Origin of the sequence: Natrinema gelatinilyticum (assembly GCF_024266705.1) — an archaeon.
GTDB classification, from domain to species: Archaea; Halobacteriota; Halobacteria; order Halobacteriales; family Natrialbaceae; genus Natrinema; species Natrinema gelatinilyticum.
The window spans coordinates 1,554,098-1,611,768 of the sequence record NZ_CP100757.1 but is presented as its reverse complement, the minus strand read 5'-3'; the positions used below and the strand labels follow the sequence as shown (position 1 = coordinate 1,611,768).

Genomic DNA, 57,671 nt, shown 5'->3' with positions numbered 1-57,671 from the left:
TACCGAAACCTTAATAGGCTGGTCAATCAACTGCTATCTCAACGCAGGGAGTTAACTATGAAAGATTTGCGAAGCTACCTCGCGCGGTTAGAGGAACGAGCACCCAACGAGCTAGAGCGTATCGAAAAAGAAGTCGATCCCGAGTTCGAAATCGCAGGACTCGTCCGGAAGTTTCAGGAGGAAGATGAATATCCGGCCGTACTCTGCGAGAATATCGAGGGCTACCCGAACTGGCGAGTACTGACCAACGTCTGTGCGTCCGATCGACGGATTGCGGAAGCCATCGATTCGAACGTCGACGAGATGCTCGAAGACTATATCGACCGCGTCGAGAACCGAAACGACCCCGAGTACGTTGACGACGGCTCCGTCAAGGACGTAGTGAAAACGGGCGACGACGCGTCGCTGAACGATATTCCACTGTTGACACACACGCCTGCCGAACCGGCACCGTTCCTCGACGGAGAGGTGTTCGTCTGCTACGACGAGGAGAACGATCGGTACAATACCGGCATCTACCGGATGATGAAAAAGGACAAGCAGAAAACGGGTGTGTTCTTCGCACAGGGCACCCACGCGTACTCGATCCTCGGTCGGCACGAAGCAGAGGACGAACCGATGGAGTTCGCCGCCTACATCGGCCACCATCCGGCGGCCGTGTTTGGATGCCAAGTCCACACCATCGACGACGAGTACTCCGCCATCGGCGGCGTACTGGACGAGCCGCTGCAGTTGGTTGACTGTGAAACGGTCGATCTCAAGGTGCCCGCGAACGCCGAGTTGGTCATCGAGGGCCGCGTCCTCCCGAACGTCCGCGAACGCGAAGGGCCGTTCTGTGAGTTCACGTACCTGCTTGGAAAGGAACGCGAGTCACCGGTCACGGAGATTACAGCGATTACCCACCGGGAAGATCCGATCTACTACGACGTGTACAATCCGTACATCGATCACGTCAACCACGGCAAACTTCCGATGGAAGCAGACATCTATCGGAAAGCCAAAGACGCCGTTTCGCAGGTGACTGACGTCTACATGCCGCCAGAAGCTAGCCGAACGGTGGCGATCATTCAGGTCAAAAAGGAGTACGAAGGGATCGGCAAGCAAGCGGCGATCGCGGCGGCCTCCGCAAAATACTTCCCGAAACCGATCGTCGTCGTCGACGAAGAACAGGATCCGCGCGATCTCGCGGACGTCTGGTGGGCGATTTCGATGAAGACACGGCCGGATCGCGATTTCAACTTCATCAAGGACGCGTACGTCGAAGACCTCATTCCCGTCGCGACGACCGGGGAAGGATGGCCGAACACGGACGGCGGCGTCGACACGAAAGTGTTCATCGACGCCACCAAACCCCTAGACGTTGAGTATCCCCCTCACTGCGAGCCGCCCGAAGAGGTCTGGAAGAACATTGACCTCGACGAGTACGTGAATCGTCCGGCCCGTTGACAATCGGCCCAGCGGCATGCGATAACGGAGACCACGAGTATGGCGGTAACCGGCTTGAGGTAGAGAAAACGATTTAATTCTTCGGGTACATCGTACGTCCCGAACGGATGACTTCATCAGACCAGGAGCTTTCGGCGGCCAATCTATACGTCTGCGAGTACGACGGCGGTAAGACGATCGCCCCCGGAGGTGATATCAACCTCTGGAACGAGGGACTCGAAACGCCGCTCACCGTTCGCCGCGATTTCGGACAGATCGAACACTCGTGGATCGTCCTGGAAGCAGGCGTGCGGAAAGTACGGACGGAACACGTCACCGACGACGGAAAGCTAGTAAGACTGCCCGTCGACGGACAGATGGGTCAGCCGAGCATCGTTCACGACGTAGACTCGACGGTGTCGATTCCGACCGAACTGTTTCCCGAAGGGCATCTCCAGACTGCAGTTCGAACGTCGATCTCGGAAGGCGGCGAACTCGCGACCCTCGCCGAGGATCTCGACGAAATTTCGGCGGAGATTAACCGTAACGCCGAATCGGCGTTTCGTTCCCGCTACGAGGAGTGGATCGGCGAACAGGTTCCGTATCCGAAAGGAACGAATCAACAGTACGAGATCCCGCTCGATGTTGAGTGGAAACGCGACGTCATCAAGCGATCGACGGAGCTGACCGATGCCCAAGCGACGGAGATCGCGCGGATGGGATTCCCATCGACCATGCGTGTGACGGTGAACGTCGAGTATCCGGAAGGTATCGAGTAATCCGAAACGCCCTCCACACCGTTCCGACGGTAGCCAGTCGACAGGACCGCGTGTAAAACTGAAAAGGTGGTTTTCATACAATTCGCTCTTCACCACCGGATGCACTATAGATTCGGACGCTAACCATCCTATTTGACGTGCGACTGGACGACGATCCGTGTGCACCGTCCAATGACCCAAGAATCCGTAGAATTTGATGAACGAGATACGCTAGTCGGTCGCCGAGTATCTACGGGTCACAACTGTGCCATCATCGGCTCATTTGAACTACATCGGGATCAAGCCTCGAGGCGCTCGGCCTACTCTACCTTTAAAAACAGAGTGGGTTCAGGCGTCGCGGAACGCGACCATTCGAATCGGGCTAGATTCGACGTCGATCATCCGGAGGGGGAAACAGCCGAGGGTGACTCGCTCGTTGAGTACTTCTTCGATGTCGCCACCGACGTTTTCGGCGTGGATCATGCCCTCGGGGAAGAGTTTGTTGTGCATGATGTGGTAGGTATCCTCGGGGAACAGCTCGTCAAGGTCACCCAGCTTCTCCTCGGCCTGTTTGGCGATGTCCGGGCGGTGGGTGCGCAGGGCTCCGTTCATGGGGTGGTCCATGCTGCCGTTGTCGATACCTAGCCACTTGAAGTTCATTTCCAGACACCAGTCGGGGAACTCGAGGTCCGGTCCCGGATGCTTCAGGAAGTACTTCTCAACGTCGGCCTCCTCGGCGTTGTAACCGTACTTGTGCCAGCCGGTGTGAACGATGAGTGCGTCGCCTTCCTTGATCTCGACGGGCTGTTTCAGGAGATCCTCTTTCGAGTACATCCCGAACTCGTCGACCTCGTCGGAAATGTCGACGACAACGCCCTCAGTGACAAGTTTGTCCAGCGGTTCTTCCCCGATCGGGCGGCCGTTGCTCACGAAATGGCGTTCGCCGTCGAGGTGCGTCCCGTTGTGGTTCGGTATCTCAAGCATCTGCGCGTTGACTTTGTCGTCAGTCAAACGCTTTACGAAGTAGGTACTTGGATCTGGATAACCGGGCCACGAGGGACAGTTATCATCCCACGGTTGAGTAAGGTCTACAACGTCCATGAGTAGAAGTCGAATTCCTCGTTATTAAATTCCCCCCATGCTGCAGGATACTCCGGTTCTGGTGACTAGTCTATTAGCTGAACAACGTGACGAGAACGCTACCGCTGACGACGATGAGCGTCATTCCGATAAGCCGGGAGGTCACTCGCTCGTATCGCTGCAGAAACGCCGCCGACATGAGGACGACGAAAATCGGACTGGTCTGAAGAATCGGCACGACGACCGAAACCGGCGCAATCTCGAGCGCCGTATAATAACTGAACAAAAATAGCGTATTCGCCCCGCCTGCAGCAAGGTACCATCGTCGACTGGCCGACGCGCGGAACGGTTCGACCGACAGCGCTCCCTTCCAGCCGAGATATGCGAAAAACCCGACGGCTGCGCTCATCGTTTTGAGCGCGAGTCCGACGAAAACGGACGCTCCCGTTTCGAAGCCGATCGAAGCGAAGATCGGTTCAAGGCCGAAGAAAAAGGCTGCGGCGAACGGGAATGCAAGGGTGGACCAAGAGGGGTCCGTAATCGGGTCGACGGATGCGTTCATCATCTCGATCGAAATAATCGCGACACCGCATATGATGAGGAGAATACCGAGTAAATGCGGGATAGAAACCGTTTCTTCGAGGAGAACAACGGCGATGACCGTGGCGTGCAACGGTTGAGATGCCTTAATCGGTTCCGACCGACTCGCACCGATACGCTCGATACTTGCGTAGTAGAGTATTCGTGCGAGGAGCGTCCCGACGATTCCTGCGGCGATGAACGCAAACAACGCCCACAACGATATCGAATACCCCGGATGTGCAATCCACAACGCGAGGGGGACGAAGGTGACGATGTTCACGAGCAAGACGACGACGAGTGCGTCGCTCGAACGGCCGTTGTTGGTACCGAGACGGATGGTGAGAGACGTGAGTGCGAGACAAACCGCCGCTACGACCGAAAGTACGATCCCAAGAGAGACCGCGTCGAACGCAGTCATTGTTAGGAGAGCATTCGACGGCCAGTGCGTACATTCGCTCACTTACTACTGAACAACCTCGTTTTCGAGGCCGCTCCACTCCTCGAATTCGACAGAGACGTCGACGAGCGAGAGCGCTCTGGCGACCGTCCGCGAAATCATCTTATCGAAATCGGTCTCGTGTTGATAGAACGACGGAAACGGCGGCATGATAATCCCGCCGGCGTCGGTTACTTTGAGCATGTTCTCGAGATGAATGCGATTCAATGGCTTTTCCCTCGGCATCACTACCAGAGGATTTCGCTCCTTCAGCGTCACGTCCGCCGAGCGAGTGATGAGGTCACCCGCGTTCCCGTGCGCGATGTTCGAAAGCGTCTTCATCGAACACGGGGAGATAAGCATACCTTTGGTTGCGAACGACCCGCTCGCAGTGGGGGCTCCGATATTCTTCACGGAGTAGGTTTCGTCGGCGATCTGTTCGAGTTCCGCAGGAGTGTATTCCGTCTCCTGTTTGATCGTGATCCGCGCGCTCTCCGAGAGAATGACGTGGGACTCGTATTCCGTCTCTCTGAGTAGATTGAGGGCTCGAATGCCGTATATTTGTCCGGTCGCTCCGGTCATTCCGATTATGACACGATCTGCCATACCTACCACTTAGAACGAACGAGGTATAAAGACTTGTGCAACGACGGGACGCGATCACGCTCTCGAACGCAGTTCATCCACGACCTCTCGCAGATCGTCAACGTCGGCAAATCCGAAGAAGTGATCGACGTAAGGAAGTGCGGTTTCCATTCCGCTGACTTTTGGTTCGTAGTTCGGCGACGTCGCCAGCGGATTAAGCCAGATGATCGATTGGCTCCGCCGAGTGAGTTCGTGCAGTTGCTCGCGAAGCCGCTCGAGATCGCCCGCATCCCAGCCGTCGCTGATCACGACGACGATCGTGTCGTGATCGACGATGAACGGGTCGACTGTGAGAATTTCTTCGAGACACGCGCCGATCGTCGTTCCCGCTCCCCACTCGGTCCGTGCCCGACGCATCTCTTCAATAGTGCGACCGATGTCGGCTGATTGGAAGTACCTTGTCACCTCCGTCGACTTCGTGTCGAAGAAGAACGTTCTGACGTCGACGTACTGGCGCATGCACTCGAACAAAAACAGGAGCAGGAACTCCCGGTCCATATTGCGGAGCATGGAGTGACTTACGTCGACGAAAAACCGGACCCGTACTTGGGATCGCTCCTTCGAGATCCGCGGGAGATTTCCTGGATGGGGTTCGCGTGCGGCATTGAGCGATCGCCGGAGGTCGAGATCGCCCGACTGATCACGGTTGGATTCGAACCCGCGAATCGTTCCGAGCTGCCAGCCGAGGTCTTTCACGAGCAGCGACAGCGTTTCGGCCGCCAAGTCGTCGCCGGTAAACGAGACCGCAGGGAGCGTCGCTCGATCCTGTTGACCGATCTCGAGAGCGACCTCCTCGTCTGCTTCCCCTCGACGCTTATCGGATCCGCCCTCGTGGTCGTTCGTCCGGCCGTCAGGGAGATTGCTCACGTCGGGCGTGCCACTACTGTGTGGCGGTTGTTCCGCGGGCACGTCTGTGGGCTCATCGCCGTCTTCGACCGACGAGTCCTCGTCTGCGATCGTCTCCTCGACATCGACGTCGCCGCTGTTCGGTCGATCGCGATCCGGTTCGGCCTCCGATGATAGCTCGTCCCAATACTCGACGAACAGATCGTCGAATATCGGTCGATGCGCCTGATCGTCTAGAAGCGTCGATTTCAGCGCGTAATAGAACTGGTCCCGCTCGAGTGGATCGATCTCGGAGATGGCTGCGGCGCCGGCGATCGCGTGGTCTGTCGACACTGGTATGCCTTCCTGGCGTAGTGCGATACAAAATTTGACGAGATTTCCTGTGTAACCGTTCTCGGTCGTGGAACTGAAACTGCTCATAGACGAGTCGATGTCTGATGTTGACCGACAATCGCAAAAATAGTGTCGACTATCGCGGACTGGCGCTGTCGGCTCCGAGTTAGTCCCATTCGGCGATGTCGAATTTCTCCTCGAGTTCCGCTTTGTACTCTTCATCGAAGTCGACGACATCGGGGAACTCCTCTTTCCAGTCGAACGGAATGCACGCGTCGACGATGAGAGCCGAGTTCGTGAAGTCCCGTCGTTCGCGGGCTTTCGGAGGCGTTCGCGGGTCGAGTTCGAACGTCGGCGTATTCGAGATTACGTCGACGTCCTCTTCGGGGGTACACCGAGTTGTCATCGCGAAGAAGACTTCTTCCGGGTCGGACGGATCGATGTCTTCGTCGACGACGACCGTCATCATGTTCGAGGTCATCGCGTTCTGAGCTGAGAGGGCTGCCAGACCGGCCTGCTTGGAGTGTCCGGAGAACTCCTGTTCGATGGAGATAACCAGGATATTCGATCCCTGTTGGCAGGTTTGATACAGCGAGTAGACGCCCTCGATGTTCATTACGTTGTCCTCGAGCGTTTCCCAAGCCTTAGCGCTCGTTCCGAGGTGGGCGCCAAGCGCGTGGACGTGCGCTTGGTCCTTGAGTTCGGGGCATCCCTTCAGGATCGGATCGTCCCGGTGCCAGAGTTTCTTGACGTTAATGACCATCCGCTCTTCTTCCATTCCGGCACCCCCGGCGTAGTAGCCGAAACACTCGCCGAATGGCCCTTCAGCCTGAGTTTCCTCCGACGGCGGCGGAACTTCACCGATGATCGCAATCTCGGACCGGGCGGGAACCGGCAGTCCGGTGTCGTCGTCCCAGACAACGTCGATCGGCTCCCCTTTCAGACCGCCTGCATACTCCAGTTCCGAGTCACCCTTTGCGAGTTTCGCACAGGCTCCAGCGTAGACGTACGGATCCGGGCCTTGATCGATGACGATCGGTGCGGGTTCGCCCCGATCCCACCACTTTTGCATTTGGTGACCCGCCTGATTGGTCTGGTTTACGAACATGCCGAGGGTGTTTTCGTCGTGCACCTGATTGCGGTACACTCCGGCATTCACCCAGTTCCACTTATCATCATCTTCAGGTCCGCGAGTGAATACGGCGTTCCCCGTTCCGATAAACCGCCCGCCGTCTTGCTCGTGCCAGATCGGGACCGGGAGGTCCCAGATATTGACCTCGTTACCCTCGAAGACGTTATCCTGTACCGGACCAGTCGACACCTCGTTCGGCTCGATTCGTTCGACGTCGCTGATCCTGTTTTTCCACTGTCGAACGATCTCGACGCTGGAAGCTTCGGGATCCAGCCCGAGCGCAATTGCGTGATGCTGGTCGGTCAAGTACGGTACCGACAGGATGCGATATCCGTCCTGGTACTCTTCGATCGAGTCGAAGAGCATCGCTTTCGGGTTATCGACTCGTGCGCCGATCTCGGTCAGGGCGCCGATTTCGTAATTCCAGTGGGCCCCTTCGACGGTTCGTAGCAATCCTTCTTCGTTAAGTCGACCGACGTAATCCCGGAGGTCTCTAACCGGTTCTGTGGCTTGCTCAACCATTGCTTCGTACCGAGTATCGTGGTTCTCCTACCTATATTTATCGCATACGGTACCATAAGAGACCTTCCGAACGACGGAATCCGTTCGCGAACGATCGGAAGAAACGCGAAATCCGCGAGGAATCGCAACTGGTCGCACGGTGACTCGCCCGCGACGCACCTCATCGATCGCCGGTGAGGCGACATTTTGTTGAGAGGGGGAAGATATAATACGGTTAGGTCGGTTAAATAGACCGAGAGAGGATAGATGCACGATTTTAAGTACGCGAGCCCGGAAAGCGTCGAGGATGTGTGTACACTCCTCGATGAACACGGCACCGACGCTGCGATCATCTCGGGAGGGCAGAGTCTAATGCCGATGCTCCGGTTGCGAGCAGCGCAGCCGGAGTGTCTCATCGACATTAACAGGCTGCCCGACCGCGATTATGTCGAACTGACCGACGATGAAATCAGAATCGGCTGTCTTGCACGTCACGTCGACGTCGAACGGTCGGAGGTCGTCGAAGAACACTGTCCGGTACTTGCGGAGGTCGCAGCCGAGATCGGCGACATGCAGGTTCGAAATCGGGGGACCTTCTGCGGTTCGATCGCCCACGCCGATCCGTCCGGCGACCCACCGGTGTTAGCGACACTCCTTGACGCAATGATTGTCGCCGAGACAGTCGACGGGACCGACTGGTACAGCGGAGACGGGTTCTATCACGGGTTCTACGAGACGGACATCGACAAGAACACCCTGGTGACTGAAGTTCGATTCCCGGTTCTCGACGATAACCAGGGCACCGGCTACGAGAAATACGAACCGAGCGAGGGTGCGTACCCCGTCGCGACCGTCGGAGCAATCGTGAGACTCGACGACGGCGTGGTAACCGACGTCGGACTCGTGACCGGAGCGGTCGAACCGGGTCCAATCCGAATTCCCGAAGCCGAAGATCATCTCGAAGACCAGGAACCGACGGACGATCGAGTGGCTACCGCGGCCGAACTCGCCGGGGAGAACGTCACCCCAGTGGGTGATCACGAAGGGACGCCCGAGTTCAAAATCGAGATGACGAAGACTCTCGCGAAACGGGCGCTGGACACGGCGATAGAACGGGCAGGTGAGAACGAATGATGCTCAACGAACGCGTAACCATCGAAGTGACGATAAACGGAACAGAGTACGAAGATACGATCCCCGCACGAACGCTCCTCTCGGAGTATCTTCGAGAGCACCGGTATCTCACTGGGACGCATCGTGGCTGTGAGACAGCCAAATGTGGGGCCTGTACCGTATTGTTAGACGGCGACGCGGTCAAGTCCTGTAACATGCTCGCAGTGCAGATCGACGGGCGTGAGCTTACGACGATTGAAGGGCTCGCAGACGGTGACGACCTTCACCCGGTGCAACAGTCTTTCTGGGACGAACACGGGATGCAGTGTGGATATTGTACGCCCGGGATGGTCCTCTCTTCGGTCGCGTTACTCGAGGAGAATCCAGATCCGACCGTAAACGAGGTTAGAGAACACATCGCGGGGAACATCTGTCGATGCACTGGCTACGCGAAGATCGTCGAGAGCGTCATGGACGCGGCGGATTCCATGGAGGGACAGTATGAGTAGCGAATTAACGGAACCGGTAGCGGAAACCGAACCTGAGAGCAGTCTAGAGGAAGCAAACGCGGCCGTCGGCGAGCGGATCAACAGCAAGCTCGGTCGAAAACTGGTCACCGGCAATGGCAAATACGTCGACGATATGGAGCTGCCGGGGACGCTCCACGCTCGCTTCGTCCGGAGTCAGCACGCTCACGCGAAAATAGAGCATATCGACACGAGCGAGGCGGAGGCGATGGCCGGCGTCGAACTCGTCTGGACTGCCGAAAACATCGATCCGTACGTCGAACAGTTCAGTCATCCCGAAAACGACTTCCCTGACGAAGAGGTGTTGGCCTCCGATCGGGTTCGGTACGTCGGTGACGAAGTCGCGATCGTCCTGGCGGAAGATCGGAATACGGCCGTCGAAGCCGCTGACAAGGTTCGCGTTGAGTACGAGCGACTCAACGCGGTAACGACTCCGCAAGAGGCACTCGAAGAAGATGCACCGCTCATCCACCCGGAACTCGACGCGGATCTCGACTGCCCGGTCGACGGGAATCTGATCTACGAAGGTGCGACCGTCGGCGGCGGAGATATCGACGAAGCGATGGAAAACGCCGACCTGATCGTTGAGGAATCGTTCCACACGAGCAAAACGAATCCGAACGCGCTCGAACCACACGGTATCATCGCCGACTTCAATTCCGCCGACCACCACCTGACGATCTGGGCCTCGACGCAGGTACCTCATCGGCTGCCGGAACTCATCCCGACGGCCGTGAAAGACCTCGAACCAACCGATATCACCTGTAAGCTGCCGGACGTCGGCGGCGGATTCGGCCAGAAGATCGGTCGGTACTCCCACGACGTTGCCGTCTCGGTCCTAGCGATGGTGACCGAACGGCCGATCAAGATGGTCTTCGATCGACTCGAAGAGATGAAAGCAGGACGCGGACGCTACGACGAGTACCTCACTGGTCGGTTGGGAGTGACCGAAGACGGTGAGTTTGTCGGACTCGACGTGGACATGCTTCAGAACTCTGGCGGATACGCGAACTACGCGAAGGTCGTTTCGTTCTCGTCGGCACTAACCGCCGGCGGACCGTACCTGATACCGAGCCAGAACATCGGCTACCGGGTCGTGTACACGAACGTAATGCCCGGTATTGCCGTCCGAGGGTTCGGGAATCCGCAGTTCATGTTTTGCTTAGAACAGCTCATCGACATGGCCGCGGCGGAACTCGATATGGATCCCATCGAACTCCGGCTCCAAAATATGCCGAAGCTGGAAGATCAGCCCCTCCGAACCGCGACGCGGTTGAAGTTCCGAGCGACCGACATCCACGAGTGCATGGATCGGGTGCGGGAGATGATAAATTGGGACGACCACCGGGGTGGGTACAGAACTCGCGATGGCAAACTCCGTGGCGTTGGTCTCGGGACTGTGATGCAACGGAACGGGAACAAGAGCGCGAAGGGCGCGGACTTCGCCGGTGCGATGGTGAAGATCGACCGTTACGGGAAGGTGAAGGTGTACACCGGGACCGCGAATATCGGACAGGGTACCGAAACCGGGATCGGCCAGATGGTTGCGGATACCCTCGGCGTGGACATCGACCGAATCGATCTGATCATCGGCGACACTGACGTGACGCCGGAAGATATGGGGGTCTGGGCAGACCGAAGCACCATCTTCGCCGGAACAGCAGCCTCACGCGCCGCCGAAGACGTTAAAGAAACAATCGTCGAATTGGCCGCCTATACGCTGGATATCCCCGAATCTGACGTCGTACTGCGCAATGGGCGCATCTCCGAATCGGGGAATCCGGACAACGGAATGGGATTCGAGGAGTTCTGTGACTTCGCGACGTTCGGTGATCAAAACGAACGTCCCGAGCACATGCGTGATGGCGTCTCTCTGATCGGGGAAGCGCGCTTCGAGACCGAAGAAGGGGAATTTATGGACCACGAAACGGGCACCGGGAGTGTCTCGCACGTGTACACGTTTGCGGTTCAAGCCGCGGTCGTCGAGATTGATCCACAGACTGGAGAAGTCGTGGTCAGCGACGTGGCAGTCTCGGAAGACGCGGGTAACGTCATCAACCCGAAACTCGCCGAAGGACAGGTCCAGGGCGGTATCGTCCAGGCCCTCGGGGAGGTCCTCCTCGAGAACTACGAGTACGATAGCAACGGGAATTTGATGAACGGGAATCTCGTCGATTATCACCTCCCGACGGCGGCCGACGTACCGATGATCTGGAGCGACGATATCTCCCACGTGGAAACGCCAGATCCGACGACGTCACACGGGCAGAAGGGACTCGGCGAGTGCTCCACAGTAACGACGTTCCCCGCGGTTGCAAACGCGATCGCGGATGCGACGGGAATTCGGTTCACCGAACTGCCGTACTCGCCTGACAAGGTTCTGCCGAAGTTGGCTGAGGAAGGACTCCGAGAGATGTAACCCTATACCCGCTCGTCTGTCTGTGCCGTCTCGAAATGCTGCCTCTGGACGATCGATTTACGTGACGTCCGTCTCAAACAGAAAGACGACTGAAATCAGGGACCATCTATCGTCTGCTTCGGCTGAATGCGGCAATTATTACCCATTTATTCACCTAATTATAGATAGAGATAAAGAGATACAACTTGTCCCAGGTATTCGAGTGAAGCACTCGTTCCGGGACATCACGAGGTGACCGTCCCTTCCATGGACTGTCCGATCCGGAATCGCTTGGACTCCTGTGACCATCGAGAAGCGATTCCCCCGAGGTAACTGCCCAGGCCGGGGGCGGCCTGGGCGTTGCGGCACGATTGATGCATTTCCCGGTCGAAAACAGGTAACTCCTTTCACCGAATTCTGTTCGGTATCGTATTTTAACATACATTTTCACCGCACCGTTCCAAACCACTTACTAGGCACTTCGATTTATCGTCGGACACGACGAAATACGCGTTCTTGAACTGCTCACGCTCGAGGAGGAGTTAACCGGTGACATCACGATCACCGATTCATCGCTCACCGATCAACTTGGAATGTCGAGCCAAATTGCCTAACGTCGCCTTTTGAATCTTGAGAGCGTGCGCTTACTCGAACGGGAATAGATCGCCGACAGCTAGTTATTCATGATCACCGATGACGACAAACGGGCACTTCGAGCCGAGTACGACGAGTATCGTAGAATATTCGAGTAAAATGCTGAAAATCGATCTCGAAGATGCTAATTATAACGAGAGAGTCCACCACGTTGTAACGTTCTTCCAACGAGCAATTCGAGGGATAACCTGATTACGACTTGTTCCGGAGCGTGCTACGGTAAACTAACTGCTGATACCATTCGCCGACGCGGTTCGAACGATTCGCTTACTCCGCTCTCGATCGATAACTGGCGGTTGCGCGACGCTGATGACGGCGATCTCAGCGTTGACTTCAGGAATGGTACGATGGCACCGTCGATTGCGGAAAATCGATGAAAGCCCGTCACCAACTCGGGAGGCTGTCTCCTGTAATCGCTACCGAACCTCAACGAACCCGTACAGAGCCGTTTCCGGGACGCGAATGAAGGAGATCTAGGTAATGTCAAGTATCGGTCTTATCGTATTCGCAAAGTCCACCGACGAGCTTCCGTTCGGCTGCTCGCAGGTGTTGAAGGAACGCCGGCTGTGAAATACCGAGCGACGCGGCGATCTCCTCGCCGGTCGAATTCCTCGGCCACTCGAAGAAGCCGCTGAAGTAGGCCGCTTCAAGTACTTCTTGCTGTCTGTCGGTTAACGGCGTCTCAAGTGCGTATAGATCTGTGCTGGCCTCAGACGACCCCTGGAGGTGAGCAACGGGCTCTGCCGTCGGAAAGATCGTTTGGACCTGTTCGACGAACGACCGCGCGTCCGTTTCTGGTGGAACGCTGATCGTTACATACCCCCGACCGTCAGTAGCCGTGATCAGACGAGGTTTCGCACCGAGATCGGCGAGCGAAACCGGAATACACGAGCCGGTTATCGATATCTCGAATATCTGTCCGTTGTTTTCGGCGATAAACGAAACGTCGGTAACGGAGTCGATGGATCGCGCAGCCCGATGGACGCAGTCTGAATCGACATCCCTGATCATGGCATAGGCGACATAGTGCCGGGGCGATCGTGCTGATACAGTTTTCACCTCGATCTCGCACTCGAGACGGTCTGCGAGCGCGACGAACGGATCGTCTAGATCGACGATTTGAAACCGAATATCGGCCGTACCATCGCTCGTCAGCGTCTGCTTTGCCTCGGAAGCATTAATAGCGTATCCGATCGTCTCGCCCATCTCTATCAGTACGGACAGCGCCAGCTCACCGAACGCGAACGGTCTGTCGGCGTAGATCGTTACCACGGCGTATACGATCCCCTCGTAAACCAGGGGAATGCTCGCGACGGAGTAGAAGTTACGACAGATCGCTAGATCGCGCCACGAGACGTCAGACTCGGAAGCAATGTCCGAAATGACCGTTACCTCACCCGTTTTCGCCGTTTGACACGTCGGCGGGGCGTTCTCGACGGAACCGGCGACGCGTAACGAAATCTCGTCGATATAGCCGCAACCGTCGCCAGCACTGCGACGACACCGAAGCGTTTCGTCGCGATCGAGTTCGCCAACCCAGACGAACGAAAAACGATCGCTTGTCAACAGTCGCTCACAAACGACGCGCTCGATTTCGTCGCGCGAATTCGCCTGAATCAACGCTTGATCCATCTTTCGAACCTTTTCGGTTATCCGCGCCATCCGCTCGTAGCGGTCCGTCCGCTCCTGCAGGGACTGATCGAGTTCGCGAATTTCCGTTCGATACTGGATATCGTCGAGCGCCCTTTCGACGTACGCGGCCGCGAGTTCTACGGCGTCCGTTGCGAATTCGTCTCGCTCTCCATCACGGGAAACGACGAGAAGCCCGTGGTTTCCGAGCGGGATAGCCCCACCCTCCTGGAACGGCAACCTGCTATCGGGAAACACTGTATCGAGCTCACGGAGAACGGCCATCTTGTCTCCGAAGGCGCTACCGGTACTGTTCTCGTCCGCCACCGTGACCGGTGAAACGTCGATTTCGAGGGTGGAAGCGACCGGACGCAAGATTCGATCCCCGTCTCGAATATACGCGACTGATTCAAGTTCTAGGCCGCTGCTTACCCAGCCGACTAACTCCCGAATAGCGGCGTCTTTGCTCTCGATCCTGTCGATTCGGCGGGTCAGACTTCGAAGTGTCCCTAATTGCATAAGTTGCTCTCGTGATCGGTTACTGGCTCTTCTCGGCCGCCCCGGTACTTGCCGATTCGCTGAGATCACTGAATAGGTATGCGATTGTACCACTTATGCGTATAGGTATCATGTTTACTCGTTTGACTCTATCAAGTGATACTTGGTGTGTACCACCATGGGAACTAACGACATTGAATTGCGAACGAGATTCGAACAGTCAGCGGGTGCGATCGCCGCAGTAGGTGCGGTTTGCGTCTTGACGGTAGCGCCGCTGTATCTCTTTACCGGATCGCCGGAATCGTATTATCTCGGCGTTCCGCTATGGGGATGGCTCTCCGTCGCAATCTACTACGTCATGCTCGTACTCGTCGTCTTCACAGTTCGAACGACCGGTATCGTCGGAGCTTCCGCGGAGGCGACGACCGAATGATCAACGTCGATCTCGCCGTCGGCGTGTTTCTGGCGTACATGCTGGGGATGTTCGGAATCGGCGTGTACGCGAGCCGATTCACTACACACGAACCGACCGATTTCTATGTGGCTGGACGGACGCTAGGGACTGTCGTGCTGGCACTCACTCTTCTCGCGACGGTCCTAAGTTCGTTCACCTTTTTCGGCGTCGGAGCGGCGGCGTCGGCTACCGGGTTCGGGATTTACTCGTTTATGGGGTTAGGGGGGCCGTTTTACGCGCTGTTGTTCATTCTAATCGGCGTAAAATTGTACGAGATCGGAAAGCGCAGAAACCTCGTAACGCCGCCCGAATACATCCGCGAACGGTACGAGAGCCGTTTAGCATCGACCGTGTATGTGGCCGTAACGGGCATTTTCCTCGTCGCGTTCATCGCAACGCAGATCATCGGCGGCGGGGTCGCGATCGAGTCGCTGATGGGAATCGATTACGTCGTCGCAATCTCAGCCCTCACGGCGTTCATGGCGGTTTACCTCCACATCGCAGGGATGCGCGGCGTCGTCTGGTCGGACGTCGTGCAAGCGCTCATCCTCTTCGGCGTCCTCGTCGGGGTTTTCGTTTACGTGAACGTGACTATCGGCGGCAACGCGGTCGCTACATCCGTCGTCGCGGAAAACCCCGACATATTCACGCTTCGCGGACCGTTCGGCGTGTGGACGCCGACGTACGTACTGACGTTCATGGCCGTCTTCGCGATCGGTGTAGCCGCGTATCCGCAAGCTATCCAGCGGTATTTCTCCGCCGAGAGCGCACAGATCATGAAACGATCGGGGATCCTCTACGGTGCGATCATCATTCCGGTCAACTTCCTCGCTGTGATACTCGGAATCTGGGCGCTCGGGTTCGTCGACCTTGAGGCGGTAGCGAGCCCAGATTACGTGATTCCGCTCATGATCGATGCGCTAATGCATCCGATCATCTTCGGCGTCGGGATGGCAGCGGGCGTCGCCGCCCTCATGTCGACGGCGGACTCGCAGGTGTTGACGATCGGTTCGATGTTAAGCCGCGATATCTACCGACAGTACGTGGACGCCGACATCAGCGACGAACGGGAAGTCCGCATCACGCAGGTGTTCTTGCTCGTCGTCGTCGGGCTGGCGTTCCTGCTCGCCTGGACGCGGCCGGCAGGGATCTTTCAACTCGGCGAACTTGCAGTCGCCGGGTTCGCCACGACCGCGCCGGCAGTGTTCCTCGGCATCTACTGGCAGCGTGGAACGGGCGTTGCCGCGATAGTCTCGATGATAATCGGGACGGTCACAATGATCGCGTTCTTCTTCGAACTAATCCCGGCAGCCTGGCTGTTCGGAATGCACTACGGATTCGGTGCGCTCGTTCTCGCGTTTGCATCGTACATCGTCATGAGTTTACTGACACCGGTTCCGTCGGAGGACGCGATCAGCAACTACAGCTAAGGGTACCGACGTCTATCGTCGGATCGTCCTCTTTTTTACACCTGGCCGCTGTAACGGGCATAACCGATGTTGGAACCGCATCATATGGTTCCGATCGCGTTCGGCCTCGATCAGCGATCCGAGCTCTCGGGCGGCCGGAGCGCTGCTTCGACCTCGGCGGCCGGACGAACGTCGGCGAAGTACTTCTGGAGTCGACCGAGGGTTCCTTCCTGCACGTCCGGGCGAGATGCCGCTGTACAGTCGGTCAAAACGGTGACCTCGTAACCTCGATTACATGCGTCCCGGACCGTCGATTCAACACAGACGTCGGTCGAGACGCCGGCGACGAGGAGGTGTCGGACGTCGTTCGTGGAAAGGTACGTCTCGAGGGGTGTATTGTAAAACCCGCTGTAGCGATGCTTGGTGATAAGCACGTCCGACTCTCGCCGATCGATTTCGGGCACTAGCTCAGCGCCCTTCGTTTTAGGTTCGCACAGGGAGTCGTACGGCCGGTCGGCGTACATCGACTCCCACGTCGAGGCGTTTGACTGCTCGTCGTGATGCGTTCGAACGATGATCGGCGTTCGCCCTGTCGCTCGGTACCGGTCGAGGAACTCGCTCGTCCGTTCGACGGCCGGTTGCACGTGACCGACGTCGTCAGCTTCGTCGATCGCGTAGCCGGGCTTGCAGTAATCGTACTGCAGATCGACGATAACAAGTACGGGATCCGCTAGCATTCCTACTTGGTAGTCCAGCTAAACGCTCAAAAGCGTTACTACTGTCGAATGTAGTGGCACCTAGTCATTCCTCGTCCAGTTCCCAGAAGTAAAACGTGGAATTGTCATCCGGTTCAACTGCGACACACATTTGTCACTCCAACTGTCACAGTCTCGGCGACTTGTCGGAAATTACGTATCACTGTGACTCATCGCTAGTATGTTCATCGAGCCAGCCAGCGTTTATTTCCGTTATTTCCTCGGTTTTCGGGGCAAACGGCTTTACGTCGAGAACCGGCGTTCGATCGACGAGATCGAGATTCGAAACGCGAAGTCGAGTGCCCTCGACGCGGTGTCATCGGGCTATAGTGAGTCCGATCGGATTCGGTCGGCACGGCCCTCGAGTAGCGAAGATACCAGGGCGTACGCCCTCGGCGAACGGCGGATCGCAGCGTAGCGTGGAGTCTTCGACTCTATCGAGGTGCGTGAGGAGCACAATATCAGCGTGTCATAGAATACGTCTCATACCCTTTCCCTCGCGATTATACAGCCTCCAATTCGCGTGTGACCCTATGAGATTTGGCAGTCATGGGTGTTGCTCGACAGCAAGACGGTGAATACTGCTTGTTGGGAACCATTGTATGACACGCTCCAATATGGGAGAACCCTTCGAGGTGGGTCAATCCGTCCTCGTACTCGGAATCTATGACCACGATTCCCTCGGCGTCGGTGGTGATGTCGGGATTCTTCGGCACTTCCTCGGGAGTTTCGAAGGGCGATTGCACCGTTCCGATAGGGCGATACGCGATATCGGTATCTCGGTCGACCATACCACGATATACGCGTACATGCGAGAAAAATACTAGGTACAACTGTCTGTTTGATCACTCGGGTAGGTCTTCCGGTCGGTCGATATCGCGGAGTACGCCCGGGTCGCCCGTCTCAAGGTGAATCGCGTCGTTCGCCGTTAGCAATATCTGACGGCCGCCGACGTCGCCGGACACGTCGGTAAGCCAATCGAAGTACTGTGAATCGAACAGGACAGGTTTTCCTCGGCGGCCGTCGCAAGCAGCGGCGATCACGTTGCCCCCGTCGCGCTCGTAGGCTTCGACGGTGGCGTCGATGCTGTCGGTCATCATGTCCGGCATGTCTCCCAGCGCAATGAGGGTGGCGTCGGCATCTCGTTCGCGAGCGGCCCGGACTCCCGCATGTACCGAGGTACTCTGCCCTCGATCGTACGATTCGTCGACGACGACGGACACATCGAGGTCCGTGGTCGCCTCCCGAATGCGGTCAACCTCGTGACCGAGTACGACGATCACGTCGTCCAGCTTCGATCGAACGAGAGATCGCGCCGCACGGCGGACGATCGGCTCTCGCTCGATCGTCGCCAGGAGCTTGTTCGCATCGCCGAATCGGCTGCTCATCTCAGCGGCCAGCAGTACTCCGTGAACGGTGGCGCTTGTTCTGCGGCCGTTGATTGCGGCCGGTTCGACGACGGGAATCGACGACCCACTCATTCGAGGGCGGTGTACGGGACGACGGAAACGGTTTCCCCCGACTCGAGCGGTTTCCGCGTGACGACGACACCGTCAGCGCGACTCGTTCGCGTGCTGGACGAAAGGACGCTGGGATCGAACTGCTCATCGTACACGGATAACGCCGAATCGGCGTGACCGAGCGGCATCGCCCGGCGACCGTTCGCGTCGTCCTCGAGCGTGACGGGAACGACGTACTCGAATCCGTCGGGACCGAGATCGACGTCGCGTTCAACCGTCGCCTTGACGGATGGGATCGAACGTTCGCCGGTGAAGAACGGGCGCATGACGAACGTCGATATCGTGTGAGCTCCGATTGGCTTGCCGGGAATGGCGAACGTGACGGCGTCGTGATCGGGAAGTCTGGCCATCGCGATCGGTTTTCCGGGCCTGATTCGAACACGGTGAAACTCCACCTCGCCCAGCTCGTCGAGTGCACGAATGACGTAGTCCTTGTGTCCGACGCTCGTTCCGCCCGTCGTGAGGACGACGTCGTATTCTTCGGCAAGAGCGTCGATGACCGACTCGACGCGATCGTATTCGTCGGGCACGGTACCCTCGTACGTCGCGTCGTGTCCCCACGACCGGACCAGACCTGCGAGCATCCGAGAATCGAGGTCCGGGGTTCGACCCTCGTGAATTTCCGTTCCAGTCGCTAGCACGGCCGTCGAGAACCGCTCGTAAACGGTGACCAACTCGCGACCGAGATCGCCAAGGAGTATAGAATCCTTTGGCGAGAGTCGCTCTCCGCGCTCGAATAGCGTTTCACCCACCGACAGATTACTTCCGCGTTCGTACGTGTACGTGCCAGGGTCGAGCGGCTCGCCCCAAAGGTTTCTGTCTTTGATCGTCGCTTCCTCGCGTTTGAGTACAGCATTCGCCTCGTCGGGAAGCGGCGCGCCGGTCGCGATGCGAACCGCCTCTCCGGACTCAATCGATGGCGGTTCGTCTTCCGGGAACACTTCGTTCCCCGCGATCGAGAGCGGGTACTCGTCGGTCGCGTCGAACGCGAACCCGTCCATCGTTGCGTGGTCGTGTTCAGGGACGTCTCGGTCGGCGACTATCGTCTTCGCGAGCGTCTCTTCGCCGATCTGATCGAGCGATACCGTTCGCGTATCGCGCTCCGACAGCGTCGCGGAGCGTCTTTGGAGCACTCTCTCTACGGCTGCGTCCCGCCACAACATATCGCTGTGATTATCTGCCATACCTCCAATTTCACGTTGCCATCAATAACTTTGTCGTGCGAACGACGAGCCGTCAGTCGATACGCAGCAGTACGACTGGAGCGACGAATCGAGGGTCCACTCGAATTCGATCGTGGCGATCGACGACGCGCCGCGGGTCGTCCCGAGGTGTAGTTTTATTGTGTCATCCCTCCATGATCCGACCGCATATGGAATACGAAGTGAAACAGATAGCCGATATACCGGTGATGGACCTGTCCGAAACGGACATGCCGGCCGAACACGATATCCGAAATCTCGACGGAGAGTTGGGAACGAACGAGATTAGAGCGAAGTTGTGGTATTTCGACCCAGGTGAGGAAATCCAGCCTCACGCTCACGCCGAGCAAGAAGAGCTATACTATGTTCTCGACGGGGAGTTCGAGATCACCCTCGGCGGCCCCGGCGACCCGGAGACCGTAACCGTCGCACCCGAAGCGATCTACGCTGCGGGGCCTGGCATCGGTCACGGTCACCGATATCTCGGAGACGAGCGAGGAGTGGTGCTCGCGATCGCGGCACCGGGCGTCCACGATCCGGGTCGGGAACCCGGCGAACTCGATGAGCAGTGATCGACTGCGTCAGAAACCATGATACGGTACGAGCGACCGGACATATACGATTCGGTGATCATCTTTGATGCTGACTGTCCGTACTGTTCTGCGGCGACGAAAGCACTCCGACGCGTGGATGGACTCGGGGCGGTCTCGTGGGATGCTTCGATCGCCCAGTCCGTCCTCACCGCACAGTTCGACGATGTCCCGTACGCCGTTATCCTCGTCGATATCGAAGCGGATCGCGTATACGTCGGCCGAAACGCCGCCCGCGAACTCGCGGACCGAGCAGGCCTCCCCGACCTGGTATCGGATATCGTCGTAAGCGAATTCGACCGCATCGAGCGGGCGATCGAAACGATTTCCGATCGCGAGAGAGACCCGGACGACGTTCACGGCGAGGTCCCTCTCACCGTTCCCGAAGACGTCATTGAGGAACTGGTCTACCAGTCGTGGAGCCTTCCAACCCGCTGAGGGTCAGTGAGACAGTTGTTCCGGGTGGACGAAGTTTGTGCCGGCCCGACGCGCTGCGTCGCAGTCGTCTCGCTCGTCCCCGACGAAAACCGCACGACCGGCATCGGCCCCGAGTCGGTCCAGACACGCTGACAACGGTGCTGGATCCGGCTTCTGTTCGATGGTTGTTTCTCGGGCGACGATCGCGTCGACCGATTTGAGGGTATCGAACTGACCAAGCGCGATTGTCGCCGCACGTTCTGCGTTCTTCGTACAGATTCCGACGGGACAGTCGAGTTCGTCGAGAAGGGACAACAGCGGACGGGCTGTCGCATCCCTCGCACCGGCTATTTCATGCGATTCGAGAAGTGAGAGGAACTCGTCGTATCGACCTCGTTCGCGAGCGTACATTCCGAGTGGAACATCGACGTCGCTAGCGAACGGGTCCTCGACGAACAGGTCTCGAAGGTCACTCCGAACGAGTTGCCAGTCAACGGCGAGATCTACGAGCGTCCCGTCGAGATCGAATACGACTGCATCGAACTGCTCCAGTTCCGGAGGGACAACCGGCGGACTCACCGGCCGCCACAATTCGGACGGTCGCGTCAATTCGATCGGATTGCCGTCTCGGAGGTCGAAGAAGGATCGGAGATGCACGGGCGCGACAACTTCCGTTTTTTCCGCTGGATAATCATCCACGAGCGGAGTGAGGACCGCTGCGCGGACGCCACCGATCGCACAGCGGCGAATCCGGACCCCGTCACAGTTCCCCTTGGCCGCGCTGGGATCGTCGATGTGATTGACGGGGAGTTCCTCCGATAGCGAGACATCCCGAAGGTTCAGCGTCCCGGGATATGGTTTGAATCCCGCTATCCCTGCGATTACGTCCTCGATCGCCGGAACGAAATCTGACGCCCTCCCTTTTCCGGTTACGACTCGGCCGAGCATGGCGTACTGTTTTGAGTCGGGCGTTCATTATGCGTGGTATGCGTGCGATGACTATTCGTCGCCGAGCGCCGAACGGTGTGGCCAGTCATTCGGCGGATTCCTCGAACGAAAGCCGTTGCCCGAACGCATCGGTGTATGCGATCTCGTCGAGCGGTTTTCGATCCTTTCGACCGACGATTTCCCGATCGGGGTAGCCGAATCCGACCACCGCAGAGAGCGCGTAGTCATCAGGGATCGAAAGGTGGTTTCGGACCGCCTGTTGATCGGTCGTGTAGATTCTTGAGCCGACCCCGTGTTCCCAGGCCGCAAACTGCATGTAGGTGATCGCTCGTCCAGCATCGAGTTCAGCATGCGAGAGTGACGGATCAGTTACCACCGCAACGGCGAAATCGGCGTTCGCTACCCAAGCGCCGGTCGGTGATCGCTCGGCAAGTTCGACGAGATTGTCACCGTCAACGAGGATAAACCGCCAGTGCTGACGGTTTTTACCGCTCGGCGCAAGCCGCGCAGCGTCGAGGATCGAACGCCTGATTTCCACATCGACCGGCTCCGACGAATACGATTTTATTTCCAGGTTCGTCTCAACAGCGTCTCGGATTGCCATATATGGCTTATTACTGGCGAAGGTTAAAGGAGTTCTGTCGCAATACGATAACGACGACCACAGCGCCGAACCACACGCCCGAGTTTCACAGGGCCAGGCACGTTCTCTTGTGGAGAACTTTTTACTTCTACGGACACGCTTCGCTCATCGGTAAATTTATCCTATGAAATAAGTTCAGAAATCAAATTACGCTACTGGTATAATTTATTCCTGGGGATGCCTTCTCCATCAGTGAACTTTATATAGGAAAACGAGGTAGCATAGGGCATGGTGGAAGGTGACACGAAGCAAAAGACCGTCGGGGCGACAGAACGATCGATCGCGATCATGGAAGCTCTGAAAGAACTCAACGGGGCTCGAATAGCAGAACTAAGCGAACACCTCGATATCACGAAGAGTTCAGTTCACGCCCACCTCGTGACGCTTGAAAAACACGAGTTCGTCGTAAAGCAAGGTGATGAGTATCGACTCGGATTGCGGTTCCTAAACGTCGGCGAATACGTCCGAAACAGGAATCCGGTGTTTCAGGAGGCCAAGCCGAAAGTCAAAGAACTCGCACAGAAGACGGGCGAGGTCGCGTCCCTTATCGCCGAGGACCACGGAAAAGGGGTATTCGTTTTCCGACGGAAAGGCGAGAACATCACTCGACCGACGACCGTCGGGAATCAAGTCGACCTTCATGTGACAGCGGGCGGAAAAGCTATCCTCGCCAACCTCCCAAAACCGACCGTCGACGAAATCCTCGACCGACGGGGACTCCCTCGATACACTCCAAACACGATAACGGATCGCGAAGTGCTGGAAGATGACCTGGAACGAATACGGAAACAGGGTGTCGCATTCAATGATCAAGAGGACATCAACGGATTACGCGCTGTCGGCGTACCGCTCGAGGAGACATCCGGTCGAACGGTTGGTGCGCTTTCCATCTACGGGCCGGCTCACAGATTACGGGGCGACCTCTACAGGGAGGAAATTCCAGATCTTCTCCGCGAGAGCGCGAATGATGTCCAGTTACAGGTAGCATTCAAACAGCAACGATCTCCCGTGTAATCAATCTTCAGTCCACACTCTAGCACGCAAAATTTGTCAGCTGTTGTTCTCTTAAAGCGAACATGACACGTGCACCCGGCCGTACCAAATCAAGAACTAGTTCTTCCGCAACGTTCCCCTTTAGACGCCCTCTGGATTACATCTGGACTGATGTAATAAATCCACTTCTGATACTACGCGCGTATAGAAAGCTATCACAGCCGGATCTACAATTACAGTGGTACAGTTGTAATTTCTTCTGAGCTACTCGGCCACATATTCTCTATCAGAGAACAACCAGGGTCGATACCGTTTCACGTTCATCCAGTTCGCCTCCGATTCGCGTACGTCTACCTAGGCGAGAACGTGAGCAGTACTTTGACTGTGCCACCGGAACAGAACAGTGGAATGATAGCGTAAAGAAATACGTGCAAAATAATGAGTGTAGTGACGCACCTCGCCGCCGTTCTCTCAATCGGTGCGGCGTTCTCGCTCGTGACTCAGAGTCTGTTTCTCCGACTCAGTACGCGTGACGGAGATCCAGCCGACGCTGCGCTCATCGTGATATCCGTTAATCTACTCGTTCTGTTTCCGTCGATCGTTATTCTCTACTTCCCGGATTACGGGCTCACATCCACGTCGGTGGCATCTTTCACCGCCACAGGCACCTCCGGAACGGTGATCAGTCGTCTGCTTAAGTATACGAACATCATCAAGATCGGAGCAAGACGCACGGAGCCGATCACGGCTACGAACGCGCTGTTCGCTACCACTTTCGGAGTGGTATTCTTGGACGAGACGCTCACTCTGAGTCATGGCATCGGAATACTCCTCATCAACGTCGGCGTCTCAGCTATCGCGTGAGAAGCGAGTCACGAGAATTTCGACGACCTATCGCGGCGCGAGCTAGTGATCGGGTCGCATATTCATCTGAGCGCAGCATTTGCCAACGCGTTAGAACCGCTTTTCGCGTGTTTCGGTTTCGACGAGGGGGCGCCCGCGCCCATCGGGCTTCTCTAGTAGAAATTAGAAATAATTACACGTTTTTGGACTGAAAGTTGGTCAAGGGTGTTGTTGACCGCTGTTGTAAGTTCAGTAAGTGACTCAAAGAACCAGTTGCTGAGAGTGGCTTGGAGTTGTCTCCAGCACACCTCAACCGGAATTCGATCTACGGTGATGAACGAGCTATAGTAGGAGTTAGAAATAGTTACTCACTTTGGGAATAGAGAGTTGATCAAGAGCGGTATCGATCGCTGTTGTTAGCTCAGAAAGTGAGTCGAAGAATCGGTTGCTAAGAGCTGATTGAAGCTGTCTCCAGCACTCTTCGACTGGATTGAGTTCCGGTGAATACGCTGGTAGCGTGACGAAGGCGAGGTCGTCACGGGCCGCCAGGTCCGTGACGGCCGATGCCTGGAAATACGGCGCTCCATCCAACACGACGACTAAGTTATCTTCGAACTCTTTGCATAACGCGAGAATGAAATGTTTCGCATGTTCAGCGGTCACGTACTCTTCGAATCGAGAGAAAAATCGATCACCGTCCTCGGTGATCGCGCCCAAGAGACACGTCCAGTCGCGTTGCCCGGACAATTCGACGGCCGGCCGCGTGCTGCGCGGAAACCACGCGGCACGCGGCTCAACTTGCACGGATTTCTTGGTTTGATCGATACAGACTATTGTGGCGTCCATCTCCCGCCGCTTTTTTTGAGTTCTTCGTGGAACGTTTCTTGTTCGTCAGCCTCAGCTTCAGCGGCTGTGCGGCGTGGTTTTTGATAGCACAATCCCGCCTCTTTGAGCAACCGCCGGCAACTCGGGATTGAGTACTCGACATCGTAGGTCTCGTCGAGATACTGCTGGACGAGCGCCGGCGTCCACGCCGGCGCGTCAACCCCAACTTCTTCGGGTGAGTCGTGGACAGCTTCTTCGAATTCTTGTCGCTGTTTTTCTGAGAGCTTTCGCTTTCTCCCAGATCGCTGAGCATCAGTTACAGCCTGCTCAAGCGACTCGTCGATGTCGAGTCGCTTGAGCCAGCTATAGATCGTGCGTCGCTGAACGTCGTACCACTCGGCTAGTTCAGTCTGTGTAACGCCGTTTTTGTACGCTATTGCCGCTAAGAGCCGTTGTGTCGGCTTCTTTCCCTCCACGTTGTCAAGAGCATCTTGCAATTCCTTGACGGAGATTTCGTCGAGATGATCCACTACCCTCAGAAACCACCCCTGAGTAGAAAATTCTAACGGTTACTATAGTCGAGATCCAGCCCAGACAGCTCGTATTCGGTGTGTCAGTCCAGAAATCCGTTATCGACGACTGCCTGCAGGGCGTCCGCCGAGACGCGGACGACCCGCGGGCCGGCCTTCGTATCGTGCTCTTGCTCGACATAGCAGTGGACGTTTAGCACTGCAAGCGACTCTGTATTGGTTACGGTCGACGCTTTGATCGTCTTGACTGTCCGATCTCGCCGCTGGAGGTAGTACTACGAGGGTTGCTCGCGTTCGAAGAACGTACTGTTCAGAGCGGCGTGTCCGGACTGGCGGTGTTGCTGCGCGTCGACGCGCAGCAACGCCTGCCAGACGAACATCGTATTCCGATCGAGTAAGTGGTAGAACGTCGTTGGATCGGGCAACGCGTCCGGATTGAGCCCGAGACGATCGACGAGTTCGGTGAACGTATGGCCTTCTTTGGGAATACAGTGAGCGACAATGTGAGCCTCGCGGGGAAGCCCGCCGGAGGCGGGCCGCCCCGCTCAATTCCCTAACGCTTGTTTAGCTGCATGAAGTACCTTCTCAACGAGGTTGAGGAGTGCGACTGCCATAATCGGCTTCTCGACCTCAGTTCCTCAAGTCTTTACGGACCGATCCCCTTGCCGTCTGTCGTTTTCAATAGAGCACTACAAGCGGATTTCAGCAATAGATTCTTTGTGTTATTTGACGAACTTATATCAGCGATTGACACTGTTCTCGATCAACTCTCGGCTCCATCAGTGGGCAACTATTTCTAATTCCTAACTACAGTTGGCACCATCTAGGTCGTCCTGAAGCCACGGTCACAGATCGAGGCCGAGGTGGTCGACAGATGATCCGTCATCCCGCTTCAGGAGATCGTGGCGTTCACAAACAGGTACTAAACGACCTTCGAATCTGCACTCGACATGCTTGGCCGCATGTACGACAACGTCGACGCTGACGCAGCCTACCGGATGGAGCTAGCCTGAGCGTGAGTCAAGGAGACCGAAGCAAGGTACCCATCCACGTGTTCGAAGAACTGGAGGCGCCATATATCGGATTCGACTTCTTTGGAGGCTACGCGGTCAGTTAGGTCGAGACGCGGTTCTTGATCGACCTTGTCATCGACCCAGATGACTACGACAAAGTCGTTGCTTTTCCTCGAAGCGCGTGAATTCGAACGAGAAGCTGAACTTAAAATTCCGCCAGAAAAGGCCATCCGCAAACGTTAAATCGAGGTATTCGAGTACACCAAGGGCCGGCCTCACTCGACCGGGGTGTCATAGGGCGCGACCCATTTCCATCGACCATTGCGTTCTGTATAGATAGGTCATTCTCGCTGAAGTTTCGACGGCACGAGAGAGGTAGGTCTCGGTGTGATCGAGTTTTGTCGCGAACCCGGAGCTCGTACCACTACCATCGACGATGGCGAGGATCTCGAGTTCGATGCTCCGGAATACGCTGTGATTTCGAGTAGTGTTACAATTGGCGGAGAGGCGGTGAATTAACCAGCGCCTCTCGCTCTTATGTAGAGCTGGGGAATGCCCCACGGTTACACTGTGATGGCTGATCTCAAGAGAATATGTCTCAGCCAGCATTCGGGAAGATGCTGCAACAGCTCGTTGATCTTGGAGTGATTGAACTGCAGACGAAGCCGCTCGATGATCAAATCGAGCGGCGACTCAAGAAATTCTGGGAGCAGGCTCCGTGTCCAGAATGCGGTGATCCAAGCATCCAAACGTGGCCGTCATCGAATCGTGTTATCTGCCGAAGCTGCGGGTTCAAGCCGGTTTGCACCTACGGAACACCGTTTCACGAGAAGCACCTCACCACTGGAGAGGTGCTTCTCGCATTCATCCTCTATGCCGACACGCTGTTGAGTATCTCGAAAATTGCGACACTGCTCGATCGAGCGTACAAGACCGTCTACTACGCCATTCGAGAGGTCGAAGCCGCGGTTCAGCGAGGCTTCCCGGTCGTCTGGAACCAGTTCCAGCAGGAAATCGACGGACCGGTACAAATCGATGAATCCAGCAGCGTCTGTTCAGGATACAAAGGCCAAGACCCGCCGCGGGACAGCCGTCACCGCGGCGGGTCGTCTCGATCAGGACGCTCGCGCTGGCGTGGACGACACGGCGACCAGATAACGCTCGTCGCGGCGTGCCGCGACGTGCTACGGGTTGTTCACGGCCAGCTTGGCATCAGTTACGAAACCATCCGTGTTCGGTTAAGACATGAAACCGAGAGACTGCGCTCGATTGACGAAGTTATCGTTGTAGACCGCGTGGGGAGAGAATGTGTTCAAGACCCTCTCCCCGGACCTCATACGACGGCGGCTGACTTCCCTGTTTCCAGCCGAACGTATCGAAGACATCGCGCGCGAGCGCGATGTCGTCCAACGCCACCGGACAATCGACATCACGATGCTCGTCTGGACGCTCATCATGGGCTTCGCCGTCGACGGCGAAGCCCGCACGATCGCCGGATTTCAGCGGGCCTACTCCACAGCGACTAACCAGACTGTTGCTCGCTCCAGTTTCTATGACCAGTTCACACCAGCACTTGGTGCCCTGTTGAGCGACCTCCTCGAGCACGCTCTCGAGGAGGTCGCGGTTCCCCACACGATCGCGCCACAATTCGAGTTGTTTCGTGATGTGCTGATCGCCGATGCAACCGTTTTCCGGTTGCATCGGCTCCTTAGCGAGTTTCCAGCGACTCACTCGGATCAGTCCGGCGCGAAGCTTCACCTCGTCCAAAACGCCACTACTCAGAGCCTCGAACAGTTCCAGCTCACCGACGAACGCACCCAAGAGAGCAGCCAGCTCCGCACAGGGAGCTGGCTGCGAGGCCGGTTGTTACTGTTCGATCTCGGGTTCTACAGTTTCCGCCGGTTCGCGTTGATCGAGGAAAATGGCGGGTTCTTTTTGACGCGGCTGAAGTCAAACGCGAACCCGTTGATCGTCGGGGAGCGGCGGAAATGGCGCGGGCGCGCCATTTCCTTGCCAGACCGTCGCCTCCAGGACGTTCTGGGCGACCTCACACGCGAGATCGTAGACGTGACTGTGGAGATCACGTTCAAGCGACGGCCGTACGCTGGGAAACAGTCAACCGACACGATGGAGTTTCGCGTCGTCGGTGTCCGCAACGAGGACACCGACGACTACCATCTGTACGTTACGAACCTGCCCGATGAGTTCACTCCGAGGCAAGTTGCGGCGCTGTATGGGTTGCGGTGGGAAGTGGAATTGCTATTCCGGGAGTTAAAATCGCTGTATGGGCTGGAGAAGTTCCAGACAAGCGATCCAGCAATCGTGGAACTGCTGGTTGTGGCGGCTCTGCTGACGCTTGTGGTCAGCAGAGCCTTGCTCGGTATATTTCAGGAGCTGTTTCCTGAGACGGTGTTCCCTCGGGAACGCTGGGCGAGGACCTTAAGGTCTCTCGCCCAGCTCATCCTCGAAGAGTTGGCCCAGTCGTTCGGACATCCACCGCCGAACCTGCCGGAGTTGCTGTTTCGTGACGCTCGTCAACCAGAGAAATCACGCCTCTTACTTAGTGAACGAGTGGCTGAAGCCTTCACGAGGCGATCCAGTGCTTAACCGAACACCAATGGTTACGAAACAGACCTTGATCCAGTAATACAGGAGGCTGAAGACCTCTCCCAGCCGCTGGGAGAGGTCTGGACTGATGGTCTCCAAGCGTATCGGCAGATGGAGTACACTCACCAGATCGTTGTGCACGACGAGACGTACGTCTCGCCTGACGGTGTCCATATTAACCAGGTTGAGTGCCTCTTTTCACTCATCAAACCGTGGCTACGGAAGTTCCGCGGCCTGTCCAAGCACGGCTTGGAGCAGGCCGCTCACACATTTGGAATCATCCGTTCATTGAATCTCGCTGGCGCATCCCTCGTAAGCGTCATCGACTGCCTTGCTATGGGGGCATTCCCCAGCTCTACATAAGAGCGACACGAGGTAATTGCCGATGTCCTACGAGCCACCCACCCTGTCGGCGGATTTCCGACTGAATTAGACAATACCCTCAACGGGTCTGCACCAGAACGTCTTCGGGACGTAGCCCGCTATGCTGAGGAGGTCGCTGAATACAAAGAGTGTGAGGCTCACCTCGAGGAGGATGAGAATAAGCGGCAACCCGATGACTTCCGGACAACGTCCCCGCGAAGGTGACAATCACGATCAAGGAGATCAACAACAATCGCTACTACTACTGGCAGTGGCGAGAGGGAGAAACGGTGACGTCGAAGTACAAGGGACCGGTCATTTCAGATGAGCGAGTCTGTACAAGGAAACACCCACACCCACCCCACGTTTCCGACGTAACTGAAAATAGATGGTCGGAGGAGAAAAGAGGAAATGGGAACTACACCCCCCACGTTTCCGTCGTTTCTCCACGACGATAGAGAGAAACACTATTAAGACTTATACTTGTACTCTCTCATTCATCTTCACACCTAGATTAAAGTGTATGGAATGAGAAAGGCTCATTAAATACACTTCGTTAATAGAGTGAACAAGTATTCTTCGTTCACTCAAGGGAAATTCACCCTTCACTAGATTCACTAGATTGCAACAGAAACCCGTGAAGGGACGTTTCTAGGTGTCTCGTTAACTTCTCAACTCTTGGACGATGCCTTCAACTCGAACTACTTCAGTCGATATGAATTACGACGGAAACGTGGGGTGTGTGGGTCCGGCCTTCAAGAACCCTATCCCGACGCTGTCCCCGATTTTTCTCCCTCACGTCGGAAATGCGGCTTAATTATCAACGATCTTATACCGTCGTTATGTGGTATATCTCCACCAAATTTGGAAAAGAAACGACGGAAACATGGAGTCTCTATCTCCACTAGATTTATGCTCTCCCCGCTCACACCGTGTGATATTCAATGACGAACGATTCTTCACCAAGTTCGGTGAACGATCCACTCTTCGAATCGGGGCATCGTATCTTCGCGAACAAGGATCTTCTGAAAATCGGCCATGTTCCCGATGCTAACCGGATCGTCGGTCGTGATGAGGAAATTTCAAAACTAGCGAACCGCCTCAATGGCGCCGTCCACGGATACGCACCAGAGAACGTGATTATCTATGGGAAAACGGGGACTGGAAAATCACTCGTTTCAAAACACGTTTGTCAACGTGCTCAAAATGCAGCTCAGGATGGTGTCGATATCGGGACAGCCTATATCGATTGTGCAGAAGATAAGACAGAGACACAGGTTATCTCCTCGCTTGCATCGAAATTAAATGATAAACATATCACTGGAATAGCTGTTCCGCACACTGGTCTCAGCACGTCGAAATACTATAAACTCCTCTGGAAGGCGCTCGATGTACAATTCGATTCTGTAATCATCATCTTGGACGAGATTGACTTGATGAACGACGATAGTGTTCTGATGAAACTCTCACGCGCTGAGGAGGCGGGTAAAATCGAATGCAGTATTGGCGTCATCGCGATTAGTAACAAGATCCAGTACGTCGATAACGTGAACGAGCGAGTGAAAAGCAGCTTCCAGCACAAGGAGTTATTCTTCAAACCGTATGACGCAAACCAACTTCGGGAAATCATGTTCAATCGTGAAGACGCCTTCCAGGACGGTGTTCTTACCGAGGACGTGATCCCACTCTCAGCGGCCTTTGCAGCTCAGGAACACGGCGATGCACGGAAGGCAATCGACATTCTTCGCCACGCCGGGGAAGTCGCCTATGAGGCCGATGCAGGTCAAGTAAAGGAAGAACACGTGCGTCAAGCTCAGCAACACGCGGAAAAGGATCGGTTCAGAGAACTTGTAAACGGCGCGCCCACGCAGGCAAAGGCTGCGTTGCTTGCGTTAACTGAGCTGAGTATCATCTCCAACGATGATGCCTTCCTAACAGGTCGTGTGTACGACCAGTATGAACGGATCTGCAATCACTTGGATATGGACATCCTCTCCGTTCGACGGTTTCGTGACATTTTAAAAGAACAAGCATTCCTCGGTGTCGTCGAGATTGAAAAGATCAATAAGGGGAGTGCTGGTGGGATTCATCTGGAGAACCGGCTCATCGAAGACCCCCTGGTTGTTCGCGAAACGATACTCGAGGACGGTCGGATGCAGGACTGGATTCGCGAGTAAGTGCTCTCTGCTAGGAAGTGGGAGCAAACGGCGGAAATCTGGGGAGGGGGTGAAGAAACGACGGAAACGAGGGGTGGTCGAAAAACACGACGGAAATCTGGAGGGGGGGGGGGTGAGGAAACGACGGAAACGAGGGGTGTTCGGTCAGTCTGCTACGACAATTCGTTGGTGGACCCAAATGAGCTCAAACCGGTATCTCGCAATCTCCTCGAGCGTCCTAACCACGTCCTCAAGACAGTGAGGATTTAGGTGTGACAGGACGTTCCGAACGCGGCCGTGACGGTCAGGACGAGTTGACCGATCACGAACGCGAGGCGATCGACTTCTCTTGGACGTCAGTCCCCTGCGCCAAGAGCGTGAAGGGGATTGTGACTGAGCAGGGCGACGACTAGCTCGCGGTAACGGTGTATTCCCACTTCAGACAAAGTGACAATTTGAGTTCGTGGCCACTGGCTATACTGTCTAGTTAGGCTAGATTGTGAAGCAAGCAGGTTGGAGAGATCGTGCTGCCGGACGGAGTGCGACGGCAGAGCGTCATCGGCATGGACGAGAGTCAGAAAGACCTCACTTCCTTCTACGGATCTAGTAGCTTCGACGGTTTCGGTGGTCGTCGAGTAGCATCATCCCTCAATCTCGAATAGGTGTCGAGAGGAACGATGGCGACGAGTCCATTCACGACAGGACGCGACTGCAAGCTCTCGAGACCACCATCGTCCGGTGTTCGTATGCAGCTTCGCAGCTGTCGAACGCCGAACGCTCGTTGGCTTTGGAGTGACAACACTGTCGCCGACGGGCCGATGTTTTCAGGCAATTCACAGCATCTGCGGTCGGACAGAGTTGACGGTCTGGACGACCCAAGGCCTCGCGCCGAGTAACCGATATTGGCAATCGGCTCCCGAATAGCTTTTGATGGTAGCGGTACGTGGAATAGGCGAAGCAATGCTACCTACGTCAATTACGGACGTCCGTCGACGTTCCGCCGATCGGGAGACCCGATTGGTGGACAAGACGGGTCGTCTGGAGAAGGCGACCGACCACATCGATGACGGAGACGTGATATACGTCGGTGGAACATTCTACTCGCGAACACCGATGGCGCTTCTATGGGAACTGGTCCGATCCGACGTCACAGAAACGACTGTGCTCCGTAATCTCGCCAGCTACGAGTGGAGTTACCTCCTTGAATCGGACACGGCCGACACGATGGTGACGTCTTGGCTCGGATCGGCCGTGCCACCGATCCTCCCCGACGTTATGCGGACGGCGATAGAGGAGGGTGATCTGGGGGTTCAGGAGTGGAGCCACTACGGATATGGGCTCCGCCTGATGGCCGGTGCCATGGGGATTCCGTACCTGCCGACGCGGACAATGCTCGGCTCGGATCTCGTCGAGGTCTCTGACACGATCGTCCAGGAGTGTCCGTTCACTGGGTCCGACCTCGCGCTCATCCCGGCAGTCGTCCCTGACGTCGCGCTCATTCACGCACAGCGGGCAGACCCGTACGGCAACGTCCAGATTTCGGGGATGCCCCAGATCGACTACTACGGGGCACTGGCAGCGGACACGACAATCGTCACGTGCGAGGAAATTGTGAGCGAAGACACGATCAGGTCGGAGAGTTCGGACATCCCGTACTTCTGCGTCGACGAAGTGATCTCGGTTCCTTTTGGCTCCTTCCCACACGAGTGTCCGGGATACTACGAACAGTCGCTCGAACACTTCGAGGCGTACAGCGGCGACCTCGCCGAAGACGGGCTCGACGGCATTGACGACTACCTGCAGCGGTACTTCTATAACCCAGACACCTTCGAAGAGTATCTCGATGAGTTCGACACCCGTGAGATACTCTCGTGTATCATTAGTATGCAAAATGTCCCGAAAGATCAGGAAGCGACGGAACACCTCCGCGAGGCATGGCAATGAGCGATGATAACTCCACCGATTACTCAGACGAGGACCAGATGGTCGTCACCGCTTCGCACCTCATCGAGGACTACGGAACGACGTTCGTTGGGATCGGGCTCCCCATGCGAGCAGCCCTGCTGGCCCAGCGGCTGTACAATCCGGAGTTAGTCATGGTCTTCGAGGGCGGTTCGATCGGCCCGGAGATCTCGACGGATTATTTCCCCTCGTCGACGAACTCCATGCGCGTATCGCGGCAGGCGTTGATGCTTCCCCCGATTACGGACACGTTCGCCTTCCTGCAGAAAGGATACATTGACGGCGCCATGGTCGGCTGTGCTCAGATCGACAAACACGGCAACATCAACACGTCGGCGATCGGTGAGTTCGATAACCCGAAGGTCCGCCTGACTGGCGGTGGCGGCGCCGGCGATCTCACGGCGCTCGCCGAGGAATTGACTGTTGTGACGAAACACGAGAAGCAGCGGTTCGTCGAGGAAGTCGACTTCATCACCTCGCCCGGCTACCTTTCCGGCGGCTCCGCGCGTGAGGAGTCCGGGCTCCCATCCGTCGAGACCATCCGCGTCGTTACGGATCTCGGGCTGCTCGGGTTCGACCCAGAGACGAAGGAAATGCGGATCGAAGGGGTCCACAGCCATTCGTCGGTCGTTGAAATCCAAGAGAACACCGGCTTCGACATCGGTGTGGCCGATGACGTCGAATCGATCGACCCGCCGAGTACCGAAGAGCGTACGTTCCTCGATGGGATAGAGAGCGCCCGGTGACGCAACGGACGTAGACGCGGTTTTTTCTTCACCCCGACTTTGGCGACAGACTGTCCATCAACTCGCGTGCCGTCCAGCTCGAGAAGCGGCTCCCGGTCGAGTGAAGGAAGACAGTGTCGTCCGCTCAGCGGGCGACAGGCCATTCGGCACGTATCGATCGGCCTCTGACGAGAAGTAACCGCGGGCCCGTGGTCTAAATCAGAACTTTTCGGGTGCCAGCTCCTGGACGTTGCGCATCTTCACTTCCTGCGGCCCGTAGTTGTAGATGACCGGGCAGTCGATGCCTGAGTCTATGTACTCGAGGTAGCGGTCGCGGACGTGTTCGGGGGAGCCGACGGCGGCCACGACGTCGAGGAACTCCTGGTCGACGATCTCGGCCATCGCTTCGGAGTCGTTCTCCCGCACGGCGGTCCGGAGCGCGTCGATGTCGTAGTCCACGCCGGCCTTCTCGACGAGGGGCTTGATGTGGTCCGAGCAGCAGTGCCAGGCTGTGAACTCCCGGATGTCGCGTTTCTGCTCCTCGACGCTCATCTCGGAGTCCTCGTCGACAACGGCCGTCGGGATGTTCAGCGCGTAAGTAAACTTCTCGCGGTCGCGGCCGAACTCCTCTAGGTTCTCCTCGCCGGTTTCAACGACTTCCGCCGTGAACGGGGCGGTCGCATTGAACGGCAGCCAGAGGCCGTCGAACTTCGCGGTGGCCATCTCCTGCATGACCGGCCCGGCCCCGCAGGCGTACAGCGGGATGTCGTCGGAGAACTCTGCGCGGAGCTTCCAGTTGTTCAGCGTGTAGATCTCTCCCTCGTAGGTACACTCGCCCGTCTCGATGAGAGCGCGGAGGATGTCGTTGGCCTCGCTGAGGCGCTTGATGGGCCGGTCCATGTCGATGCCGAGCTTCCGAATCACCTCGGGGGCGCTCGTTCCCATGGCCAGGCCCTCGACGCGACCGTCGGCGTAGTCGTCGATCGAGGATAGCACCGTCGCGATGATGGCCGGGTGGCGCGTGTACGGGCTCGGAAGCCCGACGACGATGTCGATGTCGATGTCCCACACACCGAGCGCGGTCGCCGTGGTGAACCCGTCCTTGACGTCGATAAGTTCCTGCGTCCAGTACGAGTCGTAGCCGAGTTCCGCAGCGAGTTCGGCTTGTTCACGAATGTCAGACCCAGGACCAACTGTGTCTGAGACTGCGATTTGCATACGATGTACCCTATCTAGTTTTATCCTCATAGCAGTACCGGTTTGTGAGGGGTCGGGTTGGCCGTGATGCCACGCCGGCGGAGTCGTCCAGGTGTGCGACATCGGGCACCCTCATTCCTGGCATCGTGCGAACCTCCGAATACGGCCGTTAGCGGGTAGTTTCGCGTGCCGTCGGTCGTGGAGACACAACATTTAGGTTAGAATCAGCCGTCAGCAGAGCTATGTCAAATCCTGTGGCAGATCGCGCAGATATTTCTCAGCAGAACTTCGAGCGCGTTCCCGAGACCGATCAGGTCTTCGAGAACGCGCTCGAGAAGGCCAGGGCAGCCGAGCGGCTGACGGTCGCGGACGGGATCGAGCTGCTCACGACCGGGACCGACCGCGAGGGGATCAACCACGAGCGCAAAGAGCTGGTCCTCGAAGCGGCCGACCAGCGTCGAGCCGAGGTGGTCGGCGACGAGGTCACGTTCGTCGCCAACCTCAACAACAACGTCACGACCGCCTGCAACACCGGCTGTTTGTTCTGTAACTTCAAGGACCGCTCGGAGCAGTTCCGAACCTCCCACGAGGCGAGCCACCCCGGCTTCACGAAACGGCCCGAGGAGTCCCGGGAGATCGTCGCCGCCGCCGTCGAACGTGGCATCTACGAGGTCACCTCGGTGTCTGGCCTGCACCCGGCGTTCGCGCTGGACGACGACCACCGCGAGATCCTTGAGGCCAGCGACCGCGGCGACCTCAATTACCGTCCGCCCGAGGAGTACGACGTCGACCCCGGCACCTACTGCGAGCAGATCGCGGCGATGAGCGTCGACGGCGTCCACGTCCACTCGATGACCCCCGAGGAGGCCTACCACGCTCGCCGCGGGACCGACTGGTCCTACGAGGAGGTATTCTCCCGGCTCAAGGACGCCGGCCTCGACAGCGTCCCCGGCACAGCGGCGGAGATCCTCGTCGACGAGGTCCGGGACGTGATCTGTCCCGGAAAGATTGGCACGGAGGAGTGGCTGGAGGCGATGGAGGCCGCGGCGAACGTCGGCCTCGACACCACCGCGACGATCATGTACGGCCACGTGGAGAACGAGGCCCACCGCATGCTCCACTTAGACCGCGTCCGCGACCTCCAGGACCGGACGGACAACATCACGGAGTTCGTTCCCCTCACCTTCGTCCACCAGAACACACCGCTGGCTGAGTACGGCTTGGTCGACTCCGGCGCCTCGACCGACGAGGACGAGCTGATGATCGCCGTCTCCCGACTCTATCTCGACAACGTCGAGCACGTCCAGTCCTCGTGGGTGAAGCATGGCAACGCCCAGGGGCTGAAGATGCTCAACTGCGGCGCCGACGACTTCATGGGGACGATCCTTAGCGAGGAGATCACCAAGCGCGCCGGCGGCGACTACGGCGAGTACCGCTCCTTCCAGGAGTACGTCGACATGATCGCTGCCATCGGCCGCGTCCCGGTCGAGCGCTCGACCGACTACCGGCAGCGTCGCCGGATCGACCCCGACGACCACCCCCACGGCCCCGAACTCGGCCCGAAGGCCGACGGGACGCCGCTGATCGAGTCGGCGTAACTGCGCGCTCTCACGACCTTCTCCTCGTCTCTCTGCTTACCGGCCTCGTCCTCGCCGAACAGACAGCGTCGACTAGTCGAGGAGCCGCCGATAGCGCCGGCCTCGATGTCGGCCTCCGGAATCGACACGTCGATGCCGTACGCGTCGGCGCTTGGTATCGTTCCCATTACAGCCATCTTTCACCCCTTGCCACAGACGCTATCCTGCTCGGTGTCGGCGTTCGAAACGAAAGCGCTGCCGGCCAGCTTCAGAGCGATGGCTCGTCGAGGGCGACGTGGACGGCCTTCTCCTGGGTGAAGTGGCGGAGGGCATCCCGGCTGCACTCCCGGCCGATGCCGGACTGTTTGTAGCCACCGAAGGGGCCGCCGGGGATGGGCGTCGCGTAGTTGCCGTTGATCCAGACGCTGCCAGCCTCGATATCGGCGGCCGCCCGGTGGGCGAGCGTGGTGTTCTCGGTCGCGACGCCGGCGGCCAGGCCGAACTCCACGTCGTTGGCGAGTTCGATGGCCTCGTCGTAGGTTTCAAAGGTCGTGATCACCTCGACTGGGCCAAAGATTTCCTCCTGGGCAACGCGCATGTCGTTATCGACATCAGTCAGCACCGTCGGCCGGACGTACCAGCCGTCCGTGAGGTCGCCGTCCTCGACAGCACCGCCGGTCACGCAGGTCGCACCCTCCTCCCGGCCGATCTCGACGTAGTCGGTCACCTTCTCGAACTGGTCGGCCGATATGAGCGGGCCGACGGTCGTCCCCTCTACGAGGGTGTCCCCGGGAGTGAGCCCCTCAGCGCGCGCGACCAGTCCCTCGGTGAACTCCTCGGCGATGTCCTCGTGGACGAGCACGCGCGAGCAGGCGTCGCAGGACTGTCCGGCGTTGTAGAAGATACCGTGGGCGACGTCGCGGACGGCCTTCTTGACATCGGCGCTGGGGAACACGACGTACGGCGACTTCCCGCCGAGCTCCAGCGTCACGGCAGTGACGGTCTCCGCGGCGGCCTTCATCACCGTCTTGCCGGTGACGTCCTCGCCGGTGAACGAGACCTTCCCGACGGCCGCGTGCTCAGTCAGCGGCGCACCGGCCTCCTCGCCGAACCCGGTGACGACGTTAAGGGTCCCGTCGGGGAGAATGTCCTTCGACAGCTCGGCGGCATACAGCATAGAGAGCGGCGTCTGTTCGGCGGGTTTGATGACGGCGGCGTTGCCTGCCGCTAGCGCCGGGCCGAGCTTCCAGAAGGAGATAGTCAGCGGAAAGTTCCACGGTGTGATGAGTCCGACCACGCCGTGGGGCTCGTGGCGGGTGTAGACGTGCATGTCGTCGTCCGTCGGTACCGTGATGCCCTCGTCGGCCTGGACGACCTTCGCGTAGTACTCCAGGAAGTCTAGAGCGTACTTCGTCTCGACAAGGGCGTGTTTTAGCGGTTTGCCGCCGTCGAGGCTCTCGACCAGCGCGAGATCGCCGACGTTCTCGCGCAGGGTCGCAACCCACGAGAGCATCGCGTTGGAGCGCTCCTGGGGCGAGCACGCGCCCCACCCGCCGTCGAATGCTTCTTGGGCGGCCTTAACGGCTGCGTCCACGTCCGTGGCGGTACACTGGGGGACCGAACAGATCTCTTCACCGACGACGGGGTCCAGGGTCGCGAACTCCTCGCCGCTGTCGGCCGACCTGGATTCGCTGCCGATCCAGGCACCGAACTCGCCGAGGGCGAGTACGTCCTCGCGGGCCGCAGCATGCGTCTCCTCGATGCTCCCGGTGTAGTAGCCGATGGAATCCGATGTCATCCGATATCTACACGTTCTTTCGGGAGGGGCGACATAAACGTTGCTCAGATGCACCCCCGACCGCGTCACCCCGTCTCGACCTCGCCCCGCTACCAGCTCATGTCCTCGACGTCGTGGCAGTACTCGTTGATCAGCTCTTCCCGTTTGAGAACTTCCTCGACGGGGAAGGCCTGGTCCATGGCGCGCTTGTTGAGCCGCAGTGCCGTTGCCGACTTGTTCTCGACGATATCCGTGGCGACATCGAGTACCTTCGCCTCGAGGTCGTCGGCGTCGTCGTAGACGCCAGCCAGCAGGCCGTACTGTTCGGCTTCCGCGGCGGGGAGTTCGCGGCTCGTGTAGACGAGCTCCCGTGCCGTCCCGGCGCCGACGTACAGCGGAAGCAGCAGCGTCGAGGCGTTGGTTACCGTCACGCCGATCTCGGACTCGGTCAGCTTGAACGTCGTGTCAGCATGGGCGTAGCACAGGTCGAACGAGAGCGTCCACTCGAACCCGCCGCCGATGACCCAGCCGTGGAGCTTCCCGATGACGATGCCCTCGAACTCCCGGACGGCGCGGGTGATCTCCTGGAACAGATCGCCCGCGCCCTCCTCCTCATCGAGGTCCGCGCCGGCGGTGAACGCGTCGCCCGCTCCCTCGAGGATCAGCACCCGGTACTCGCCGTCGGCGGCGCGGATTTCTTCGGCGATCCGCGAGAGCAATGCTCTGCTGAGCGCGTTAAGCGAGTCCGGACGGTTCAGCGTCAGCCGTCGGATATCGTCCGTCACGTCGTCGGTTTCGAGTATTGACATTCGTCCGGTGGTTACTTCGAAACCGCATAAACCTCATGTTTGCCTGGCCTGCCGTCCCGGGACAGGCGGTCCCCTCAGCGACCGACGATGCTGACAGCGACTGGTGTCCCGATCTGGGAAAGGGCGCGAAGACCCGCCGAACCTCTGTTCCGTATCACGGATTAGTTTTCCTCCCTGTTTCACTGGTATCGACTACCCATTCAGCCGCTTCAGCCCACGAACGGCTCCGCGACACTTTGTCGCCTAATTCGCCCAACCAGAAAGCCCAAACGCGAGAAAATGGGTCAGAAATAGGTTGATACACCCGTTTCACGAGGGTACTGGCTGTGAGGACCAGAAGCGACGGGTGTCCGTAGGCATTACAGAACTAGTACTGTAATACCAAACCGCTCGATTTCGTTCCGTGACGCGGAATGGGGTGTGGGTCCCGGTCTCACGCATATGTGATGTCGAGTTGGAACTCTGTGATAGTGCCCAGCAGCAGTTCGGGGATTTCGGATTCGAACCAGTCGCCTTTCATCCGATGGCTGGGGCCGGCGATGCTGAAGGCGCCCTGGGGCTCACCGTTCGGGCCGTACACGCGCGCTGCCACGGCGTTGAGGCCCTTGAGGTGCTCCTCGTGGTCGAAAGCGTAGCCTTGCTCGCGGACCACGTCGAGCTCGGCTCGGAGTTCGTCGGCTTCGGTGATCGTGTTGTTCGTGTACGCCGGGAGGCCCTGCGTTTCGATGATCTCGTCGACCCGCTCACTCGGGTACTCGGCGAGGATTGCCTTTCCGGCGGCCAACGAGTTGAGGTGAAAGCGCTTGCCGACCCCGCCGTCGGTCCCGACGGCGTTTTCCCCGATGCCGCGGTAGACGAACACGCCCTGGCCGTACTCTTCGGTGACATACGCGGAGAGTTCGCCCGTCTTGTCGGCCAGATCCTCGATTCTTGGCCGGATTTGCTTTGCTATCTCGTTGGTCCGGCGCACATAGCCGCCGTACTCGAGGAACTTGAGGCTCAACCGAAACTCCTGGCCGTCACGGACGACGTACTCGGCGTCCAGAAGCGTCGTGAGATGTCGGTAGATGGTGCTCTTGGAGACGTCCATCCGGTCGGCGAGTTCGGTGATTCCCGCGCCGTCGAGTTGTTTGAGAGTGTCGACGAGCTCGAACAATGTCTCGTTGGACTTGATTCCCTCGCGCTCATCCAGATCCATGTTCCGCTTTACCACCTACCAACTCTTAACTGTTCCGCGATGGGGAAGAGTTAAACCGTAGACAAATTCCTCAAAGTTTATCCGAAACTCCGCCAGTAGACAATATTCGGGACCGAAAAATGTGAAATTTGGATCGAACTGGAGTGAACGTTGAAGCGTGGCGTTCCGAGTCACGGATTCAGCAGCACTAGCCTGTTACCGGGATATGAGGGCACATTCATCGCATCCACTGTCGGACAATTCCCGCTTTGATCCCCGCAAAACATGGCTCGGACGTTCCCCGTCAATCCGAAGATATGGGGTATATCTACCGTAATAGGGCCTGAACGCGCATTGTGTGTTATTCTTTCCCATATTGTGTTCCGCATCATGGAATAAATATCAACTTCTTGAGCACAGGCGCACGACTTCTCTGTGGCGAGAAGCGGACAGAAGAAAGGGAAAGGGTCGTACGTCGGATGACGTCGTTCTCGTGAAAGCATGCGATAGTCTCCTCGTCGAACCCGAACTCCGAGAGGAGCTCTTTGGCCTCCATGGTGGAGTCCTCGGACTCAGCGTCAAGGATGGCGTCGAGTTCCTCGCTGTTGGTCACGCGGTCGTCGTTGGTCTCGAACCGCGGGGCCTCGATGAGATCCTCGCGGCCGATGGCATGGCAGAAGCGCGGCCACAGGTTCGGCGACGGGACGGCGACAACACTGTAGCCGTCGGTCGTCGGGAACGCCTGGTAGAGCGTGATGGTCGGGTGTTTGTTCCCCATCCTGTCCCTCGAGCGAGGGCGCCCAGACCATTCTGGCCACGCTACTTCGCCACAGGCGAACCGCCCGACAGGTAGGACTAAGTACGACCCTCAAATATCCTTGGCCATGCGAATTAGCGCGGCGGTCATCGACCGACTGGTAGCCAACGGGATAGACACGGTGTTCGGCATCCCCGGCAAGCAGACGCTCCCGCTGAACCAGTCCATCGACGAGAGCGAGGAGATAGAGTTCGTCGTCGCCAGACACGAGACGGCGGTCACCCACCAGGCCTGGGGGTACGCCGAGACCAGCGGCGACGTGGCCGCGACGTTCGTCGTCCCTGGTCCGGGCGACATGAACGCGATGAACGGCCTGAAGAATGCCCTCAACGACTGTACGCCGCTGGTCCACTTCGCGGTGGAGACCGAGCCCGAGATCCGTGGTGGCGATGGCATCCACGAGACGCCACCGGGCACCTACGACAACGTGGTCAAGGAAAACATCCTGGTCGAGCGCCCCTCGGCGACCGCGTCGGAGGTCGACCGCGCAATCGCCATCGCCCAGACCCCGCCGAAGGGGCCGGTCCGCATCGGCATCCCAAAGAACTTCCTGAAGATGGATGTCTCGCTCTCGCAGGCGCGCGACTTCGACACGGACTGCCTGGAGTCGGTCGCCGACGGGGACGTCGACGCCGCCGCGGAACTGCTGGCCGACGCGGATGCGCCGCTGATCCTCGCCGGCGGCGGCGTCCGGTCGGCTGAGGCGAGCGACGAACTCTGCTCGCTCGCGGAGGCGCTGGGCGCGCCGGTCGTCACGTCCTACAAGGGCAAGGGGGTCATCCCGGAGGATCACCCGCTCGCGGCCGGGACGCTGTCCGGAAGTGCGACCCAGGAATTGCTCGCCGCCATCGGCAAGGCGGACGCGGCACTGGGCGTTGGAACCGACTTCGACGCTGTCGCTACGCGGTCGTGGTCCGTCAACGTCCCTGACCGGCTGGTCCACGTCACGCTTCACCCCGACGACCTCGGCACCGGCTACGACCCGGCGGTGGCCGTCATCGGTGACGCGGCCGAGGCGATGCAGAAGATTGAAGACCGGCTGGCTGATGAACATGAGCCGGCCGACGGGGAGGTGACCGCCGACCGCCTGCTTTCGGCCCGGGACGGGCGCATCGAGCCGCTACTGGGCGACGAGCAGCTGCTGACCTCGGTCCAGGTCCTCCGGACGGCTCGCGAGACCATCCCACGTGAGGCGACCGTCGCTGTTGACGCCGGCGGATTCCGGGTCTGGGGTCTCAACACCTTCGAGGCCTACGGCCCCCGTAAGTACGTCAATCCTGGCTCGTGGGCGACCATGGGCACCGGCCTCCCCTCCGGCATCGGCGCGCAACTTGCCAACCCCGACGAGGACGTCGTCGTCCTGACGGGTGACGGCGGGCTGATGATGTGTGTCCACGAACTTCACACGGCAGTCGCCGCGGATCTGCCGATCACTATCCTCGTCATCAATAACAACGACTACGCCATCATCACTGAGGAGGCCGAGCGGACGTACGATCTCGACACAGGCGTCTACGGCTGGGAGGAGTCGCCCATCAGCTTCACCGCGCTGGCCGAGAGCATGGGTATGACCACCCGCCGCGCCGAGACGGACGCGGAACTCGCGAATGAACTCGCGGTGGCGGTGGCGGCGGACGAACCCGTCTTGGTTGAGGTCCCGACGGACCCACATGAGCCCCAGGCCAGCGAGTGGATGTCGGAGTAACGGCGCCCTCACCCAGCCTTCAGCCGCTCCTGACGGCTCTGGAACCAAACGCTTAATAGTGGATGACTCGAGTGAACGAATACCATGGCTGTCAGTAGCGATGAATCCCCTATCCGAATCTATCAACCCGACACGGTTCCAGAGGACGCCCGCGTCGCTCACTTCGACGAACTCTCGGACCCTGCCAAAGAGCGGCTCTTCATGCTCGTCTCTGCCGGCGCCGACCGGGGCCGGCTCGAACTGACGACGGCGACGGAACTCGTGCAGTACGACCTCGTGAAGTTCACTGACTACTACTGCGTCGATTTCGCTTGAGACGGTCGTCGGGAGAACAGCTAGACGATTACACGACGTTGTGTTCTACGAGTCCGGTGTCGTCCTCGAACCGGCTGCTCGATAGCGACGAGATATCAACGAGCGACGGCTCCCCGTCGAGGATGAGTTCGGCGACCAGCTGGCCGGTTGCAGGGGAGTGCTGAAAGCCGTGGCCGGAGAAGCCCGCCGCGGTGACGAGTCCAGGCACGGTCTCCTCAATGATGGGGTGGTGGTCGGGCGTGACGGCGTAGAGGCCCGCCCAGCCGCGGCGGATGCGCGAATCGCCGCCGAAGTACGCGGTGTACTCTGCGGCCTGCTCGACGGCCGTCGCCGCCCACTCGATGTCTAACGAGTCCGAGTAGCGGTCGATATCGATGTCCGGGTCGTCGCTGAAGTGACCGCCGACCAGGGCCACGCCGTCGCGCTCCGGCCGGAAGTATGATCCCGTGTCGAGGTTGATGGTCAGCGGCACATCCTGGGGGAGAATGCGCTGGGGGTCGACGACGGCCAGCTGTCGCCGCCGAGGGTGGATGGGCAGGTCGACGCCCGCCATGTCGGCGACAGTCCGCGACCACGCACCGGCGGCGTTGACCACGAAGTCCGCGTTGATGCGTTCTTCGTCTGTCTCGACGCCGGTGATCGCGTCGCCGTCGGTATGGACGTCCGTGACAGCCGTCTTCGTCCTGATGTCGACGCCTTCCTCGCGGGCCTTCGCCGCGTAGCCCTGCACGGCGAGGTTGGGGTCGGCGAACCCATCCTGGCCGTTGTACGTCGCGGCGACGAGATCGTCGATCTCGAGCCCTGGACTGTGTTCCTTTGCCTCCTCCGGCGTGATGAACTGACTCTCCGCGCCGAGTTCGTTCTGCATCTTGACGTCTTCGCGGTACCGTTCGGCGGTCTCCTCGTCGCCCGTGACGAGGAGGTACCCGTTTCGCTTGTGGGCGATGTCGACGTCGAAGCGCTCGTGGAACGAATCCCAGACCTCGAGGGAGCGCAGCGACAGTTCCACGTTGACGGCCGTCGAGAACTGCGTCCGGATGCCGCCGGCCGACCGAGCAGTGCTTCCCATGCCAAGCGACCCTTTCTCGCAGAGCGTGACGTCGGCACCGCCACGAGCGAGGTAGTACGCGGATGAGAGACCGACAATACCGCCTCCAACTACCGTTACTTGCATGCTTACGACTGTTTCCCCGGCATTGAAATAAGTGTACCGCCGTCGCCGTCGCGCGTCATGAGAGGAACACATAACTAACGAGGTTGCGAACCCATGGTCATGGTACTACTGCTGTCCGATTCCGCCGTCAAACGAGTTATTGACATAGAGACGCTCGCCTCCGTCGTCGAGGACGCGCTGATCAAGCAGGCCGCCGGCGCGGTCCAGCGGCCCGACCGACCGCACTACCCGATCGGCCACGACCTCGAGTCGCCGGAGCCACTCGGGATGGCCGTAGTCATGCCCGCCTACGTTCACGGCGAGGAGTACTTCGCGACGAAGCTGGTCAGCCTCCACGAGGACAACGAGGACCGCGGGCTCCCCACGCTGCACGCCCAGATCGTCCTCACGAACGCGCGCACCGGCCTCCCGCTGTCGTTCATGGACGGCACGCGCATCACCAACGCGCGGACGGGCTGTCTCGGCCTGCTGGCGGCCCGCGAACTCGCGAGCGACCCCGTGACGCTGGCAGTCATCGGCGCCGGGGCCCAGGCACGCTGGCAGACTCGCAGCATCGCTGCCGTGCGGGAGCTCGAGGAGGTCCGCGTCTTCTCGCCGAGCGACTCCCGGTTCGCGTGCGCCGATGACCTCAGTGAGGAGGGCATCCCGGCGGCAGCCGTCGACTCCGCCGCCGAGGCGGTCGAGGGCGCGAACGTGGTCGTGACGGCAACCACGGCGACCGAGCCGGTGTTCCCCGCCGACGCGCTCGCGCCGGGCGCGCTCGTCGTCGCGGTCGGGGCGTTTAACGCCGAGATGCAGGAGCTCGAACCCGCCGTCTTCGACCGGGCGGCGTGCGTGTTCGCGGACGTTCCGGAGGAAGTCGCGACGATCGGCGACCTGGTGGCGACAGACCTCACGGCCGAAGACCTGCTCCCTATGAGGGCATTCCTCGACGGGTCGGCGGGCCGGGAGGCCGACGACGAGATCGTGGTCGTCGAGAGCGTAGGCTCGGCGGTATTCGACGCCGCCGCAAGCAGCTACGTGTACGAGGCCGCGCGCGAAGAAGGAGTCGGTTCAGAACTGTCTCTGTAGGGCCGGATCAGGCGTTGCTCGCCTCTTTCTCGGTATCTTCGTCCAGGTTCATCGGCTTGCCCATATAGACGTTGATGACCTGTTCGTCGCTGACGACCTCGTATGGGTCGCCGTCGGCCAGGACCGCGCCCTCGTGTAGGACGATGAGGCGGTCGACGAGCTGGACCAGCTCGCGCAGGCCGTGCTCGATGATGACGAAGGTCATCCCCTCGTCGTTGAGATTCTTGATGTACTTCGAGATCTCCTCGACAGTCGCCTCGTTGACGCCAGCGAACGGCTCGTCGAGCAGGAACAGCTTCGGGTCGAGCATCAGACCCCGACAGATCTCGAGGATCTTCCGGTCACCGCCGGAGATCTTGCCCGCGGTGGTGTCCTTCAGGTGGCCGAGGTCGAAGCGGTTGAGCAGGTCGTCGGCCCGCTCGGTGATCTGTTCTTCGACCTCGTACATTTCGTCGGTCTGGCGGAACGCGGTCAAGGCGTTCTCGCCGGGGTGGTCCATCGCGGCGATCTGGACGTTCTCGCGGACGGTCATCGTCTGGAGCGTCCGCGACAGTTGGAACGTCCGGACCATGCCCTCCCTTGCGAGTTCGGCCGAGTCCATGTTCGTTACGTCCTGACCGTTGAACCGGACCGTGCCGTCATCGGATTCGAGCAGGCCGGTCACGCAATTGAAGTACGTGGTCTTGCCGGCCCCGTTCGGGCCGATGAGCCCGACGAGTTCGCCTTCGTCTATCGATACGTTGACGCCGTTGAGGGCCTGGAGGCCTCCAAAGGACTTCTCCACGCCGTTGGTTTCGAACAGAGTCATGCTTCCACGTTCAGTTTTTCGGGGTCACCGAAGATACCCTGTGGGCGGTACACGATGATGAGGATCATCAGGAGGCCGACTGCCATCAGTCGCAGGGACGCGAACGTCTGGGAGTCGACCGGGACCGACTGGTTCGCGAAGCGGGTGAACAGCTGGAACGACGAGATGATCAGCAGGCCGACCAGTGCGCCCTTGTTGCTGCCCGCGCCGCCGATGAGCATGCCGACCCAGACCAGCACCGTCACGTCGATGGTGATGAACCCGGGGGAGACACCGCCGTTGATCAGGCCGAGGAACGCGCCGGCCACCCCCATCAGGACTGATCCGATGAGAAACGTCTTGACCTTGTAGGAGAAGATGTCCTTCCCCAGGAACTCGACGGCCGTCTCGTCGTCGCGGATGCCCCGCAGTATCCGCCCGAACGGCGACTCGCCGAGCCGCTGCATGACCGCGTAACTGACGATCAACAGCCCCGAGAGAGCGCTGAACGCCGCGAACCCGGCCGTGAACGCGTCGGGTGCGATTTCGTGGAAGATCCGGGGGATGCCAGGGATGCCCTGGCTGCCGCCCAGGGTGGCCGACAGCCCCATGGTCATCTGGTGGAAGATCTCCGCGCCAGCGAGTGTGACGACCGCCAGATAGTCACCGCGGAGCTGGATGGTGCTGAGACTGAGGATGAACGCCACGACGAGGGTCACCACGATCGCCGCAGCCACGCCGACGTACCAGGGCAGTCCCATGCCGATGTCGGTGAACGTACTCTCGGCGCTGACGAGCGCGACGGTGTACGCGCCGAGCGCGAAGAACAGCACCGGCCCAAAGTTCACGATGCCGGCGTAGCCGTACTGCAGGTTCAGACCCAGCAGTAGGATCCCGTACAGCACGAAGTTCACGATGAGGACGTTGAACACCAGCAGGATCCAGCCGGGGTAGGTCACCGGGATTCCCGAAAGCAGGAACACGACCGACAACACCGTGATCAGTATGCCGAGGCGCAAGTAGTTGAGAGGCGATTCGTCCCACGTCTGAGAGATCTTGGTCACGAATTCATTCATTGTTAGGCCTCCTCCACGTCCGCGATGCCGGTCGGACGGACCAGGAGCACGACGATGAGGATGACGAACGCGAACATCGTCCCGAGGTTCGAGAACTCACCTGGCAGGTATGCGGTCGCCATCGTGACTGTCAGCCCGATGATGTACGCGCCGACGATGGCCCCGTAGGCGCTCCCGGCACCGCCGAGGATAGCGGCCGACAGGACTAGCAGGATCTGGTGGAACCCGGTCAGCGGCGTCGCTGCAGTCGTGGTCGCGAGCATGAAGCCCGAAAGCCCCGCCAGTGCCGAGGAGAGCAGCCAGACGTTCCGGCGGATCTTGTCGGTGTAGATGCCGGAGATCGTCGAGAGCTTCTCGTTGTCGCTGGTGGCGCGCATCGCGATGCCGACATCGGTCCGAGTCAGCAGCAGGTGGATGCCGATGAACGACACCAGGGCGATGGCGATGATCGTCAGGTGTTGGGTCGTGATGAAGAAGTCAAGCGACTCGACTCGGTAGGTCTTCGGCGACATGTCGAAGTACCGCGGTCGACCGCCCAAGAGGATCCGATAGCCGTTCCGGAGAACGAACCCGAGACCGATCGAGATGAGCAACAACGGGATCGGACCGGCGTCGTGGTTGGGCACGAAGACGATCCTGGAGATGATCCAGCCGAGGATTCCCGACAGCACCATAACTACCACGATCGCGGCCGGTAGCGGTAAGGCCAGGTCCGACATGGCGAAGAACCCGACGTAGGCTCCGATCGTCATGTACTCACCGTAGGCGAAGTTGATCATGTTGACGATACCGTAGATGATAGTAAACCCGATCGCTGCGATAGCGATGAATGAGCCCAACTCGAGCCCGAATATCAGGTTTTGGATTAATGCCATTGTGTCACGTATTGCCCCTCTCAACGGGAATTAAAAACGTTTGTGCTCCACCGGGACTACGAGCTGACTTCGTAGTCGTCGCTCTCCAAGACTTCCTTGATGTCTGCCGCAGCGACGGGGTCTTGCTGCTCCCAGCCGTCGGCGGTTGCCGAGAAGATGGCGGTGTCGGCGGTGACGTCGCCCTTCGGGGTGAAATTGACGTTCGACATAGCGCCGCTGAAGCTGATGTCCTCGTCGTTGTCGAGGGCATCCTTGCCGTCGGCGAAGGTGGTGACCTCCGTTCCGCCGGGGCTGGTGACCGCGCGGACGTTCTGTTCGAGGGCGGCCGCGTCGTATTCACCGGCGCTGTGGATCGCCAGCGCGATGACGTTCAGGGCGTCGTAGGCCGCGATGGCCCACGGATGGTTGTCGTCGCCCATGTTCTCGGTGTCGTACATCTCGTCGAAGTCGCTGGTCAGCTGGTCGAGGTACGGCCCAGACGCGCCGCCGAGGGCGGAGTAGTTCTCCGAGGGCAGTTGGTCGCCGACCTCGCTGACCAAGTCGTTGTGCTTCAGACCGTCGGACATGAGTATGGCGCTGTCGTAGCCGCCCTGGTTGAAGTCCCGGATAGCCGTGATGGCGTCTTCGAGGGCGAACGACATCACCATCGCGTCGAAGTCCTCGTTGAAGAGGCGGTTGATCCCGGCCTGGTAGCTGGACGCGCCCGCCTCGACTTCGACCTCGTTGACGACCTCGACGCCGTCGATGGCGCCAACGGCGTCCTTGAAGCCGGTCATCCAGGACCGCTCGCCCTCGGTAGCGGTGTTGAGGAGACCGACGCGCTCGTAGCCGCGCTGCTGGGCGTTCAGCGCCTGCCCGGCTGTGTGGACGGAGTCACTGATGATAGTCCGCCAGACCCACTCGTCGTCGCTGGTATCGTCGGGCGTGTCGTTGTCGCCGCCGCGGGTGTCGAGGAACCGCGAGCCCGGCCAGTACGTGATGATCGGCACTTCCTTGGACTGCAGGAAGTCCCAGTTCGGCGGGATCTCGTTCGAGAACATCCCGCAGATGACCTCACAGCCGTCGACCGTCGTCAACTGGTCGGTGACGTTGCGCGCCTGCTGGGGGTTGACCGCGGTGTCGCGCAAAAGCAACTCGACCTCGCGACCGAGGGGACCGCCAGCCTCGTTGATCTGCTCCATCGCCAGTTCCAGAACCCGCGTACAGCCCTCCTGGAGGTAGTCGTACTGACCGGTCTGTGCCGCTGGAGCACCGATGGAGATTGCACCGTCGCCACCGCCACTGGTTCCTATACAGCCGGCGAGCGAACCTGCCCCCACTACACCGGTGATTTTCAGGTAGCTCCGCCGATCCCACCCCGAGTTCGACTCGTGTCGTGTCATAACCTTCCCTATTGCATGGGAAGAACACCCACATTAACCTTTTGGATAATTGTTGCAATCCGTGCATAAATATTTTATTTTTATACATACTGCGCCCGTGACGCGACCGAGTACACGTTGAGACGGTGAGTTAGTTCGGTCGCGGGGCGGGTACGGACTCCTCGTATCTGGGGTTGCGATCCGACGTTGCGGGCCCGGTTCGGACTACCGCTGGCGAGCGAGTAGGATGGGGAGGAAGCCACGCTACTGTACTGACCGGAACCGGCGGCCTGCAGGACTTACGACGCGAATCGTTCGAATAGCCGACCGTAAGGTCTTTCATTTCTCCTGCAGACGGTTCTCACGTATGTTGACAGACCCTAGCGTACCTAGCCACGAGGCCAACTACATCGGTGGCGAGTGGACCGCGCCGGACGACGCCGGATTCATCGAGAGCCGGAACCCGTCCGTCCCCGACGAGGTGGTCTCGGAGTTCCCGAGTTCCCCTCGAGAGGTTGCCCGAGAGGCCATCGACGTTGCGGTGGCGGCCCAGGACGAGTGGGCGGACATGTCCCCGCACGCCCGCGGGGGCTACCTGCGCGACGCGGCCGCGTTCGTCGAGGACAAGCGCGAGGACGTCGCCGAGCTGATCGCCCGGGAGATGGGCAAGCCCGTCTCGATCGCGGATGGCGAGGTCCAGCGCGCCGTCGACCTGCTGAACTACTACGCAGAGATCGCCCGCGACTACGGCGGCGACGCGCCGCCGAGCGGGTCCGAGAACACTCATGCCTACACTGAGCGCGAACCGCTGGGCACGGTAGGGCTCATCACGCCGTGGAACTATCCCATCGCTATCCCCATCTGGAAGCTGGCGCCGGCGCTGGTTGCGGGGAACACGATCATCCTCAAGCCCGCCTCGTCCTCACCGGCGGTCGCCGCCGTCGTTGCGCAGGCGTTCGACCACGCAGGGTTGCCCGACGGCGTCCTCAACTTCGTCACCGGGCCGGGCAGCCAGATTGGCGACGAGATCACGAAGAACGACGATATTGACATCGTCTCCTTCACCGGCAGCACCGAGGCCGGCATGTACGTCTACGAGGATACGGCTGCCGAGGGCAAGCGCGTCCAGTGCGAGATGGGCGGGAAGAACCCGCTCATCGTCGATGACACGGCGGGCATCGAGACGGCGGTCGAGCTCACTACTGCCGGCGCGTTCGCGGCGACCGGCCAGTCCTGTACGGCGACGAGCCGCGTCTACGTCTTTGAGGAGGTCTACGACGAGTACCTGGCAGCCCTGACCGAAGCGACCGAGGAGATGGTCGTCGGGGATCCACTCGACCCGGCTACGGAGGTCGGCCCGAAGGCCGACGAGGACGGTTTCGAAAAGGTGTGTGACTACATCAAACTGGGCCGGGAGGAGGGCGCGACGCTCCACTACGGCGGCCGGGTCGTAGACCCCGATGGCGTCGAGGACGGCTACTTCGTCGAGCCCACCATCTTCACCGACGTCGACCACGACATGCGCCTCATGAACGAGGAGATCTTCGGCCCGATCGTCGGCGTCATGCAGGTCAGCGACTACGAGGAGGCCGTCGAGCTAGCGAACGACACCCAGTACGGCCTCTCTGCGAGCATTTGCACTAATCGGCTCGACTACGCCAAGGAGTTCGTCGGCGACATCGAGGCCGGCGTCGTGAAGGTGAATCAGACGACGACCGGCATCGAGTTCCAGCTGCCGTTTGGCGGCATGAAGATGTCCAGCACGGAGACCTACAAGGAGCAGGGTCGCCAGGCCATCGACTTCTTCACCCATGAGAAGGCAGTCTACGTGACCCACGTTATGGACGACTGATGGTAAGGGCTGGTCAGGTAGATGGGACGGTCTCGACCCTGCGACACTCGTGCGCGAGAGTAAAACAAATCCTACCGCTTCTACGCAGATTGGCAAAAAACATCGGGAATCCTTATGTGAGACGACGACACAACATTTAGCGAGAGGGATATGCTACGAGATATCAAATATACAAGCCCAGAGACGCTCGCCGACGCGGCGGCGTTACTCGGGAAGCACGGCGATGACGCGACCATCATCTCCGGCGGCCAGAGCCTCATGCCGATGCTCAGACAGCGACTGACCAACTATGAGCTTCTGGTCGACATCAACGAGGTACAGGACCAGGACTATATCCAGGTCGACGGCGATGAGTTGCGGATCGGGTGCCTGGTTCGCCACAACGACGTCGCGAACTCGGAGACCGTCGCGGACCATTGTGAGATGCTCGCGGAGACGGCGGCCGAGATCGGCGACACGCAGGTCCGAAACCGCGGCACCATCTGCGGGGCCGTCGCCCACGCCGACCCCGCAGGCGACCCACCGGTTGTGGCCACGGCGCTCGACGCGGAGATAAAGAGCTGCGGGCCCGACGGCGAGCATGCCTACGACGCTTCGTCGTTCTTCCACGGCTTCTACGAGACGGAACTCGGGAAAGACGAGATCGTCACGGAAGTGGTGTTCCCGGTCGTCGAGCCTCCGCTCGGGGCGGCTTACCAGAAGTACGAGCCCAGCGCCGGCGCCTACCCGACGGCGACGGTGGCGGCCGTGGTCGAACTCGACGGCGACGAGGTGGCAGCCGCGACGCTAGTTACCGGCGCCATTGAGCCCGGTCCGACGCCGATGCCCGACGCCGAGGCCCAACTGGAGGGCGAGACGCTGACCGAGGCGGTCGTCACGGAAGTCGCGGAACTGGTCGGTGACGAGTCCGAGCCGATGGAGGACTCTGACGGCTCGGTCGAGTTCAAACGCGAGATAACGAAGACGCTGGCAAAGCGGGCGCTCGTTACGGCGATCGACCGCGCAGGAGGTGACATCGAATGAGTGCAACTGAGACCATCACGATAGACGTAACGCTCAACGGACGCTCGCTCGAGGAGACGCTGCCGGCGCGCACGCTCCTCTCGGAGTTCCTGCGCGATCACGAGCACCTGACCGGCACCCACCGCGGGTGCGAGACGGCGAAGTGCGGTGCCTGTACGGTCCTGCTAGACGGCGACCCGGTGAAGTCCTGTAACATGCTCGCCGCGCAGGTCGACGGGAAGGAGCTCACGACTGTCGAGGGCCTGATGGACGGTGACGAGCTTCACCCGGTTCAGGAGGCCTTCTGGGATGAACACGGGATGCAGTGTGGCTTCTGCACGCCCGGGTTCGTGGTCTCCGCGGCGGCGCTGCTCGAGGAGAACGAGGACCCGACCATCCCGGAGATTCGGGACCACCTGGCGGGCAACATCTGTCGGTGCACCGGCTACACGAAGATAATCGACAGCGTCCAGAAAGCTGCCGAGATGCAACAGGAGGAACGATGAGCAAATCCGACCTCACGCAAGAGCACGAACAGGAAACGCGGGCGGAAGCGACCGAGAGCGAGGGCGAGGTCGGCAAGTCCGTCAACAGCAAGTTCGGTCGTCGCCTCGTCACTGGCACCGGCCAGTTCGTCGACGACATCAACATCTCCGGACAGCGCCACGCTCGGTTCGTGCGCAGCCAGCTCGCGCACGCACGCATCGTCGACATCGATACGAGCGAGGCCGAGGCCATGGACGGCGTCGAACTCGTCTGGACCGGCGAGGATCTAGAACCGTATATCGAGCCCTACGGGCTCATTCTCCCCGACGAGAAGCCGCTGTCTACCGACCGCGCACGGTTCGTCGGCGACGAACTGGCCGTCGTCGTGGCCAAGGACCGACTGACGGCGACCCTGGCCGCCGAGAAGGTCGACGTCGAATACGAGCGCCTCGACACGGTCACCGGTGTCGACGACGCGCTTGATGACGACGCCCCCATCCTGCACCCGGACTTGGACGCCGACCCCGACATCGACGTCGACGGCAACATCGCCTCGGAGTACGACCTCCAGGTCGGTGACGTCGGCGGGGCCTTCGAGGACGCGGCGGTTGTCGTCGAGGACACCTTCGAAACCAACAAGACCAACCCGACGCCGCTGGAGCCGAAGGGCTGCGTCGCCGACTATAATCCAGGCGAGCAGGAACTGACGCTCCACTCGTCGAACCAGGCACCCCACCTGATGAAGGAGTACCTCTCTGAGGCACTCGCCGACCTCGCCCCATCGAACATCGTCGTCAAGATTCCCGACATCGGCGGCGGCTTCGGCGTGAAGATCGAAGCGTTCCCCCACGAGGTCTGTGCGTCGGCCCTCTCGATGGCACTGGGCCGGCCCATCAAGCTGGTGCTGGACCGCCTTGAGGAGATGCAGGCCGGCCGCGGGCGCCACGACGAACGCCTGAACGCTCGGCTGGCCCTCGACGACGACGGCGACATCGTCGGCTGGGACGTCGAAGTCCTCCAGAGCACCGGCGCGCACGCGAGTTTCGGACCGGCCGTCATCTCCTCGGCTGGGATCACGTCCGCCGGGCCGTACTACATCCCGAACCAGCACATCCGCGGAAAGGCGCTGTATACGAACGTGATGCCCGGGTCAGCGGTCCGCGGCTTCGGTGACCCCCAGTACACATTCGCCCGCGAGCAGTTGCTCGAGGAAGCCTGCGCGGAACTGGGCGTCGACCCGATGGCGATCAGGCGGCAGAACGCGCCGGAACTCGAGGACATGCCGATGCGCTCGCCGACCGGCATCAACTGGCGCGGTGCCGACATCCACGAATGCTTCGACCGTGTCCAGGACATGATAAACTGGGACGACCACCGCAACACCGGTCGCACCAAGGACGGCAAGCTCCGGGGCGTCGGCATGGGGACGCTCATGAAGCGCGGTGGCAACAAGAAGGTCGCTGGCACCGAGTCCGATGCCGCCGTCGTCCAGATGAACAAGTTCGGCGAGATAACGGTCCTCATCGGCACCGCCAGCATTGGCCAGGGGACTGAGACGGGCATCGTCCAGATCGTCGCCGACACGCTCGGGGTCACCTCCGAGGAAGTCAAACCCATCATCGGTGACTCTGACGTGACTCCGGAGGGCTTCGGCGTGTGGGCCGACCGCGGGACGATAATCGGTGGTTCCGCGGCGGCGAAGGCCGCCGAGGACCTCAAGGAGAATCTCCGACCGCTGGCCGCGCTGATGCTCGACGTTGACGAGGACGCGGTCGAGTTCGCCGGCGGCGGCGTCCGCGAGACGGGCAATCCCAACAACGCCGTTCCCATGGCGGACCTCGCCCACGAGGCCACCTTCGCGAATCCCGAGGACCGCCCCGACGAGATGAAAGACGGCATCCCGCTGGTCGGGCGCGCGCGCTTCGACAGCCAGGAGGCCGAGGTTCCCGACCCCAAGGGGAGCCTCTCGCACGGCTACACCTGGGGTTGTCTCGCCGTCGTCGTCGACATCGATCCGACCACGGGCGAGATAGATGTGGTCGACGTGGCCATCAGCGAGGACGTCGGGAAGGCCATCAACCCGAAGATGATCGAGGGGCAGACTCAGGGCGCCATCGCCCAGGCACTCGGCGAGGTGCTCTTGGAGCACTACGACTACGACGGTAGCGGGAACCTCACCAACGGCTCGCTGGTCGACTACCACCTCCCGACCGCCAAGGACGTCCCCCTCATCAACAAGATCGACGAGGTGGAAACGCCCGACCCGACGACCTCCCACGGGCAGAAGGGCGTCGGCGAGTGCCCGCTCGTCCCGGTTCCGGCGGCCGTCGCCAACGCCGTCGCCGATGCGACGGGCATCCGCTTCACCGAACTGCCCCTGACGCCGGACCGGGTCTTGCCCCGGCTCGTCGAAGAGGGAATGCGCGAACTCTAGGGTCGGCTCTCAGGGGATTGCCCCTGCGGCCAGTCGGCCCGGGACGCATCAGAACATATATCTCCCGCGTTACGGAACGTTTTCCTATGCGAGTCGCACTGTTAGGCGGTACTGGCGACATCGGAGAAGGAATCGCGCTTCGACTGGCCCGCGACACCGACCACGAGGTCGTCATCGGTTCGCGTGACGCCGAGAAGGCCGAGCGCCGCGCCGGTGAGTACGTCGAACTGCTGGGCGAACGCGGCCACGACGTGGCCATAGAGGGGTACAGCAACTCGGAGGCGACGGCCACGTCCGACGTCGTCGTGGCGAGCGTGCCACCAGAATACGCAGTCGGCACCGTCGAGACAGTGGCCGACGACCTCGACGACGGGGACGTCCTCGTCTGCCCGGCGACGCAGATGGACCGCGACGGCGACGGCTTCCACTACGACCCACCGGCCGAGGGCAGCGTCGCGGAGGCGGTCGCGGCGGCCGCGCCCGACGGCGTCCCGGTCGTGGGGGCCTTCCAGAACGTCGCGGCCGGCGCGCTGACCAACCTCGGCAACGACCTGGCGGCCGACGTCATTCTGACCGGCGACAGCGCCGACGCCAAGGCGACGGTCGGCGACATCGTCGAGGCCATCGACGGGCTCCGGGCTCTCGACGCTGGCGGCCTGGCCAACTCCCCGGAGGTCGAGGCAATTACGCCGCTGCTCATTAACCTCGCGATGAACAACGACGGGATGCACGACCTCGGCGTGCGCTTCCAGTGACCGTTCGATGACGACCCAGATCACGTTCGTCCAACTCGACAACGACGGCCCGTGACGGTGACGCTGGAACCACACCCCGAGGCGGCATTGTAGGCGCTACAGACTAGCCTCGACGCGAGGGCGGTCCTCGAAATATGTCGGTAGAATGGAACGGTTGTCGAGCGGGGTACCGACTCCCAAATCGCAGTCAGAGACCCGAACTAGTCACCTTTGTGTAATCAATCATATACTTATGGATAATATTATGTAGTATGATATTCATGTGTGAATCGAAGTCATGAATGCTAATACCTCGCGTACCGAGCTACTAATGTGGGTCGTGTTTCTCGGCCTCTGGTCGACACTCGTGTGGTCGTTCAACACCGGGTACGTCGTGAAACAGCTGTCACCGACCGGAGCGTCGGCGCCGACGACGCTGTTAGGCGTTCCCGCGAACGTCCTCTACGTCGTCGTGATGACCGGTCTCCTGGTCACGATCGTCGGCTACTTCCTGTACAGAATCGACCTCACCGGCGTCGAGGAGCCCAAGACCGACCGCGTCTTCAAGGAGGGATAAGAGATGGTAACACAACCACAGATCGCCATCGCCGTCGTCCTAATGTACGTCGTCGTGTTACTGGGACTTGGCTATCGCTCCTACGAGGAAACCGAACGCGGGAACATTGAGGACTACTTCCTGCTCGGCCGGAAATTGACGCCCATCTTCGGTATCCTGACGATCTTCGCGACGTTCCAGAGTGGATACTTCATGTTCGGGAATGTCGGCTTCTTCTACCAGTTCGGCTTCCCGTGGGTGCTCGGGAGCCTCGCCTCCAGTCCGCTCGTGGTGGCGTTCCTCTGGTACTTCGGCTCGCGCTTCTGGGTGCTGTCCAAGAAGTTCGGCCACATCACGATCCCGCGGATGTTCGGTCA

48 protein-coding genes and 8 pseudogenes (1 of these 56 cut by a window edge) are annotated in these 57,671 nt (G+C 59.4%); 32 read left to right on the top strand and 24 right to left on the bottom strand.

All coding sequences use genetic code 11. The annotated features are described in order from the left end of the window. Window positions 1–57: 57 nt before the first annotated feature. Both NJU76_RS25655 and NJU76_RS25650 read left to right on the top strand, forming a co-directional pair. The gene (locus NJU76_RS25655) at window positions 58–1,446 is read left to right on the top strand and encodes a UbiD family decarboxylase (RefSeq protein WP_254533233.1); all 1,389 of its coding nucleotides are present in this window, start codon (window positions 58–60) and stop codon (window positions 1,444–1,446) included. A 107-nt stretch (window positions 1,447–1,553) separates the two neighbouring features. Next, entirely contained in the window at window positions 1,554–2,204 is a 651-nt protein-coding gene (locus tag NJU76_RS25650; RefSeq protein ID WP_254533232.1) for a hypothetical protein, read from the top strand. Between the two features lie 327 nt (window positions 2,205–2,531). Here NJU76_RS25650 and NJU76_RS25645 read toward each other — a convergent pair whose 3' ends face one another. The 5 genes from NJU76_RS25645 to NJU76_RS25625 form a co-directional block, all read right to left on the bottom strand. Next, window positions 2,532–3,284, bottom strand: coding sequence for a cyclase family protein (locus tag NJU76_RS25645; RefSeq protein WP_254533231.1), 753 nt, complete (start codon window positions 3,282–3,284; stop codon window positions 2,532–2,534). A 73-nt stretch (window positions 3,285–3,357) separates the two neighbouring features. Further along, the gene (locus NJU76_RS25640) at window positions 3,358–4,263 is read right to left on the bottom strand and encodes a DMT family transporter (protein WP_254533230.1); all 906 of its coding nucleotides are present in this window, start codon (window positions 4,261–4,263) and stop codon (window positions 3,358–3,360) included. 45 nt (window positions 4,264–4,308) lie between these two features. Continuing rightward, window positions 4,309–4,887 (bottom strand): UbiX family flavin prenyltransferase, encoded by a 579-nt coding sequence (locus NJU76_RS25635; RefSeq protein ID WP_254533229.1) that lies wholly within the window; start codon window positions 4,885–4,887, stop codon window positions 4,309–4,311. 54 nt (window positions 4,888–4,941) lie between these two features. Further along, window positions 4,942–6,105 carry a VWA domain-containing protein gene (locus NJU76_RS25630; RefSeq protein ID WP_254533228.1) on the bottom strand — a complete coding sequence of 388 codons (1,164 nt, stop codon included), beginning with the start codon at window positions 6,103–6,105 and terminating at the stop codon, window positions 4,942–4,944. Between the two features lie 166 nt (window positions 6,106–6,271). Then, window positions 6,272–7,759: a UbiD family decarboxylase gene (locus tag NJU76_RS25625; RefSeq protein ID WP_254533227.1), complete on the bottom strand. Its 1,488-nt coding sequence runs from the start codon at window positions 7,757–7,759 to the stop codon at window positions 6,272–6,274. A 246-nt stretch (window positions 7,760–8,005) separates the two neighbouring features. On the opposite strand from NJU76_RS25625, the gene NJU76_RS25620 reads away from it, so the two are divergent. Genes NJU76_RS25620 through NJU76_RS25610 form a run of 3 tightly spaced genes read left to right on the top strand, consistent with a single transcriptional unit; the run spans window position 8,006 to window position 11,797 of the window. Beyond that, window positions 8,006–8,872, top strand: a complete 867-nt coding sequence (locus tag NJU76_RS25620) for an FAD binding domain-containing protein (protein ID WP_254533226.1) — start codon at window positions 8,006–8,008, stop codon at window positions 8,870–8,872. Further along, entirely contained in the window at window positions 8,869–9,360 is a 492-nt protein-coding gene (locus NJU76_RS25615; RefSeq protein WP_278002497.1) for a (2Fe-2S)-binding protein, read from the top strand. Before NJU76_RS25620 ends, NJU76_RS25615 begins: the two co-directional genes overlap by 4 nt. Beyond that, complete coding sequence (locus tag NJU76_RS25610) at window positions 9,353–11,797, top strand: xanthine dehydrogenase family protein molybdopterin-binding subunit (protein ID WP_254533225.1); 2,445 nt, start codon at window positions 9,353–9,355, stop codon at window positions 11,795–11,797. The genes NJU76_RS25615 and NJU76_RS25610 overlap by 8 nt, the downstream gene beginning before the upstream one ends. 1,116 nt (window positions 11,798–12,913) lie before the next feature. Here NJU76_RS25610 and NJU76_RS25605 read toward each other — a convergent pair. Next, window positions 12,914–14,578 (bottom strand): bacterio-opsin activator domain-containing protein, encoded by a 1,665-nt coding sequence (locus tag NJU76_RS25605; protein WP_254533224.1) that lies wholly within the window; start codon window positions 14,576–14,578, stop codon window positions 12,914–12,916. A 157-nt stretch (window positions 14,579–14,735) separates the two neighbouring features. Between NJU76_RS25605 and NJU76_RS25600 the strand changes: the two genes are divergently transcribed. Beyond that, a complete protein-coding gene (locus tag NJU76_RS25600; RefSeq protein ID WP_254533223.1) occupies window positions 14,736–14,990 on the top strand; it encodes a hypothetical protein in 255 nt (84 codons plus the stop codon). Further along, the gene (locus tag NJU76_RS25595) at window positions 14,987–16,441 is read left to right on the top strand and encodes a sodium:solute symporter family protein (protein WP_254533222.1); all 1,455 of its coding nucleotides are present in this window, start codon (window positions 14,987–14,989) and stop codon (window positions 16,439–16,441) included. Before NJU76_RS25600 ends, NJU76_RS25595 begins: the two co-directional genes overlap by 4 nt. A gap of 110 nt (window positions 16,442–16,551) precedes the next feature. Here NJU76_RS25595 and NJU76_RS25590 read toward each other — a convergent pair whose 3' ends face one another. From NJU76_RS25590 to NJU76_RS25575, 4 genes and pseudogenes are all read right to left on the bottom strand, one after another. Beyond that, window positions 16,552–17,157 carry a cysteine hydrolase family protein gene (locus tag NJU76_RS25590; protein ID WP_254533221.1) on the bottom strand — a complete coding sequence of 202 codons (606 nt, stop codon included), beginning with the start codon at window positions 17,155–17,157 and terminating at the stop codon, window positions 16,552–16,554. A 178-nt stretch (window positions 17,158–17,335) separates the two neighbouring features. Beyond that, window positions 17,336–17,632, bottom strand: a pseudogene (locus tag NJU76_RS27285) (TrmO family methyltransferase domain-containing protein). A gap of 388 nt (window positions 17,633–18,020) precedes the next feature. Continuing rightward, window positions 18,021–18,656 carry a nucleotidyltransferase family protein gene (locus tag NJU76_RS25580; protein ID WP_254533219.1) on the bottom strand — a complete coding sequence of 212 codons (636 nt, stop codon included), beginning with the start codon at window positions 18,654–18,656 and terminating at the stop codon, window positions 18,021–18,023. Next, entirely contained in the window at window positions 18,653–19,879 is a 1,227-nt protein-coding gene (locus NJU76_RS25575; RefSeq protein ID WP_254533218.1) for a molybdopterin molybdotransferase MoeA, read from the bottom strand. Before NJU76_RS25575 ends, NJU76_RS25580 begins: the two co-directional genes overlap by 4 nt. 188 nt (window positions 19,880–20,067) lie before the next feature. Here NJU76_RS25575 and NJU76_RS25570 point away from each other — a divergent pair, with 188 nt between their 5' ends. Both NJU76_RS25570 and NJU76_RS25565 read left to right on the top strand, forming a co-directional pair. After that, on the top strand, window positions 20,068–20,469 hold the full coding sequence (locus NJU76_RS25570; protein ID WP_254533217.1) for a cupin domain-containing protein: 402 nt from the start codon (window positions 20,068–20,070) through the stop codon (window positions 20,467–20,469). A gap of 18 nt (window positions 20,470–20,487) precedes the next feature. Further along, window positions 20,488–20,925: a DCC1-like thiol-disulfide oxidoreductase family protein gene (locus NJU76_RS25565; RefSeq protein ID WP_254533216.1), complete on the top strand. Its 438-nt coding sequence runs from the start codon at window positions 20,488–20,490 to the stop codon at window positions 20,923–20,925. A 3-nt stretch (window positions 20,926–20,928) separates the two neighbouring features. On the opposite strand, the gene NJU76_RS25560 is transcribed toward NJU76_RS25565, so the two are convergent. Then, window positions 20,929–21,852: an HAD-IA family hydrolase gene (locus NJU76_RS25560; protein WP_254533215.1), complete on the bottom strand. Its 924-nt coding sequence runs from the start codon at window positions 21,850–21,852 to the stop codon at window positions 20,929–20,931. 85 nt (window positions 21,853–21,937) lie between these two features. Continuing rightward, window positions 21,938–22,456 carry a nitroreductase family protein gene (locus NJU76_RS25555; protein WP_254533214.1) on the bottom strand — a complete coding sequence of 173 codons (519 nt, stop codon included), beginning with the start codon at window positions 22,454–22,456 and terminating at the stop codon, window positions 21,938–21,940. A 267-nt stretch (window positions 22,457–22,723) separates the two neighbouring features. On the opposite strand from NJU76_RS25555, the gene NJU76_RS25550 reads away from it, so the two are divergent. After that, complete coding sequence (locus NJU76_RS25550) at window positions 22,724–23,509, top strand: IclR family transcriptional regulator (protein WP_254533213.1); 786 nt, start codon at window positions 22,724–22,726, stop codon at window positions 23,507–23,509. A 417-nt stretch (window positions 23,510–23,926) separates the two neighbouring features. Then, window positions 23,927–24,352, top strand: a complete 426-nt coding sequence (locus NJU76_RS25545; protein ID WP_254533212.1) for an EamA family transporter — start codon at window positions 23,927–23,929, stop codon at window positions 24,350–24,352. Between the two features lie 152 nt (window positions 24,353–24,504). Here NJU76_RS25545 and NJU76_RS25540 read toward each other — a convergent pair. Together NJU76_RS25540 and NJU76_RS25535 are read right to left on the bottom strand one after the other, a co-directional pair. Next, a pseudogene (locus tag NJU76_RS25540) lies at window positions 24,505–24,648 on the bottom strand (IS630 family transposase); the annotation flags it as partial. 37 nt (window positions 24,649–24,685) lie between these two features. After that, a protein-coding gene (locus NJU76_RS25535) for an IS630 family transposase (protein WP_254533211.1) occupies window positions 24,686–25,686 on the bottom strand; the annotation gives its coding sequence in 2 pieces (ribosomal slippage) (window positions 24,686–25,194 and window positions 25,194–25,686; 1,002 coding nt in all). A gap of 683 nt (window positions 25,687–26,369) precedes the next feature. On the opposite strand from NJU76_RS25535, the pseudogene NJU76_RS25530 reads away from it, so the two are divergent. The 10 genes and pseudogenes from NJU76_RS25530 to NJU76_RS25490 all read left to right on the top strand — a co-directional run. Then, window positions 26,370–26,486, top strand: a pseudogene (locus tag NJU76_RS25530) (IS630 family transposase); the annotation flags it as partial. Window positions 26,487–26,513: 27 nt separating this feature from the next. Further along, a pseudogene (locus NJU76_RS26810) lies at window positions 26,514–26,699 on the top strand (RNA polymerase subunit sigma-70); the annotation flags it as partial. Between the two features lie 593 nt (window positions 26,700–27,292). After that, a pseudogene (locus NJU76_RS25525) lies at window positions 27,293–27,925 on the top strand (transposase); the annotation flags it as partial. Between the two features lie 82 nt (window positions 27,926–28,007). Next, window positions 28,008–29,306: an IS4 family transposase gene (locus tag NJU76_RS25520; protein WP_254533210.1), complete on the top strand. Its 1,299-nt coding sequence runs from the start codon at window positions 28,008–28,010 to the stop codon at window positions 29,304–29,306. A gap of 15 nt (window positions 29,307–29,321) precedes the next feature. Further along, window positions 29,322–29,669, top strand: a pseudogene (locus tag NJU76_RS25515) (transposase); the annotation flags it as partial. A 22-nt stretch (window positions 29,670–29,691) separates the two neighbouring features. After that, a pseudogene (locus NJU76_RS25510) lies at window positions 29,692–29,998 on the top strand (hypothetical protein); the annotation flags it as partial. A gap of 615 nt (window positions 29,999–30,613) precedes the next feature. Beyond that, complete coding sequence (locus NJU76_RS25505) at window positions 30,614–31,846, top strand: orc1/cdc6 family replication initiation protein (RefSeq protein ID WP_254533209.1); 1,233 nt, start codon at window positions 30,614–30,616, stop codon at window positions 31,844–31,846. A 251-nt stretch (window positions 31,847–32,097) separates the two neighbouring features. After that, window positions 32,098–32,238 carry a hypothetical protein gene (locus NJU76_RS25500; RefSeq protein ID WP_254533208.1) on the top strand — a complete coding sequence of 47 codons (141 nt, stop codon included), beginning with the start codon at window positions 32,098–32,100 and terminating at the stop codon, window positions 32,236–32,238. Window positions 32,239–32,845: 607 nt separating this feature from the next. Next, window positions 32,846–33,769 (top strand): CoA transferase subunit A, encoded by a 924-nt coding sequence (locus tag NJU76_RS25495; protein WP_254533207.1) that lies wholly within the window; start codon window positions 32,846–32,848, stop codon window positions 33,767–33,769. Then, complete coding sequence (locus NJU76_RS25490; protein ID WP_254533206.1) at window positions 33,766–34,533, top strand: CoA-transferase subunit beta; 768 nt, start codon at window positions 33,766–33,768, stop codon at window positions 34,531–34,533. The genes NJU76_RS25495 and NJU76_RS25490 overlap by 4 nt, the downstream gene beginning before the upstream one ends. Before the next feature lie 198 nt (window positions 34,534–34,731). Here the strand turns inward: NJU76_RS25490 and NJU76_RS25485 are convergent, their stop codons facing one another. After that, window positions 34,732–35,730 (bottom strand): LLM class flavin-dependent oxidoreductase, encoded by a 999-nt coding sequence (locus NJU76_RS25485; protein ID WP_254533205.1) that lies wholly within the window; start codon window positions 35,728–35,730, stop codon window positions 34,732–34,734. A gap of 221 nt (window positions 35,731–35,951) precedes the next feature. Here NJU76_RS25485 and cofH point away from each other — a divergent pair, with 221 nt between their 5' ends. Next, the gene (gene cofH, locus NJU76_RS25480) at window positions 35,952–37,307 is read left to right on the top strand and encodes a 7,8-didemethyl-8-hydroxy-5-deazariboflavin synthase subunit CofH (RefSeq protein ID WP_254533204.1); all 1,356 of its coding nucleotides are present in this window, start codon (window positions 35,952–35,954) and stop codon (window positions 37,305–37,307) included. A gap of 247 nt (window positions 37,308–37,554) precedes the next feature. On the opposite strand, the gene NJU76_RS25475 is transcribed toward cofH, so the two are convergent. From NJU76_RS25475 to NJU76_RS25460, 4 genes and pseudogenes are all read right to left on the bottom strand, one after another. After that, entirely contained in the window at window positions 37,555–39,084 is a 1,530-nt protein-coding gene (locus NJU76_RS25475; protein WP_254533203.1) for an aldehyde dehydrogenase family protein, read from the bottom strand. Between the two features lie 89 nt (window positions 39,085–39,173). Continuing rightward, entirely contained in the window at window positions 39,174–39,872 is a 699-nt protein-coding gene (locus tag NJU76_RS25470; RefSeq protein WP_254533202.1) for an enoyl-CoA hydratase/isomerase family protein, read from the bottom strand. A 433-nt stretch (window positions 39,873–40,305) separates the two neighbouring features. Beyond that, window positions 40,306–41,070 (bottom strand): IclR family transcriptional regulator, encoded by a 765-nt coding sequence (locus NJU76_RS25465; protein ID WP_254533201.1) that lies wholly within the window; start codon window positions 41,068–41,070, stop codon window positions 40,306–40,308. 367 nt (window positions 41,071–41,437) lie between these two features. Continuing rightward, window positions 41,438–41,839: pseudogene (locus tag NJU76_RS25460) on the bottom strand (CoA transferase); the annotation flags it as partial. Window positions 41,840–41,933: 94 nt separating this feature from the next. Between NJU76_RS25460 and NJU76_RS25455 the strand changes: the two are divergent. Both NJU76_RS25455 and NJU76_RS25450 read left to right on the top strand, forming a co-directional pair. Next, the gene (locus NJU76_RS25455) at window positions 41,934–43,571 is read left to right on the top strand and encodes a thiamine pyrophosphate-binding protein (RefSeq protein WP_254533199.1); all 1,638 of its coding nucleotides are present in this window, start codon (window positions 41,934–41,936) and stop codon (window positions 43,569–43,571) included. An 84-nt stretch (window positions 43,572–43,655) separates the two neighbouring features. Then, window positions 43,656–43,886: a hypothetical protein gene (locus NJU76_RS25450; protein WP_254533198.1), complete on the top strand. Its 231-nt coding sequence runs from the start codon at window positions 43,656–43,658 to the stop codon at window positions 43,884–43,886. A gap of 28 nt (window positions 43,887–43,914) precedes the next feature. Here the strand turns inward: NJU76_RS25450 and NJU76_RS25445 are convergent, their stop codons facing one another. After that, window positions 43,915–45,060, bottom strand: a complete 1,146-nt coding sequence (locus tag NJU76_RS25445) for an NAD(P)/FAD-dependent oxidoreductase (RefSeq protein ID WP_254533197.1) — start codon at window positions 45,058–45,060, stop codon at window positions 43,915–43,917. Between the two features lie 99 nt (window positions 45,061–45,159). Here NJU76_RS25445 and NJU76_RS25440 point away from each other — a divergent pair, with 99 nt between their 5' ends. After that, window positions 45,160–46,131 (top strand): ornithine cyclodeaminase family protein, encoded by a 972-nt coding sequence (locus NJU76_RS25440; RefSeq protein ID WP_254533945.1) that lies wholly within the window; start codon window positions 45,160–45,162, stop codon window positions 46,129–46,131. Between the two features lie 7 nt (window positions 46,132–46,138). Here NJU76_RS25440 and NJU76_RS25435 read toward each other — a convergent pair whose 3' ends face one another. Genes NJU76_RS25435 through NJU76_RS25420 form a run of 4 tightly spaced genes read right to left on the bottom strand, consistent with a single transcriptional unit; the run spans window position 46,139 to window position 50,251 of the window. Next, on the bottom strand, window positions 46,139–46,939 hold the full coding sequence (locus tag NJU76_RS25435) for an ABC transporter ATP-binding protein (RefSeq protein ID WP_254533196.1): 801 nt from the start codon (window positions 46,937–46,939) through the stop codon (window positions 46,139–46,141). Continuing rightward, window positions 46,936–47,994 (bottom strand): branched-chain amino acid ABC transporter permease, encoded by a 1,059-nt coding sequence (locus NJU76_RS25430; protein WP_254533195.1) that lies wholly within the window; start codon window positions 47,992–47,994, stop codon window positions 46,936–46,938. Before NJU76_RS25430 ends, NJU76_RS25435 begins: the two co-directional genes overlap by 4 nt. Before the next feature lie 2 nt (window positions 47,995–47,996). After that, on the bottom strand, window positions 47,997–48,869 hold the full coding sequence (locus NJU76_RS25425; RefSeq protein ID WP_254533194.1) for a branched-chain amino acid ABC transporter permease: 873 nt from the start codon (window positions 48,867–48,869) through the stop codon (window positions 47,997–47,999). A 56-nt stretch (window positions 48,870–48,925) separates the two neighbouring features. Further along, the gene (locus tag NJU76_RS25420; RefSeq protein WP_254533193.1) at window positions 48,926–50,251 is read right to left on the bottom strand and encodes an ABC transporter substrate-binding protein; all 1,326 of its coding nucleotides are present in this window, start codon (window positions 50,249–50,251) and stop codon (window positions 48,926–48,928) included. A gap of 346 nt (window positions 50,252–50,597) precedes the next feature. On the opposite strand from NJU76_RS25420, the gene NJU76_RS25415 reads away from it, so the two are divergent. The 7 genes from NJU76_RS25415 to NJU76_RS25385 form a co-directional block, all read left to right on the top strand. Further along, entirely contained in the window at window positions 50,598–52,082 is a 1,485-nt protein-coding gene (locus NJU76_RS25415) for an aldehyde dehydrogenase family protein (protein ID WP_254533192.1), read from the top strand. 150 nt (window positions 52,083–52,232) lie between these two features. Further along, complete coding sequence (locus tag NJU76_RS25410) at window positions 52,233–53,105, top strand: FAD binding domain-containing protein (RefSeq protein WP_254533191.1); 873 nt, start codon at window positions 52,233–52,235, stop codon at window positions 53,103–53,105. Then, window positions 53,102–53,590, top strand: a complete 489-nt coding sequence (locus tag NJU76_RS25405) for a (2Fe-2S)-binding protein (protein WP_254533190.1) — start codon at window positions 53,102–53,104, stop codon at window positions 53,588–53,590. Before NJU76_RS25410 ends, NJU76_RS25405 begins: the two co-directional genes overlap by 4 nt. Beyond that, window positions 53,587–56,004, top strand: coding sequence for a xanthine dehydrogenase family protein molybdopterin-binding subunit (locus NJU76_RS25400; RefSeq protein ID WP_254533189.1), 2,418 nt, complete (start codon window positions 53,587–53,589; stop codon window positions 56,002–56,004). Before NJU76_RS25405 ends, NJU76_RS25400 begins: the two co-directional genes overlap by 4 nt. An 86-nt stretch (window positions 56,005–56,090) precedes the next feature. After that, entirely contained in the window at window positions 56,091–56,759 is a 669-nt protein-coding gene (npdG, locus tag NJU76_RS25395; protein ID WP_254533188.1) for an NADPH-dependent F420 reductase, read from the top strand. A gap of 277 nt (window positions 56,760–57,036) precedes the next feature. Continuing rightward, window positions 57,037–57,315 carry a hypothetical protein gene (locus NJU76_RS25390; RefSeq protein ID WP_254533187.1) on the top strand — a complete coding sequence of 93 codons (279 nt, stop codon included), beginning with the start codon at window positions 57,037–57,039 and terminating at the stop codon, window positions 57,313–57,315. Window positions 57,316–57,318: 3 nt separating this feature from the next. Continuing rightward, window positions 57,319–57,671: the 5' end (the start) of a sodium:solute symporter family protein gene (locus tag NJU76_RS25385; RefSeq protein ID WP_254533186.1), read on the top strand. Its footprint extends 1,192 nt past the window's final position; only the first 353 of its 1,545 coding nucleotides appear in the window; the start codon lies at window positions 57,319–57,321; the stop codon falls past the right edge of the window.

Bases quoted from the DNA above. Each gene is read 5' to 3' on its own strand.
- NJU76_RS25655 (WP_254533233.1), top strand. From the start codon at position 58: ATGAAAGATTTGCGAAGCTACCTCGCGCGGTTAGAGGAACGAGCACCC.
- NJU76_RS25650 (WP_254533232.1), top strand. From the start codon at position 1,554: ATGACTTCATCAGACCAGGAGCTTTCGGCGGCCAATCTATACGTCTGC.
- NJU76_RS25645 (WP_254533231.1), bottom strand. From the start codon at position 3,284: ATGGACGTTGTAGACCTTACTCAACCGTGGGATGATAACTGTCCCTCG.
- NJU76_RS25640 (WP_254533230.1), bottom strand. From the start codon at position 4,263: ATGACTGCGTTCGACGCGGTCTCTCTTGGGATCGTACTTTCGGTCGTA.
- NJU76_RS25635 (WP_254533229.1), bottom strand. From the start codon at position 4,887: ATGGCAGATCGTGTCATAATCGGAATGACCGGAGCGACCGGACAAATA.
- NJU76_RS25625 (WP_254533227.1), bottom strand. From the start codon at position 7,759: ATGGTTGAGCAAGCCACAGAACCGGTTAGAGACCTCCGGGATTACGTC.
- NJU76_RS25620 (WP_254533226.1), top strand. From the start codon at position 8,006: ATGCACGATTTTAAGTACGCGAGCCCGGAAAGCGTCGAGGATGTGTGT.
- NJU76_RS25615 (WP_278002497.1), top strand. From the start codon at position 8,869: ATGATGCTCAACGAACGCGTAACCATCGAAGTGACGATAAACGGAACA.
- NJU76_RS25610 (WP_254533225.1), top strand. From the start codon at position 9,353: ATGAGTAGCGAATTAACGGAACCGGTAGCGGAAACCGAACCTGAGAGC.
- NJU76_RS25605 (WP_254533224.1), bottom strand. From the start codon at position 14,578: ATGCAATTAGGGACACTTCGAAGTCTGACCCGCCGAATCGACAGGATC.
- NJU76_RS25600 (WP_254533223.1), top strand. From the start codon at position 14,736: ATGGGAACTAACGACATTGAATTGCGAACGAGATTCGAACAGTCAGCG.
- NJU76_RS25595 (WP_254533222.1), top strand. From the start codon at position 14,987: ATGATCAACGTCGATCTCGCCGTCGGCGTGTTTCTGGCGTACATGCTG.
- NJU76_RS25590 (WP_254533221.1), bottom strand. From the start codon at position 17,157: ATGCTAGCGGATCCCGTACTTGTTATCGTCGATCTGCAGTACGATTAC.
- NJU76_RS25580 (WP_254533219.1), bottom strand. From the start codon at position 18,656: ATGAGTGGGTCGTCGATTCCCGTCGTCGAACCGGCCGCAATCAACGGC.
- NJU76_RS25575 (WP_254533218.1), bottom strand. From the start codon at position 19,879: ATGGCAGATAATCACAGCGATATGTTGTGGCGGGACGCAGCCGTAGAG.
- NJU76_RS25570 (WP_254533217.1), top strand. From the start codon at position 20,068: ATGGAATACGAAGTGAAACAGATAGCCGATATACCGGTGATGGACCTG.
- NJU76_RS25565 (WP_254533216.1), top strand. From the start codon at position 20,488: ATGATACGGTACGAGCGACCGGACATATACGATTCGGTGATCATCTTT.
- NJU76_RS25560 (WP_254533215.1), bottom strand. From the start codon at position 21,852: ATGCTCGGCCGAGTCGTAACCGGAAAAGGGAGGGCGTCAGATTTCGTT.
- NJU76_RS25555 (WP_254533214.1), bottom strand. From the start codon at position 22,456: ATGGCAATCCGAGACGCTGTTGAGACGAACCTGGAAATAAAATCGTAT.
- NJU76_RS25550 (WP_254533213.1), top strand. From the start codon at position 22,724: ATGGTGGAAGGTGACACGAAGCAAAAGACCGTCGGGGCGACAGAACGA.
- NJU76_RS25545 (WP_254533212.1), top strand. From the start codon at position 23,927: ATGAGTGTAGTGACGCACCTCGCCGCCGTTCTCTCAATCGGTGCGGCG.
- NJU76_RS25505 (WP_254533209.1), top strand. From the start codon at position 30,614: ATGACGAACGATTCTTCACCAAGTTCGGTGAACGATCCACTCTTCGAA.
- NJU76_RS25490 (WP_254533206.1), top strand. From the start codon at position 33,766: ATGAGCGATGATAACTCCACCGATTACTCAGACGAGGACCAGATGGTC.
- NJU76_RS25485 (WP_254533205.1), bottom strand. From the start codon at position 35,730: ATGCAAATCGCAGTCTCAGACACAGTTGGTCCTGGGTCTGACATTCGT.
- cofH (WP_254533204.1), top strand. From the start codon at position 35,952: ATGTCAAATCCTGTGGCAGATCGCGCAGATATTTCTCAGCAGAACTTC.
- NJU76_RS25475 (WP_254533203.1), bottom strand. From the start codon at position 39,084: ATGACATCGGATTCCATCGGCTACTACACCGGGAGCATCGAGGAGACG.
- NJU76_RS25470 (WP_254533202.1), bottom strand. From the start codon at position 39,872: ATGTCAATACTCGAAACCGACGACGTGACGGACGATATCCGACGGCTG.
- NJU76_RS25465 (WP_254533201.1), bottom strand. From the start codon at position 41,070: ATGGATCTGGATGAGCGCGAGGGAATCAAGTCCAACGAGACATTGTTC.
- NJU76_RS25455 (WP_254533199.1), top strand. From the start codon at position 41,934: ATGCGAATTAGCGCGGCGGTCATCGACCGACTGGTAGCCAACGGGATA.
- NJU76_RS25450 (WP_254533198.1), top strand. From the start codon at position 43,656: ATGGCTGTCAGTAGCGATGAATCCCCTATCCGAATCTATCAACCCGAC.
- NJU76_RS25445 (WP_254533197.1), bottom strand. From the start codon at position 45,060: ATGCAAGTAACGGTAGTTGGAGGCGGTATTGTCGGTCTCTCATCCGCG.
- NJU76_RS25440 (WP_254533945.1), top strand. From the start codon at position 45,160: ATGGTACTACTGCTGTCCGATTCCGCCGTCAAACGAGTTATTGACATA.
- NJU76_RS25435 (WP_254533196.1), bottom strand. From the start codon at position 46,939: ATGACTCTGTTCGAAACCAACGGCGTGGAGAAGTCCTTTGGAGGCCTC.
- NJU76_RS25430 (WP_254533195.1), bottom strand. From the start codon at position 47,994: ATGAATGAATTCGTGACCAAGATCTCTCAGACGTGGGACGAATCGCCT.
- NJU76_RS25425 (WP_254533194.1), bottom strand. From the start codon at position 48,869: ATGGCATTAATCCAAAACCTGATATTCGGGCTCGAGTTGGGCTCATTC.
- NJU76_RS25420 (WP_254533193.1), bottom strand. From the start codon at position 50,251: ATGACACGACACGAGTCGAACTCGGGGTGGGATCGGCGGAGCTACCTG.
- NJU76_RS25415 (WP_254533192.1), top strand. From the start codon at position 50,598: ATGTTGACAGACCCTAGCGTACCTAGCCACGAGGCCAACTACATCGGT.
- NJU76_RS25410 (WP_254533191.1), top strand. From the start codon at position 52,233: ATGCTACGAGATATCAAATATACAAGCCCAGAGACGCTCGCCGACGCG.
- NJU76_RS25405 (WP_254533190.1), top strand. From the start codon at position 53,102: ATGAGTGCAACTGAGACCATCACGATAGACGTAACGCTCAACGGACGC.
- NJU76_RS25400 (WP_254533189.1), top strand. From the start codon at position 53,587: ATGAGCAAATCCGACCTCACGCAAGAGCACGAACAGGAAACGCGGGCG.
- npdG (WP_254533188.1), top strand. From the start codon at position 56,091: ATGCGAGTCGCACTGTTAGGCGGTACTGGCGACATCGGAGAAGGAATC.
- NJU76_RS25390 (WP_254533187.1), top strand. From the start codon at position 57,037: ATGAATGCTAATACCTCGCGTACCGAGCTACTAATGTGGGTCGTGTTT.